The organism is Allobosea massiliensis, from assembly GCF_042655245.1.
Classification (GTDB): Bacteria; Pseudomonadota; Alphaproteobacteria; order Rhizobiales; family Beijerinckiaceae; genus Allobosea; species Allobosea massiliensis.
This window is the reverse complement of sequence record NZ_JBHSLU010000045.1, coordinates 1-55,513: the sequence shown is the minus strand read 5'-3', so window position 1 is coordinate 55,513 and position 55,513 is coordinate 1. Positions and strand designations below refer to the sequence as shown.

Here is a 55,513-nt window from a genome sequence, read left to right as displayed (position 1 = left end):
GCGCGACGATGCCGGGCGCCCCGCCGAGTGCGATCGCCAGCGCCAGCGCATATTCCTGGTTCGGCCCGCCACGGCCCTGCCCGCGCAGCGTCACGGTCAGTTCTCCGCCGGAGAGGATGGCAGCGCGTTTGCCCGCCTGTTTCAGGGACAAGGCCAGTTCCGCATGGCGCGACGCGACATCGCGTGCCTCGCCTTCCAAGTCGGCACCGAGATCATGGACGTGGTACCCGGCCGCGACCGCCGCGGCATGGGCAGCGGCGATCGCTTCTGACGGCCGGGCGATGATCCGGAACGTGCTGTTGGCAAAGGCGGGGTGGCCGGGCTTGGGTGTCTCGCTGGCGTCGTCTTCGAGCAGCGCCTTTGCCGCCGCCGGCAGGTCGAGACGGTAGCGCGCGACGATCTCCCGCGCCTGCGCCAGCGTCGTCGGATCCGGCACCGTCGGCCCTGAGGCGATCGCCGTCGGCTCGTCATTGGGAACATCCGAGATCGCGAGCGTCATGAGCCGGGCCGGAGCGGCCGCCAGCGCCAGCCGCCCGCCCTTGATCCGCGACAGGCGCTTGCGGACGATGTTCATCTCGCCGATCGGCGCACCCGAGCGCAGCAGCGCCTTGTTGACCCCCTGCTTCTCCGCCAGCGTGAGGGCACCGGCCGGCGCGACCCAGTTCGCCGAGCCGCCGCCCGACAGCAGCACCAGCACGAGGTCGTCGGCCGTCGCGGCGGCTGCCAGGTCCAGCGCGCGAGTGGCGCTGTCGATGCTGCCCTGATCCGGAACGGGGTGGCCGGCGGCGACCATCGGGATATGGCGGGTGGCGGTCTCGTAGCCGTGCCGCGCCACCGCATGGCCGAGAAGCCGCTCCGGCGGAAAGCCCGCATCGAGATAATGCGCCTCGGCCAGCGCGGTCATGCTGCCGGCCGCCTTGCCGGCCGCGAGCAGGATCAGCCGGCCCGTTTCGGGCGCGGGCGGAAGATGCGCCTTCAGGCAGCCCGATGGATGCGCCCGCGCCACCGCCGCGTCGAAGATCGCACGCGCGGTCGCGCGCATCCGCTGCTGGTGGTCGGCGTGCTTCAAGGCCCCCTCGTCTCCCCCGGTTCCGCGGGCCCTTCGGCCCGCTGGTATCATTGCCGAATCTTTTAAGTGCGCGTCGCGCCGCCGTCACCAGCGTTTTGCGGCAATAATCATACTTATCGTTAGGTCGGAGGCTTGCGCGGCCCCTTCCAGGCCACGCGGCTGTTGAGAGCGGCCCGCCGCCGGGCGCAGCCGGCTTGACGCCGGGGGCGGTGCGGTGCGAACCCTCCGGCCAAATCTCCCCATCACCGAGAAGGACATTCAGATGGACGATCCGATCGCGGGCGACCAGCTCAAGAGCATCGTGGAGCGCATCGAGCGTCTCGAGGAAGAGAAGAAGACCATCGCCGACGACATCAAGGAGGTCTATGCCGAGGCCAAGGGCAACGGCTACGACGTCAAGGTGCTGCGCAAGGTCATCGCCATCCGCAAGCGCGACGCCAATGAGCGCGCCGAGGAAGAGGCGATTCTCGATCTCTATCTCCAGGCCGTCGGCGAAAGCGCCTGAGCAACCGCCATCCGCGCGAATCGAAACGCCCGCCCCAGTCTCCCGGAGCGGGCGTTTTGCATTTGGAAAGCCGGCGCCGAGGCGAAAGGCCTCAGCCCTTCGAGACAGCGACCTTGCGCAGGTAATCCGTCACGATGCGGGTGATGCCGCGCGAGAGCAGATCGTCCAGGGCGTTGATGAAGGTGTCGCAATCCTCGCGCGTCGCGATCAGTGGCGGCTCGAGGCGGATGACGTTGCGGTTGTACTCGGTGAAGGCGACGAGCACGTCGTAGTCCTTCAGCAGCAGCGCCCCGACAAAGCCGCAGAGCGAGCCCTTCAGCTTGTCGTCGAGCAGCGCGACCATGTGCTTGAGCCCGAAGGGCATGGTCTCGCTGATGTCCTGGAACTCGACTCCGATCATCAGGCCGCGCCCGCGGATTTCCTTCAGCAGGCTAGGATGCTTGGCGCGCAGGCCGTTCAGCCGCTCGATCAGGTAGTCGCCCTGCCGCTGCGCATTGCCCATGAGGTCTTCCTCATAGAGCACGTTCAGCGCCTCGATCGCCGAGACGCAGGCCTCGCCCATGCCGCCGAACGTGGCCTGGGCATGGATCAGCGCCGTCTTCGGCTTGCCATAGGCCTTCATGTAGAGCTCGCGACGGGCGATCATCGCGCCCATCGCGGCCTTGGAGCCGCCCAGCGCCTTGGCGAGCGCGGTGACGTCCGGCACGACGCCGTCGCGCTCGAAGGCGAAGAACTGCCCGGTGCGACCGAGCCCGCACTGCACCTCGTCGGCGACCCAGAGCACGCCGTGCTTGTCACAGAGCGCGCGCAGTTCCCGCCAGAAGCCGAGCGGCGCCTCGACGATGCCGCCACCGCCCTGGATGGTCTCCATCACGACGATGCCGATCGACGGGTCGCTCTCCAGCGCCTGGCGCACGGCCTCTATGTCGCCGAAGGGCACCTTGACCCGGTTCTCGACCAGCTTGAACTGCGACTGGTAGAGCGTCGAATCCGTGACCGAGAGCACGCCCTTGGTCTTGCCGTGGAAGGAGTTCGCGGCATGCAGGATTTTGGACTTGCCCGGCCCCTGCGCCTGTTCGGCGACCTTCAGCGCCGCCTCCATCGCCTCCGAGCCGGTCGAGCCGAGGAAGACCATGTCGAGATCGCCGGGCGAGATCGCGGCGAGATTGGCCGCGAGCGCCGAGGCGTATTGCGACATGAACGCCATGCAGATCTCATGGCGGTTTTCGTCCTGGAATTTCTTCCGGGCCGCGACGATGCGCGGATGGTTGTGGCCGAAGGCGACCGAGCAGAACCCGCCGAAGAAATCGAGGATCTTGCGGCCGTCCTTGGTGATGTAGTGCATGCCCTCGGCGCGCTCGACGAGGATCTTGTCGAAGCCGAGCAGCTTCAGGAAATGCACCTGGCCGGGGTTGATATGGTTGGTGAAGAGCTCCTTCACCGTGGCGACGTCGAGCTGCTTGGCCTCCTCGACGCTGTAGAGCTTCGGGCGCGCCGGGGTGGCCGCGTCGGCGGTCTTGTAAGCGGGCATGCTCATGCGGCGAGGCTCCTCTGGGCCTGGACCTGCGGATCCTTGGCCTTGCGATATTCGGTGTAGGCGGCGAGCAGCATGTCCTCGTCGCGGTGCAGCGGCTTCCAGCCCAGCTCGCGCTTGGCCTTGGAGGTGTCGAGAATGCAGATCTCGTCGGCGATCATGTACTGCTCGGGGTCCATGATCGGCAGGTTGATCGCGTCGAGCGCGTTCAGCGTCAGCTTGACCAGCGGCGCCGGCGTCGGCAGCAGGATCGACTTCGAGCCGGCATGCTTGATCAGGTCGCCGAGCAGCTTCTTCACCGGCGGCGGATCGTCCGAGCCGAGATTGTAGGCCGAATTCGGGAAATCGGCCTTCCAGGCCGCAACGCAGGCGCTGGCGCAGTCGAACACCGAGATGAACTGGTAGGGGTTCTTGCCCGATCCGATCATCGGCACCGGCAGGTTGAGGTCGATCAGCTTGAACAGCTTGACGAGGATGCCCAGCCGCCCGGGCCCGATGATCAGCCGCGGCCGGAAGATCGGGATCTGGAAGCCGCGGTCGCGATAGGTCTGGGCCAGCGTCTCGGTCGCGAGCTTGCTCTCGCCATATTCGCCCAGCGGCTTGGCGGGATGCGTCTCGTCCTGCGGCACCGTCACCGAATGGCCGTAGATCATGTCGGTGGTGAAGTGGACGAGCTTGTGGGCGCCCGCCTTCTCCATCCAGCTCAGGATGTTCTGCGTGCCGTGATAGTTCACCGGCCAGAAGAAGTCGTGGCGCTCGGCGCGGGTGACGATCGGCGAGAGCATCTTGGCCGAGAGGTTGTAGACGAGGTCGTCCTGGCCGAGCGGAATCCCGGCGACGCTCTCGGCATCGGTCACGTCGATGCGGTGGAACGGCACCTTGGCGTAATGCGGATGCCGGCTCTTGACGATGTCGGCGACCAGCACCTCCTCGCCCATGGCCGAAAGGTCAGCCGCCAGATGCGAGCCGACGAAGCCGTCGCCGCCGATGATGATGTGCTTCATGGATGGCACCTCTGGTTCAGCGCGGCCGAAGCGGACGCTGGGCGCGCACTGGCACGGGGACGGGAACCGGCTGCGGTTCGAGCAGGGCGCCGAGGCGCATGAACAGGCGAACGATCAGATCCATGATGTCCCTCAGCTTTGTGCGATGAAGATGGTGCCGAGCACGATGAGACCGATGCCGGCGATGCGCGCCGGTCCGAGATCCTCGTGGCAGACGAAGAAGGCGTAGGCCGCGACCACGACATAGGCGAGGCTCAGGAAGGGGTAGGCGTAGGAGATCTGCACCTTCGAGAGCACGATCAGATGCGAGGCCATGCTGATGACGAAGGTGCACAGCCCCGCAAATACGAAGGGATTGAAGACCACCCGGAAGACGGTCGAGATCAGTCCGTCGCCCGCCACGTCCAGCGTCCCGACGCCGGTCATGCCGCGCTTCAGCATCAGCTGCGCCGCGGCGTTGGTCAGCACCGTGAACAGGATGAGAGGAAGATAGGCGTTCATCGGCGCAGAAACTCTTTGAAGGTCATCCGCTTTTCCAAGGTCATCCCGCGACAGGCATGTCGTGCGGCTCTTGGATGGAGCGTAAAATACTTCAAATGCGTTGCGCCGCGGGTCTTACCTCGCTGTAACGTTAAGATGATCCTGACAGGATCTCAGAAAGACGCCAGCTACCCGCCGGCCCGCTCCGCCGCCGGGCGCAGGGCCCGCGCCGCAATGCCCAGGATCTTCATCCGCGAGGCCAGCGTCGTCGGAGGCAGACCGAGAAGCGCGGCGGCGCCCTGCGGGCCGCTGACGCGTCCGCGACAGGTCTCCAGGGCCGCCATGATGCTGGCCCGGTCGCGCTCGCGCCGCTCTGCCTCGGTGAGGATCCCCGCACCCGTCGCCGCGGGCGCCGGGACAGCCGCGGGTGGCCGCCCGCTCTCCGGCAGCGCGATGAAAAGCCGCCCGTTGCGCGCCAGGATCGCCGCACGCTCGATGACGTTCTGGAGCTCGCGGACATTGCCCGGCCAATCATAGGCGCGCAGCCGCGCGACATCGCCCTCGCTCAGCTTCAGACCTTCGGTCTTGAGCTTGCGCTGCGCCCCGCCAAGGAAATGCAGCGCCAGCAGCGGAATGTCCTCCGGCCGCTCGCGCAGCGGCACGGAGACGATCGGGAAGACGTCGAGCCGGAAATAGAGATCCTCACGGAAGCGGCCCTCGCGCACCTCGCGGCGCAGATCCCGGTTGGTCGCCGCGATGATGCGGACATTGACGTGCCGCGTGCGCTCCTCGCCGACGCGCTCGAACTGCCCCTCCTGCAGCACGCGTAGCAGCTTGCCCTGCAGTTCGAGCGGGATCTCGCCGACCTCGTCGAGGAAGAGCGTGCCGCCGTCGGCGAGCTCGAAGCGGCCGATGCGGTCCCGCAGCGCGCCGGTGAAGGCGCCCTTCACATGGCCGAAGAACTCGCTCTCGAACAGTTCGCGCGGGATGGCGGCACAGTTCACCCGGATCAGCGGGCGCACATGGCGCTCGCTCGCCTCGTGGATCGCGCTGGCGATCAGCTCCTTGCCGGTGCCGGATTCGCCGGTGATCAGCACCGCGGCATCCGTCCGCGCCACCAGCTCGACCTGGCTCAGGATCTTCTGGATCGCGCCCGAGCGCCCGACGACGCCGCGATGGTTGCGCTCCAGCCGCATCTCCTCCTGCAGATAGGCGTTCTCCTGCTGCAGCCGCTCGCGCAGGCTGTCGACCTCGGCCAGCGCCGCCCGGAGGCGCTCGTCGGCCTCGTGACGCTGGCTGATGTCGCGGAAGATGATGACGGCCCCGACGAGCCGGCCGCGGTCGCGGATCGGCGTCGAGGTGTACTCGACCCAGAACCCCGTGCCGTCCTTGCGGAAGAACATCTCGTTCTCGACATGGTGGACCGCCCCGTCGCGGAAGGCGGCATAGATCGGGCATTCCTCATGCGGGTAATGCGTGCCGTCGGGCCGGTGGTGATGCACGCAGGCATGCATGTCCCGCCCGATCAGCTCGCCCGTCTCCCACCCCAGCATCGCCTCGCCGGCCGGGTTGACGAAGGTGGTGCGGCCCTCCGCATTGACCCCGAAGATGCCCTCGCCCGCCGCGCGCAGGATCAGCTGGTTGCTGCGCTCGATCTCCTGGAACAGCCGCTCGGTGCGGCGCCATTCGGTCAATCCGGCGCGCAGATGCTCCTCGGCGTCGGCGTCGAGATCGCGCCGGTGCCGCGCCTCGAGATCGTAGAGCGTCAGCAGGATCGACGGGTCGGGCTGGGTCAAGAGCCGCGCGCCGATGCACTCGGCGTGGAGCGCCTCGCCATCGGCCCGCTGCGGCGAAAGCGAGCGTGTCCAGTAGCGGCCCTTGTGCAGCACCGCCTCGGTGAAGACCGTCAGCGCCGCAGCCTGGCCCGGGAACACAGAGAGCACCGAGGCGCCGACGAGCTCGCGCTCGGCAGGCGTCAGCAGGCGCCGCGCCTCCTCATTAGCCGCCAGGATCCGGCCGGTCGTCACATCCACCGCCAGCGCGGCGTCGACCATGCTCTCGAACAGCCATGTGGTCTGCGGCGAAGCGGACGAGGGGATCACGGCAGCTCACGAATTTTCGTTATCTGGAACACGATTTTTCGTGATTCACGAGAATTCGTCAAGCGCGAACTCGCGCTAAGTCCTTGATGTTTCGTCGCCCATTGCGCTCGGCCTGGTTGGCCCGCCGCTTGCTAAAACCACTGCAGCGACCAGCCGCCCACTCGATCAGCCGGAGGACACGCGCATGGCCTTGTTCAAGAACCCGTTCGACGCCGACCGCCGCATCCGCCGCGGCTGTGATTGCGGCCGGCACGAGAGCCAGTCCGCGCATGAGCGGGCGATTCGGGCCGAGGCCGCCGAAGTATCCGCGACGGAGGATGGACGCTATCAGCGCGTCGTCGAGAACGCCGTGATGCGGGCGCTGTTTCCACAGGATGCGCAGCGCCGCTTCTTCCTGAAGCAGGTCGGCGCCTCGACCGCCCTGGCCGCGATCTCGAGCCTCTTCCCGCTGGCGGCCGCCACCGAGGCCTTTGCCCAGGCGGTGCCGGAGAAGAAGGACCTCAAGGTCGGCTTCATCCCGATCACCTGCGCGACGCCGATCATCATGGCTTCGCCGATGGGCTTCTATGCCAAGCACGGTCTCAACGTCGAAGTGATCAAGACCGCCGGCTGGGCCGTGATCCGCGACAAGACGATCAACAAGGAATACGACGCCGCCCACATGCTCTCGCCGATGCCGCTGGCGATCTCGATGGGCGCGGGCTCAAACCCGATTCCCTATACGATGCCGGCGGTCGAGAACATCAACGGCCAGGCCATCACGCTGGCGATGAAGCACAAGGACAAGCGCGATCCGAAGTCCTGGAAGGGTTTCAAATTCGCCGTGCCCTTCGACTATTCGATGCACAACTACCTGCTGCGCTACTATCTCGCCGAGAACGGCATCGATCCCGACACGGATGTCCAGATTCGCGCCGTACCGCCGCCGGAGATGGTCGCCAATCTCCGAGCCGACAACATCGACGGCTTCCTCGCGCCCGATCCGGTCAACCAGCGCGCGGTCTTCGACGGCGTCGGATTCATCCACATCCTCTCCAAGGAGATCTGGGACGGGCATCCCTGCTGCGCCTTCGCGGCTTCCAGGGAGTTCGTGACGCAGACCCCCAACACCTATGCCGCGCTGCTGAAGGCGATCATCGACGCCACAGCCTTCGCCTCCAAGGCCGAGAACCGGAAAGCAATCGCCGAGGCGATCGCGCCGGCAAACTATCTCAACCAGCCGGTGACGGTGGTCGAGCAGGTGCTGACCGGGACCTATGCGGACGGGCTCGGCAATGTCAGGCGCGACCCCAAGCGCATCGATTTCGACCCCTTCCCCTGGGAGGGCTTCGCGGTCTGGATCCTCACCCAGATGAAGCGCTGGGGCCAGATCAAGGGCGATGTCGACTATGCCAAGGTGGCCAAGGAGGTCTTCCTCCAGACCGACACCGCCAAGCTGATGACCGAAGTCGGGCTGACGCCGCCGACCGGCTCGAAGACCATCGTCGTGATGGGCAAGACCTTCGACGCGACCAAGCCGGAGGACTACATCAAGAGCTTCGCGATCAAGCGGACGTGAGGCGTTCTGTGTCGCGCGAAACGCCAACCGTCATTGCGAGCGAAGCGAAGCAATCCAGCGCCTCGCGCCGACGCTGGATTGCTTCGTCGGCTGCGCCTCCTTGCAATGACGGCGGAGTCCTGACATGACCCTCCCCCTCAACCTGCGCGCGCTGGTGCTCTCTCTGGCGATCCTCGTCGTCTTCCTCGTGGGCTGGCATGTCGGCACCCAGTCCGGCGGCGCCGGGCCGGCCGCCAACATCGACCCCGAATACGCCAAGCTGATGGGCCTTGAGGTGACGCAGGGCAAATCGGCCATGCCCGGCCCGCTCGACGTCGCCGCGACGATCTGGGGGCATCTGCGCGACCCCTTCTACGACAAGGGCCCCAACGACAAGGGGCTCGGCATCCAGCTCGCCTATTCGCTCGGCCGCGTCCTGCTCGGCTATGCGCTGGCGGTACTGCTCGCGGTCCCGCTCGGCTTCCTGATCGGCATGTCGCCGCTGATCTCGAAGGCGCTCGACCCGTTCATCCAGGTTCTGAAACCCATCTCCCCGCTCGCCTGGATGCCGCTCGCGCTCTACACGATCAAGGACTCCAGCGTCTCCGCGATCTTCGTGATCTTCATCTGCTCGGTCTGGCCGATGCTGCTGAACACGGCCTTCGGCGTCTCGGCCGTGCGCAAGGAATGGCTCAACGTCGCCCGCACGCTCGAGGTCGGGCCCGTCCGGCGCGCCTTCACCATCATCCTACCGGCAGCCGCACCGACGATCCTGACCGGCATGCGCATCTCGATCGGCATCGCCTGGCTCGTCATCGTCGCCGCCGAGATGCTCGTGGGCGGCACCGGCATCGGCTACTTCGTCTGGAACGAGTGGAACAACCTCTCGATCACCAATGTCATCGTCGCCATCACCGTCATCGGCGTGATGGGCATGATCCTGGACCAGACGCTCGCCCGCCTGCAGCGCGCCGTGACCTATCCGGATTGAGGCGATGAGCGACCGTTACATCTCGATCGAGGGCATCGCCCGCCGCTATCCGAAGGCCGGCGGCGGCACCACCACCGTCTTCGAGGATCTCTGGTTCTCGATGAGGAAGGGCGAGTTCGTTTGCGTCATCGGCCATTCCGGCTGCGGCAAGACGACCGTGCTCAACATCCTCAATGGGCTCGACGCGCCCGATGACGGGGCGGCCATCGTCGACGGCAAGGCGATCGAGGGCCCTTCGCTCGACCGCGCCGTGATTTTCCAGGGCCATTCGCTGCTGCCCTGGCGCAGCGTGCTGGGCAATGTCGCCTATGCTGTCGCTGCAAAACACCGCGACTGGCCGAAGGCGAAGGTCACGGCCCATGCCATGGCCTTCATCGAGAAGGTCGGCCTCAAGGGCTCGGAGCTGAAGAAGCCGTCGGAGCTTTCCGGCGGCATGAAGCAGCGCGTCGGCATCGCCCGCGCGCTCTCGATCGAGCCCAAGATGATGCTGATGGACGAGCCCTTCTCGGCGCTCGACGCGCTCACCCGCGGCACGCTGCAGGACGAGGTCCGCCGCATCTGCCTGGAGACCGGCCAGACCGCCTTCATGATCACCCATGACGTCGACGAGGCGATCTATCTCGCCGACCGGATCGTGCTGATGACCAACGGCCCGCAGGCGATGATCGCCGAGATCGTCGAGAACCCGCTGCCGCGCGACCGCATCCGCACCGAGGTCCACCACCACCGCGACTACTACGCCATCCGCAACCACCTGATCGACTTCCTCGTGGTGCGCTCGAAGAGCTTCAGGGACGCCATCCCCGAGGGCTACGACCGCCGCCACCCGCCGGTCGTGCGACCCAGCGCCGACGGGCCCGGCCCCGACGCCGGCCGCAAGGCGGCCTGACGACCACCTCCTCCACCTCCTCAAGAAACCGACACGCCAAGGAGACCGACCCCATGAAGCGCGAAGAGCTCACCGAGAAGATCCTCGACATCAAGCGCGAGAAGGGCTGGAGCTGGAAATACATCACCGAGGAAATCGGTGGCATGTCCGAGGTGCTGATCGTCGGCGCCCTGCTCGGCCAGATGAAGCTGGTCAAGCCGCTCGCCGAAAAGGCCGCCGCCCTCTTCGGCCTGACCGAGAACGAGAAGCGTATGCTCAACGAGGTGCCCTATCGCGGCACCGGCACGCCGATGCCGCCGACCGATCCGCTGATCTACCGCTTCTACGAGATGGTGATGGTCAACGGCCCGGCCTGGAAGGCGCTGATCGAGGAGGAGTTCGGCGACGGCATCATGTCGGCGATCGACTTCAACATCGAGTTCGAGCGCGAGCCAAACCCGAAGGGCGACCGCGTCAAGATCGGCATGTCCGGCAAGTTCCTGCCCTACAAATATTACGGCAACGAGCAGGGCATCCCCGATTATGGCTTCAAGGAAGCCTGAGCCCCGCGGCGGGGGCGCTCAGCCCTCGCCATGGCCGCGGCGGATGCGCCGCACCGCCGCCCAGACTCCGAGCAGCGCGACCGGCACGAACAGCGCCGTCGCGAGGCCGGGCTCGATCTTGAGCCAGCCCGAATCCTTCGCGCCCTTGGCGAGATAGCCGAACAGGCTGACGATGTAATAGGCGATCGCCGCGACCGAGAGCCCCTCGACCGTCTGCTGCAGTCGCAACTGCAGGCGCGTGCGCTCGTTCATCGCCGCCAGCAGGTCGCGGTTCTGCTGCTCGAGCGCGACGTCGACGCGCGTGCGCAGCAAATTGGCGGCGCGTGCCAGCTTGGTCGCGAGATCGGCCTGGCGCTCCTGAAGCATCTGGCAGGTGCGCATCGCCGGCGCCATGCGCCTTGCCAGGAAGGCGGAGATCGTCGGCCAGCCGTCATGCCCCTGCTCGCCGATGGCGACGAGCCGCTGCTGGACGATGTTGTCATAGGCGCGGCTCGCCCCGAAGCGGTAGTTTGAGGAGGCGGCTTCCGCCTCCAGCCGCGAAGCGAGCGCCGTCATCTCGTCGAGCAGCGCATGGTCGGCGGCGAGCCCGTCCGTCTGCGTCATCGTGCCCGCGATGCGCACCAGCGTCTCCTCGGCGCGGCGCACGGAGGGGCCGATGCGCTGCGATTCCGGCATGCCGAGCAAAGCGAGCGTCCGGTAGGTCTCGATCTCGAGCAGGCGCTGCGCCAGCGCCCCGGCCCGCGCCGGGGTCAGTTCGCGGTCGAGCACCAGGATGCGCACGAAGCCGTCCGCGCCCGCCCGGAAATCCGTCGCCGCGATCGCCCCGCCATTGTCGACCAGCGAGGCCGCGAGGCTGGCGGGGTCGAACAGCGCCCCGAGATCGGGCTCGGCGGCGACCGGCATCAGATGCAGATCCGCCGCGACCAGATGCGGCCCCGGCTGCGGCAGGCCGCGCATGCCATGCGGCAGAGCGCCGGTCGGTGGCAGGAAAGGCGTCGCCTCCGTGCCCGGCAACTCCCAGCTATAGGTCGTGAACTCGCTGTGCTGCTCCCAGCGCAGGCTGGTTTCGCCGAAGCGGACGCGGTGATGCTTGGCGTCGTCGAGCGGCCCCGGCACACCGCGCTCGGCGCAGAAACGGGAGAGTGCCACGCGGTCGGCCGCCGCCTGGCGGGAATCGGTCATGAAGGCGAAGTGCAAAAGCCGCCGCGGCGTCTCCAGCGGCGCGAAGGGCCGGGCATGGACCTCCGCGAGGATGGCACCGCGCTCCGGATGCGGAACGAGCGACGCCGGATCGTCGAAACTGCTGGCCGCCATGCTCCACCCCTCCGGAGCGGGTCTGCGCCCTCTCCCACAGGAAGCTTGCGTCATCGCGGGGCGGGTTGCCAACCCCACGCACCGCCGCAGCCTGAGGCGCGCAGCCTGCTGTCGCGATCGGGCCAGCCGATCTCCTAGAATAGGGCACCGGACAAGGAGACCGTCATGCCCCTGCCCAATCGCGTCGCGCCCGATGGCGGCCTGCTCGCCGTGCCGGCCCGGGGCCTGCTCATGGGCAATCGCGGCGGGCGCTTCCATGATCCGCAGACCCGCGCCTTGCCGCGCCGCATCCAGGCGAGCCGGCAATGGATCTGCTGTGTCCTGTTCTTCAGGAACCGCCTCCGCCAGGTCTGGGGTCGGGGCTACACCGAGCTGTTCTTCTGCGACGAGGTCACCGCGCTTGCGGCCGGGCATCGGCCCTGCATGGAATGTCGCCGTAAGGATGCGCTGGCCTACCGAGCCGCGCTGGTCCAGGGGCTGGGCCTGCACGAGACACCGCTCTTTCCCGAGATCGACCGGCTGCTGGACGACGAGCGCCGCGACGGCCGGGCGAAACGCCTGCATCGGCTGCCGGCCGAGACCCTGCCGGACGGCGCGATGATCGCCGAGGAGGGTCGCTTCCTGGCGCTGCGCGCCGATGCGGCACTGCTCTGGTCGCCGGACGGCTATGTCGGCCAGCAGCTCCGGCCGGCGGGACCGGTGTCGGTGCTGACGCCGCCGGCCTCGCTCGCCGCCCTGTCGTGGGGCTATAGCCCGCTCTGGCATCCGAGCGCCCGGTCCGCGCCCTGACCATTTTTGGGAAGCACCGGCTAAGACATTGATTTACGGCACCGCCTGCCCCATCAGCGCCCGCATAGCGGAATGACCGCAGGACGACAGGGGGAAACGCGATGAAGAAACTCGTTTGGGCGCTTGCACTGGCCACGGCTCTCGCCGGCCCGGCCGCGATCGGCGCGGCCATGGCCGGCGCGGTTTCCATTACCGCGGCGGAGCCCGTGGCCGTGGTGACGATCCCCGACAGCTGGGCTCAGTCCAAGGTCGATCGCGGTGTCCAGATCAAGACGCCCGACGAGGAGATCTATGTCTGGTTCGAACTGGTCCCGGCCGACCAGCTCGACGCCCTCCAGAAGGAGCACGACGCCTATTTCGCCCGCGAAGGCGTCAAGTTCACCGGCTCGACCGAGACCCTGACACGCGAGATCAACGGGCGCCCCTGGTCCTTCACCGAACTCAAGGCGACGAGCAGCGACGGCCCCTCGATCGTCCGCTATCTCGCCATCAATCCCAAGGTCGCCAGCGGCAAGATCATCATGATGACTTACTGGGCCTCGGAAGAAGGCCATGTGAAGCACGACAAGGCGATGCAGGCCATGATCGACAGCATCGCGTTCAAATAGGCGGCGGCGCCCAAGCCCCGGCAAGGAACCTTCGGCGCGCGGCCGGCGTTGCATCCGCATCGTCATCACCAATTTCCGGGGCTGATTTCCATGCGTTCGATTGCTCTCTGGCTGCTCGGCGTTCCGATTCCGATCATCATCCTGCTCTGGTTCTTCATGCGCTGACGGTCTCCCGTCACGCTGACGAGATGGCCGGGTTCGCCCGGCCATTTTGCGTTGGCGATCGCCGTTCCCGACAGGAGGCGGCAGCAGGAGGGTGCTAGGAGCGGCGAGGACGCATTGCCGGTCTGCGTCCGTGCGCCATCGCCCCGTCGCAGGACCCGACCTATATGCCGCCCATGACATCCATCATTTCGGTTTCCGGCCTGTCCAAGACCTATGCCTCCGGCTTCCAAGCGCTGAAGACCGTCGATCTCGACATCCGCCGCGGCGAGATCTTCGCCCTGCTCGGTCCCAATGGCGCCGGCAAGACGACGCTGATCAGCATCATCTGTGGACTGGTCAATCCGAGCACAGGGACCGTCCGTGCCGATGGCCATGACATTCTTGGCGATTATCGCGCCGCCCGCGCCAAGATCGGTCTCGTCCCGCAGGAGCTGACCACCGACGCCTTCGAGACGGTGCGCGCCACGGTCTCCTTCAGCCGCGGCCTCTTCGGCAGGCCGAGGGACCCCGCCCTGATCGAGCAGATTCTTCGGGACCTCTCGCTCTGGGACAAGCGCGACACCCAGATCCGCCGTCTCTCGGGCGGCATGAAGCGACGCGTCATGATCGCCAAGGCGCTGGCCCATGAGCCGCGCATCCTCTTCCTGGACGAGCCGACGGCGGGCGTCGATGTCGAATTGCGCCAGGACATGTGGCAGCTCGTGCGCCGCCTGCGCGATAACGGCGTCACCATCATCCTGACCACGCATTACATCGAGGAGGCCGAAGAAATGGCCGACCGGATCGGCGTGATCAGCAAGGGCGAGATCATCCTCGTCGAGGACAAGACGGAGCTGATGCGCAAGCTCGGCCGCAAGCAGCTCACCCTCAGCCTCCAGGCGCCGCTCGCCGCCCTGCCAGACAGCCTCGCGGCCTATGATCTCGCGCTCGCCGCCGGCGGCGAGGAACTCGTCTTCACCTATGACACGAAGGCCGAGCGCACCGGCATCACCGCGCTGCTGCAGGCGCTGGGCGAGGCCGGCATCCGCTTCAAGGATTTGCGGACGAGCCAGAGCTCGCTCGAGGACATCTTCGTCAGTCTCGTCAGGAGCCGCTCATGACATCGTTCGACAATGCGGTGGCTCCGCGCTTCAACTGGCGCGCCATTGCCGCGATCTATCGTTTCGAGATGGCGCGCACCCTGCGCACGCCGCTGCAGAGCGTCGTTTCACCTGTGCTGTCGACCTCGCTGTATTTCGTCGTCTTCGGCGCCGCGATCGGTTCCCGCATGCAGGCCATCGACGGGGTCGCCTATGGCGCCTTCATCGTGCCGGGGCTGATCATGCTGACGCTACTCACCCAGAGCATCGCCAACGCCTCCTTCGCGATCTACTTCCCGAAATTCACCGGCACGATCTACGAGCTGCTCTCGGCGCCCGTGGCGTGGTGGGAGGTGGTGATCGGCTATGTCGGCGCGGCGGCGACCAAATCCGTCGTCCTCGGCCTGATTATCCTGCTCACAGCAACATTCTTCGTGCCGCTGCGGATCGAACATCCGCTCTGGATGCTGCTCTTCCTCGTGCTGACGGCGGTGACGTTCAGCCTGTTCGGCTTCATCATCGGCATCTGGGCGGACGGTTTCGAGCGGCTGCAGGTCATTCCGCTGCTGGTGGTGACCCCGCTCGCCTTCCTCGGCGGCTCCTTCTACTCGATCGAGATGCTGCCGCCTTTCTGGCGCACGGTCGCGCTGTTCAACCCGGTCGTCTATCTGATCAGCGGGTTCCGCTGGAGCTTCTTCGGCGTCGCCGATGTCGGCGTCGGCATCAGCCTGGGCATGACGCTGGCCTTCCTGCTCGTCTGCACCGTCGCCACGGCCTGGATCTTCCGCACCGGCTACCGCCTCAAGAACTGAGGCGGTAGCCGGTCGAAAATTCAGCTCGCGCTGCGCGTCGCCTGCCAGTCCTGTGCCTGGCCAGCACCCTCGCTGCGCCCGCTCATGCGTCCGTCCGTGACGGTGCCCGTGTAACGCCGGCCGTCGGCGACGAAGCTGATCTCGCTGCCACGCATCCGCGCCTCGGTGATGGGCAGCGCCTTGCCGCCGCGCGTCAGCGTGCCCTCGAGCATCTGGAAGCTCTGCTTCAGGCTGAGTTCGCCATCGCCCAGACGCCAGGTGCCGGCAACCTTGGCGGGGACGACCCAGAAATGCGCCCGGCAGAAATTGACGCAGTTCTCGGCCAGGACGGCCGTCTCGTCCGGCGTCCACTCATCCATGGTGAAGGTGTTGGAGACGACGCGGGTGCCCGGCTTCATGTTCAGCAGCGTCGGCCGGAGCCGCAGATTGAGCTCCGGCAGCAGGAACAGCGTCACCACCGTCGCCTCCGAGAAGTCCGCCTCGAAGATGTCGCCCCGCTCGAACCGAGCGCGGTCGGAAACGCCTTCGGCCTCGGCGTTGCGCTGCGACAGCGTGACGAGATCGGGATTGTACTCGATGCCCCGGGCCGTGAGGCCCCGCTTCGCGGCGGCGATGACGGTGCGTCCGTCGCCGGAGCCGAGATCGACGAGCTTGTCCTCCTTGGTCACCTTCGCCATGTCGAGCATGCGCTGAACCAGCGCGTCCTGCGTCGGCACCCAGACCACGTCCTTGCCGGCCTGGCCCGACTGGGGGACATAGGCCGGCGCCGTCGTCGTCGTGTCCTTGCCGGCCTGAGCCGGCTGCGCATGCGACGGGACGGTGCCCAGCGCGAGCATCGAGACCGCGCAGGCGGCCGCAAATGTCCGGAACGTTTTCATCGTCTCTCTCCTGGTTGAACGAGGATCGGCGCAGGCGACGCGGCGAGGGCGACGTCGGCCGGCGGGGAAGCGGGGCTGCGCTCGTCCTCGCTGCGCCGGCTCTGGAACAGCAGCAGAGGCAGGCCGGCCAGCACGACGCCGAGTCCGATCAGGGCGCCCTTGCCCGTGTAAGCGAGACTGGCGTGGAGCATGTAGGCGCAGGTCAGCGCGAAGAGCGCGGGCGTCAGCGGGTAGAGCGGCACCTTGAAGGGACGGACACGATCCGGCTCGCGCCAGCGCAGGATCGGCAGCGCCAGGGCGACCAGCAGCAGGAAGGCCCAGAACACCGGCGCGCTGTAGTCGACCATGGCCTGGAACCCGTCGCGGCTGGCCGCGCCTAGCGCGACCAGCAGCAGCGCGACAGCCCCCTGCGCAATCAGCCCATTGGCCGGCGCACGGCCGCGCTCGTTCCAGTCTCCGACGCGCGGCAGCAGCGTGATGTCGCGTGCCATTGCGAAATAGACCCGAGCCCCGGTGAAGATCGTCGCATTCAGGGTCGACAGCGCGGCGACCACGATCGCGAGGCTGACGATCAGCGCACCCGACTCGCCGGCGACACGTCGCATCATGTCGGTCGCGACCGCCTGCGATCCACGCAGCCCGTCGAGACCCAGGATCGCCAGCAGCGCCGCATTGGCGGCGACATAGAGACCCACCAGGACCGCGGTTCCGATCACCAGCACGCGGACCATGTTGCGGCCTGGATCGCGCAATTCACCCGAGAGATAGGCCGCCTCGTTCCAGCCGCCGTAGGTCAGCAGGACGAAGATCATCGCCAGGCCGAGAGCGCCGGCATTCGGCGTCGCCGCGGCCGCGGCGGCGGGGGCGGCTGCGCCCACGCTGCCGAACAAGCCCCAGCCGATGATCGCCGCGATCAGCCCGACCTCGATGAAGGTCACCGCGATCTGCAGCGTCTTGCTCTGGATCGTCCCGGCGACGTTAAGGCCGGTCAGCACCACGATCGCCAGTGCCGCATAGAGCGCCGGACCATAGGGGCCGAGCGGCACCACCTGCGCGGCATAGTCGCCGAGGACGAAGGCGACCGCCGCGATCGCACCGGTCTGGATCACCGAGCCGCGGGCCCAGCCGAACAGCACCGCGACGGGCCGGCCATAGGCCCGCCCGAGGAAATGATACTCGCCGCCGGCATGGGGATGGGCCGCCGCGAGTTCGGCATAGCAGAGTGCGCCGATCAGGGTGACGAGGCCGCCCGCGACCCAGACGCCGAGGAAGGCCGCTTCGCTGCCGACATTGGCCGCGATCAGCGATGGCGTCTTGAAGATGCCGATGCCCACGACGATCCCGACCATGATCGTGACGGCGTCGAAAACCGACAGCGTCGGCTGTGGGTCGCTGCGGTGCGGCTCGGTCATCCTGTCCCCTTCTGCGTTTGGCGCAGCGAGGGAAACGCATGACGGGCCGATATGACAGCACAGAGTGCGTCACGAAGCCGTCCGAAGCGATCACGGACCCGTGAACCTGCGCTTTCGAACGATGTCGGAGATGATTTGGGTCGTCAGGCGGCCTTCATCTCGGCGAAGAACGTGCCGACGGCGCTGCGCAGCGCATGGGCTTCCCGCGCCAGATTTTCCGCAGTGCTGAGCGCGCGATTGGCCGAGAGCATCGCGGCCTGGGAAGTCGCCGTCACCTCCTGCATCTGGCGGGCGACGCCCGCTGTGCCGTCGGCGGTGGCCTGGGCGCTGCTGGCGATCTCCGAGGTCGCGCCCATCTGCTGCGCGGTCGCACCGGCGATGGCAACCGTCTGCTGCGCCACCTCGCCCATGACCCGTGCGATCGTCTCGATCGCGGCCACGGCACCCTTGGTCTCGCTCTCGAAAGCGGCGATGCGCTCGGCGATCTCGTCGGTCGCCTGGGCAGTCCGGTCCGCCAGCAGCTTGACCTCCCCGGCGACGACCGCAAAGCCGCGCCCCGCCTCGCCCGCGCGAGCCGCCTCGATCGTCGCGTTGAGCGCGAGCAGATTGGTCTGGGCCGCAATCTCGCGGATCAGGCCGATGACCCGCGCGATGCTTTCCGACGCACCGAGCAGATTGCCGACGTTGGTTCGCGCCCGTGCGGCGTCTCCGGCTGCGCTCCGGACGACATTGTCGGTGTGCCCGATCCGCTCCGCGATATCCGAGATCGACTCCGACAGCTGCTCCGAGGCGGCGGCGATGGAGCGGACATTGTCGGAAGCGTCGAGTGCGGCCGCGCGCGCCTCGTTGGCCTGGGCCGTCGCACTCGTTGCTACGGCGTTCAGGCTGCGCGCCGTCTCCTCCATCTCGTCGGCGCTGAGCCGAACGGTGTCGAGAACCTGATCGATCCTGACATTGAAATCCGCCGTGAGCTCCTCGCGCTTGGCCTGCCGGCGCAGCCGCGCCGCATCGGACGCCGTCGCCTCGGCCTCGAGGCCTGCGCGCTCCGTCGCGGTCTTCAGAAAGACGGCCACAGAGCGCGCCATATCGCCGATCTCGTCGCGCTGGCGGATCGAGGGGATCTCCGTAACGTCCTCGGCATCGGCCAGGCGCTGCATCGTCGTAGCGAGGCGTCGCAGCGGCCGCGACACGCGCAGATGGACGAGGGCGAGCGCACCAAGGAAGCCGACGACCACCAGGGCCCCGCCGACGATCTGGAGCCAGAGGCTGTGGTTCTGCAGCACCTCGCGCTCGGCATCCGTCACGGCGGCGCGGCTTTCGTTGAGCAGGGCGACATTCCTCAGCGCCGCATTGAGAACCTTGCGGTTGTTGCGGTTGGTCTCGTTGTTGCCGAAGGCATTGGCGGCGGCGGGCCCCTGCTCGCGCCCGAGCCGAGCGAGTTCGGTGCGGAAGGCGACGAAGTCATCGAGCTGGCGCGAGACCACCTCGAAGGCCGCAAGCTCGTGGGCGGCGTAGAGGTTGCGCCACTCGGCCGCGAGCCGCTTGATCTGGACGAGATCGGCGAGCAGCGGCAGCGCGAAACGCTCGGCGTCACGGGCGTCCGCCGCCATGTAGATGCCGCGCGATTCCATCACCACCGCGTTGACGAGGCTGTCCATTCGTTCGGCCAGGATGGTGCGCTGCGTCACCGTCTCCATCTCGCTCGTCATGGCGGCATAGCGCGACAGCGCATGGGCTCCGATGCCGACGGCCAGCATGGCGGCCACCGCGAACGCCGCAAAGGCGCCGAAGATCTGGGTCGATATTTTCCTCGGGCCGAGCATCGAGACGCCTTCCGTAAGGGAATCACGCTCCCCCGGTTCGGCGGGATGATGGGATCAAAGGGTTAACGGGGGCTAACCTCACGGCTTCTCGCGCGATGGCGACACCGGACCCGCCGCGGCGATTGACTTCGCCCGCCCCATCCTGTTCTCACACCGCCATGACCGACATTCAGACCTCCGCCGCGCCGGCAGGCGACGCCGCCCCGCATGCGCGCCGCCGCACCTTCGCGATCATCTCCCACCCCGACGCCGGCAAGACCACGCTGACCGAGAAGCTGCTCTATTTTGGCGGCGCGATTCAGCTCGCGGGCGAGGTGCGTGCCAAGCAGGGCCGGCGCCAGACCTCCTCGGACTGGATGAAGATCGAGCGCCAGCGCGGCATCTCGGTCGTCACCTCGGTGATGACCTTCGAATATGGCGGCCACGTCTTCAACCTCCTGGACACGCCGGGCCACGAGGACTTCTCGGAAGACACCTATCGAACCCTGACGGCGGTCGACAGCGCGGTGATGGTGATCGACGCCGCCAAGGGCATCGAGGCGCGCACCAAGAAGCTGTTCGAAGTCTGCCGCCTGCGCGACATCCCGATCGTCACCTTCATCAACAAGGTCGACCGCGAGACCCGCGACCTGTTCGACCTGATCAACGAGATCGAGACCACGCTGGCCCTTGATGTCGCGCCCATGACTTGGCCGGTCGGCCGCGGCCGCGAGTTCGTCGGCACCTATGATCTCAAGGCCAACAGCTTCCGCCGCAACCAGAAGGGCGACGAGAGCGCCGAGGATCTCGCCGTCTCCGGCCCGGACGACAAGCTTTTCGACGAGCTCCTGCCGCACGGTGCCGCCGAGACCTGGCGCGAGGAGGTCTTCCTCGCCAGCGAAGGGCTGAAGCCCTTCGACCTCGAGGCCTTCCGCGAGGGACATCTGACGCCGCTCTATTTCGGCGCGGCGCTGCGCGACTACGGCGTGCGCGACCTGATCGACGCGCTCGGCGCGCTGGCGCCCAGCCCGCGTGCCCAGGTAGCCGACAAGCGCGCCATCCAGGCGGACGAGCCGAAGATGACCGGCTTCGTCTTCAAGATCCAGGCGAACATGGATCCCAACCACCGCGACCGCATCGCCTTCATGCGCGTCTGCTCGGGCAAGCTCTCGCGCGGCATGAAGGCGAAGCTCGTGCGGACCGGCAAGCCGATGCCGCTCAATGCGCCGCAATTCTTCTTCGCGCGCGACCGCTCGATCGCGGAGGAGGCCTTCGCCGGCGACATCGTCGGCCTGCCGAACCACGGCACGCTGCGCATCGGCGACACGCTGACCGAGGGCGAGGACGTCGTCTTCAAGGGTGTGCCGAGCTTCGCCCCGGAAATCCTGCGCCGCGTGAAGCTCAAGGACGCGATGAAGGCCAAGAAGCTGCGCGAGGCCCTGCAGCAGATGGCAGAAGAAGGTGTCGTCCAGATCTTTTTGCCCCATGACGGCGCCCCCGCCATCGTCGGCGTCGTCGGCGCGCTCCAGCTCGACGTGCTCAAGGAGCGCATGGATGTGGAGTACTCGCTACCGGTCGACTTCGAGCCCTGCCAGTTCTCGATTGCGCGCTGGGTCTCCTCCGAGGACAAGGCGGCACTGCAGAAATTCGTCGCCTCCAAGCCCTCTTCCATGGCGGACGATCTCGACGGGGATCCGGTCTTCATGGCGTCCAGCCAGTTCACGCTGAAATACGACGCCGAGCGCGTGCCCGACGTCACCTTCTCGGACATCAAGGACTATCAGAAGGTCGCGCGCGGCTGAGCAGCCTCAGCGGCTGTTGCGTCGAGGCCACAGCAGGCCGGACTGTCGCCGGATTTGATCCCGATCAAATCGAAGTTGACAGGATCGAGGCTTCTGGAGGACGGGAGCCGCGAGCACGCAGACGTGCCACGGTCTCGTTTCTGGGGGCCTTCGCCATGTCACGCATACTTCGTCTCGCCGCCTGCGCCGCGCTGCTCGCCGGCACCGCCCTGACCTCGGCCGGTGCGGCCGACCTGCCTTCCGCCAAGACCGCGCCGATCGCGCCGGTGCTGACGCAGTGGAGCCCGTGGATGATCCGCGGCCGTGCGCTGGCGGTGGTGCCGCAGGAGAGCGCCAAGCTCCGGCTCGGTGGCGCGCCGATTGTCGGCGGCGACGTCGATATCTCCAACTCGGTCGTCCCCGAGCTCGATATCAGCTACTTCTTCACCAAGAACATCGCCGTCGAGCTGATCCTCGGCGTCACCCCGCACAAGGTGAAGGGCGCTGGGGCGCTCGCCGGAGCGCAGATCGGCTCGGCCTGGCTGCTGCCGCCGACCCTAATGCTGCAGTATCACTTCACCGATTTCGGCGCCTTCAAGCCTTATGTCGGCGTCGGCGTGAACTACACCGTCTTCTTCAACGAGAAGGCCAAAGGCGGCTTCACCAGTTTCGATCTGAAGGACAGCTTCGGCTTCGCCCTGCAGGCCGGCTTCGACTACATGATCGACAAGAACTGGGGCTTCAACTTCGACGTCAAGAAGATCTTCCTCGAGCCTAAGGTCAAGGTCAACAACGGCCTCATCGCCGGCAAGGTCAAGATCGATCCGTGGCTGATCGGCGCCGGTGTCACCTACCGGTTCTAAGTCCGCTCCCGTTTGGCTGGGGGGCCAGGGGGGCTGGGGGAGGAAGGGAGCGGTTCGCCGCTCCCTTCTTTCGTTTGGGGCTCAGCTCGCCGGCTGCGCGAAGCCGAGCGGGATCGCCGTCGTCGACTTCAACTCCTCCATCGCGAACATCGAGGTCACGTCGTTGAGGTCGATGCGGGAGATCAGCTTCTTGTAGAGCGCGTCATAGGCCGCAATGTCCGGCACACAGGCCTTGAGCAGATAGTCGATTTCGCCGCTCATCCGGTAGAAATCGACGATCTCCGGCAGGTCGCGCACGGCGGTGTGGAAGCGCTCCAGCCACTCCATCGAATGCCGCGCCGTCTTCACCGCGATGAAGACCGTGACGCCCGCCTGCAGCATGCTGCGGTCGAGCAGCGCGACGCGCTTGCGGATATAGCCGGCGGCCTCCAGCTTCTGCACCCGCCGCCAGCACGGCGTCGCCGACAATCCGACCGCCTCCGACAACTCGGCCAGCGGCAGGCTCGCATCCTCCTGCAGGCAGGCGAGGATGCGGAGATCGAAGGCGTCGAGCTTGGCCATGGAGCATTCATGAAATGGATTCGTGAGATTGAGAGGGTCGGCGCAAACAGATTCTCAAGACGATGTCACAAGCGCTAGCCAATTCCAAGAACCGAGCGTTTCCTCGTCAGATAGCAAACCATTTTCCCGGCGACTGGCTATCCTTGCTGAAGGAGCGCGCCGGCGGGAGTCGAGGGATGCAGGAATTCTTGAACGCGGAGCGGCGCGGCACGGTTCTCGCCAGCCTGCGGACGGATGAGGGCACGCTTTCGCGTGACTATCTCGCGGCAGCCCGCTCCGTCCTGCGCGAACTCGTTGCGATGCCCGACCTCGTGCGCGCCCTGCCGCTCGAGCGCAAACCCGGCGGCTACACCCGAAACCTTCTCGCAGGCGACGACTCCGTCAGCGTCTGGGCTATCGTCTGGGCGGCCGGAGCGACCACCTGCATCCACGACCACCACTGCTCCTGCTGCTTCGGCGTCGTCAGCGGCACCGTGACCGAAACCTGGTATCGCGCCATCGACGCGCAGCGCGCCATCGCGACCGAGCAGCATGATCGCCAGGCCGGCTATGTCGCCTGCATGCTGCCGAGCGGCCCCAATATCCACCGCATGCGCAATCTCGGGACCGAAGACGCCATCTCGATCCACATCTACGGCTTCGACCACGAAGCCCACGAGTCATCGATCGAGACGCAATACGTCGCGGTCGAGGGCTGAATCCGGACACAACGGCGCCCCAAGGCCGCTCCATCCTCGATCCGCCCGCAAGGAGCCTGCTAGGCCACCCCGAGCGACAGCAGGTCGTGCACATGGACCAGCCCGACCGGGCGGTCCCCGCCATCCGCCACGATCAGCGCCGTGATCCGCAGGCGGTTGACCATTTCCAGCGCCTCGCCTGCCAGCGCATCCGGCGCGATCCGGCGCGGATTCGGCGTCATCACGTCCCGCGCCCGCTGGGCCGGCCCGGCCCGCAGCAGCTTGCGGCGAAGATCGCCATCGGTGACGACTCCGGCGAGAACCCCGTCAGCATCGACCACAACGGCGCAACCGAAGCCCTTCTCTGAGATCAGAGCGACCACATCGGCGATCGCCGTGTCGAGGCCGCAGAGCGGCAGCGCCGCGTCGCGATGCATGATGCTGGCGACCGTCTTGAGCTGCGCGCCGAGCTTGCCGCCCGGGTGGTAGACGAAGAAGTCCTGGCGCGAGAAGCCGCGTGCCTCGAGCAGCGCCACGGCGAGCGCATCGCCCAGCGCCATCTGCATCGTCGTGGAAGTCGTCGGCGCCAATCCGTTCGGGCAGGCTTCCTGCGCCTTGGGCAGAAGCAGCGTCACATCCGCCTCGCGGCCGAGCGCGCTGTCGGCATTGGCCGTGATCGCGATCAGGCCTACGCGGAAACGCCTCGTGTGGCCGACGATCGCCGCCAGTTCCGCCGTCTCGCCCGACCAGGACAGGGCGATCACCACGTCCTCCGGCTGAACCATGCCGAGATCGCCATGGCTGGCTTCGGCGGGATGGACGAAATGCGCCGGCGTGCCGGTGGAGGCGAGCGTCGCTGCGATCTTGCGTCCGACATGGCCGGATTTGCCCATGCCGGAGACGATGACGCGCCCGCCCGCCGCCCGGATCATCGCGACGGCGGCGGCGAAGGCCTCGCCCATCCCGTTGGCGAGCGCCTCGTGGAGCGTGTCGAGCCCGGCACGTTCGGTCGCGACGGTGCGGAGCGCGGAAGCGCGGATATCGGCTGTCATGGCGCGCGCTCTAGCACAGCCGCGCGCAGGGGGGCCAGCTTCGGGGCGCCCCGTCATTGACGGCCCGTTAACCCCCTTCGTTTTAACTCCGTTAACCATGCGCGCGCTGTCCGGCGCGACAAAGCCCGTTCCTGGAGCCACGCCGCCCCGTGCCCCGGCCTGCCCCGTCTCTGTTGCTGACCGGCGTCGCCGCCGCGAGCCTCGTGCTCGCCGCGTCGTCCGTCGCTGCGCAGCAGGCGCGGCGCACGCCGCTGCGGCCGAGCGTGCCGGCCTATGTCGCCCAGCCAACGGTGCCGGACTTGCCTGCGGCGCCTCTCTCGGCCACGCCGGATTCGGTTCGTGATCCCGCCGCCCTGATTCAGGGCCAGCCTACCACCGTATCCCGCCGCGCCCCGCCTTTTGCCAGCCGGCCGGTGCGCGCCAGTGGCGTGCGCGGCGTCACCCAGCGCCAGTTCCGCGCGCCGCAGACCGGCGTCGCGGGCCTGCCGACCACGCCGCCGCCACCACCGCCCCCGCGCCGGCGCGCCGCGGCGGAAGAGGATCCTTACGCACCGCTCGGGCTGCGGCTCGGCAACGTCACACTGAAGCCAGGCCTGACCAGCAGTGTCGGCTACGACACCAACCCGCAGCGGACGGCGGGCTCGACCCGCACGGGCTCAGCCTTCGGCCGGCTGGAGGGTGATCTCGACGTCCAATCGGACTGGAACGTGCATGAGCTGAAGGGCAAGCTGCGCGGCGGCTACAGCCGCTTCTTCCGCGACGAGAACGCCTCGCGCCCCGATGGCGAGGGCAATCTCGACCTGAGGCTCGACGCCTCGCGCGACACGCGCATCCTTCTGGAGACGCGGGCGAAGATCGATACCCAGCGCCCCGGCTCGCCGGACCTGACCTCCGCCGTCGTCGGTCGCCCGCTGATCTATCAGTATGGCGGCTCCGCCGGCGTCACCCATGACATCAATCGCCTGCAGATGACGCTGCGCGGCTCGGTCGACCGCAGCGACTACGAGGATGGCAAGCTCAGCAATGGCGGGATCGTCAGCCAGCGCGACCGCAACCAGACGCAATACGGCCTGCGCCTGCGCGCCGGCTATGAGATGACGCCGGGCTTCAGGCCCTTCGTCCAAGGTGAGGTCGACACCCGCGAATTCGACCAGGCCGTCGATTTGAGCGGCTATCGGCGCTCGTCCGATGGCGCCACCATCCGTATAGGCTCGACCTTCGAGATCAGCCGCCAGCTCACCGGCGAAATCTCGGCCGGCTACCAGAACCGCCGCTACGACGATGCCCGGTTGCGCGACCTGAAAGGCTTCGTCGGCGATGCCGCCATTCTGTGGTCGCCGACGCCGCTCACCACCGTCACCCTGCGCGGCACCTCCGAACTCGGCGACACGACGATTGCGGGCTCCTCGGGCACCACGGCGCGGCGCGTCTCGCTCGAGATCGCCCACGCGCTGCGCCGCAACCTCACCGTCACCGGCATCGCCAGCTTCGGCCGCACCGAATATGAGGGACAGGGCCTGCGCGAGGACTTCTCGAGCCTCGGGGCCCGCGTCGAATACAAGCTGACGCGGACCGTGGCGATCCGCGCGAGCTTCACCCATGAACGGCTGAACTCGACCGCCCAGAATTCGGACTACACCGCGAATATCGCGCAGGTGGGCCTGAGGCTGCAGTTCTGACCCAGCGTCATTCTCGGGCTTGACCCGAGAATCCCCGAAACCAGCGCTCTCCGGTCATGAGATGGTCGGGTCAAGCCCGACCATGACGTGACGGGGCTACTCCATCCCCTCCAGCTCGATGATCATGCCCTCGATCATAGTGAGCCCGATCTGCCAGAACGCGGGATCGCGCGCATCCAGCCCGAACGGTGCCAGCAGCTCGGCGTGATGCTTGGTGCCGCCGGCCGAGAGCAGCGCGAAGTACCGCTCCTGGAACCCCTCCGCCGCATTCCGGTACACGCCGTAGAGCGAGTTCACCAGGCAGTCGCCGAAGGCATAGGCGTAGACATAAAAGGGCGAATGGATGAAGTGGGGAATGTAGCACCAGAACGGCTCGTAGCCCGGCCCGAGCCGGATCGCCGGCCCTAGGCTCTCCGCCTGAACGCTCATCCAAAGCTCGCACAGGGCCTCGGCAGTCAGTTCGCCCGATTTGCGCGACTCGTGCACCTTCCGCTCGAAGGAGTAGAAGGCGATCTGGCGCACGACCGTGTTGATCATGTCCTCGACCTTCGCCGCCAGCATCGCCTTGCGCTGCCTGGGGTCCTGCGTGCCGTCGAGCAGGCGGCGGAAGGTGAGCATCTCGCCGAAGACGCTCGCCGTCTCGGCCAGCGTCAGCGGCGTGGGCGCCATCAGCGCGCCGTTCGGCGCCGCCAGCACCTGATGCACGCCATGGCCGAGCTCATGGGCGAGCGTCATCACGTCGCGCGGCTTGCCCTGGTAATTGACCAGCACATAGGGATGCGCGGACGGCACCGTCGGATGGGCGAAGGCGCCGGGCGCCTTGCCGGGCCGCACCGGCGCGTCGATCCACTGCTCGTCGAAGAAGCGCCGCGCGATCTCCGCCATCCGCGGTGAGAAGGCACCATAAGCGTCGAGCACAGTATCGCGCGCTTCCGTCCAGGGAATCGTGCGCTGCTCGACCTTGGGCAGCGGCGCATTGCGGTCCCAGAAATCCAGCGCCTCGCGCCCGAACCATTTCGCCTTCAGTTTGTAGTAGCGGTGCGACAGCCGCGGATAGGCCTCGCGCACGGCGCTCACCAGCGCATCCACGACCTCGCGCTCGACGCGATTGGCGAGATGGCGCGAATCCGCGACGTCCTCGAATTTGCGCCAGCGGTCGGAGATTTCCTTGTCCTTGGCGAGCGTGTTGGTGATCAGCGCGAAGGTCCGCAGCTGCCCGCGGAAGACGGTGCTCAAGGCCTCGGCCGCCTCCTTGCGCACCGCGCCGTCGGCATCCTGCAGCTTGTTGAGCGTCGGCTCCAGCGTCAGCTCCTCGCCGCCGATCCGGAAGCGCAGCGAGGCGATCGTCTCGTCGAAGAGCCGGTTCCAGGCGGCGTGCCCGGTCATCGACTTCTCGTGGAAGAGAGCCTCGATCCGGTCCTCGAGCTGGTGCGGCTTGTCCTTGGCGAGATCGTCGAGCCAGGGCTTCCAGTGCGAAAGCGGCGCCGTCGCAGAGACGCGGGCCAGAAGCTCGGGCTCGATCCGGTTCAGCTCGAGTTCGAAGAACAGCAGCTCGGTCACCGCCGCGTTCAGCTTGTCCTGCGTGTCGCCGTAGAACTTGGCGCGCTGCGGGTCGGTGGTGTCGCCGGCATAGACAAGGCCCGCATAGGCGCCGATGCGGCCGAGCAGGTCGCTCAACGTCTCGAACGCCTTCACCGCCTCGGCCAGCGCCGCGGCTCCGTCCTCGCGCTCCGCCAGGGCGGCGAGCTTGCCATGATAGAGCGCCGCGAAGCTCTGCGAATCGGCCAGCGCCCGGTCGAGATCCGCCTTCAGCGCGGGGGAATCCAGGCCGGGATAGAGATGACTCAGATCCCATTCCGGCAGCGTGCCCAGGGATTTGGCGGCCGCGGCGGCGCTTCCCGTCGCAGTGGCGCGCAGCACCTGGTCGAACGCATTGGTCATCGTCGGCAACCTCGCAGATGGGAACCCCGCCGTTCCCTCATATGCGCGGGGCACCGGCCGGGATCAATCTCTGCCGGCGTCGCGGCCCCCCGCGCTATGCGCTTAAGCGCCGCTTAACCGTTCTGGCCGAGAATGACCCAGAACGGAACAGCCGGCGCCGCCTGGAGCGGCCGGCTTGTTCACCGCCTTAAGCCTTCGAGGTGTCATGACCGCCACCGTACTCGTCGTCGACGACGATCCCGTTCAGCGCCGCCTGCTGGACGCCATGCTGAAGCGTTGCGGGTACGACGCCGTCGTCGCGGAGACCGGCCAGGCCGCCCTCCAGATGCTGACGGGCCCCGAGGGCGACCGCTTCGACGCGATCGTGCTCGATCTCGTCATGCCCGAACTCGACGGCATGGGCGTCCTGGCCGCGCTGCGCGAGCGCGCGATCGAGACGCCGGTCATCGTGCAGACGGCCAATGGCTCGATCGAGACCGTCGTCCAGGCGATGCGCGCCGGCGCGGTCGACTTCGTCGTCAAGCCGGTCGGCGCCGAGCGGCTGCAGATCTCGCTCAAGAACGCGCTCAAGCTCGGCGCCCTCGAGCACGAGCTGCGCCACATCAAGCGCCGCGCCTCGGGCACGCTCGGCTTCCGCGATCTCGCCACCAAGAGCGCCGACATGGCGCGCGTCGTGCGGCTGGCCGAGCGCGCGGCAAAGTCCAACATCCCGATCCTGATCGAGGGTGAATCCGGCGTCGGCAAGGAGGTGCTCGCCCGCGCCATCCAGGGTTCGAGCGACCGGAAGGGCAAGCCCTTCGTCACGGTCAATTGCGGCGCGATCCCGCACAACCTCGTCGAGTCGATCCTCTTCGGCCACGAGAAGGGCGCCTTCACCGGCGCCACCGAGCGCCATGTCGGCAAATTCGTCGAGGCCAGCGGCGGAACGCTCTTCCTCGACGAGGTCGGCGAATTGCCGCTCGATGCGCAGGTCAAGCTCCTGCGTGCGATCCAGGAAGGCGAGGTCGACCCCGTCGGCGGCAAGAAATCGGTGCGCGTCGACATCCGCATCATCTCGGCGACGAACAAAAGCCTGCTCGATCAGGTCAAGGCGGGCGAGTTCCGCGAGGATCTCTACTACCGCCTCAACGTCTTCCCGATCACACTGCCGCCGCTGCGTCAGCGCCGCGAGGACATCGCCGATCTGGCGCGCGGCTTCCTCGCGCGCTTCGCGGCTGAGGAGGGCAAGAAGCTGCGCGGCATCGGCGCCGAGGCGCTCGCGCTCATCAGCGGCTATGACTGGCCGGGCAATGTCCGTCAGCTCGAAAACGCGATGTTCCGGGCCGTGGTGCTGGCCGATGGCGACGAGCTGACCGTCGCCGAATTCCCGCAGATCGCCGCGCAGATGGAGGGCTACGACGTCCGCATCCCGCCCGCCCCCGCGCCGCTCGGCCCGGCCGAGGCGCGCAGCGAGCCCCCGCGCATCATCCAGATGCCGGTGCGCGACCCCAACTCGCTGGAACTCGTCGCCGGCTCCGACATGCGCACGCTCGATGAACTCGAGCGCGAGATCATCAAATTCGCCCTCGCCCATTATCGCGGGCACATGTCGGAGATCTCGCGCAAGCTCGGCATCGGCCGCTCGACGCTCTACCGCAAGCTCAAGGATTACGGGCTCATCGAGCCCGGAGTGGCCACGGATGAAACCGACGCGGCCTGAGCCGCGACGAACCGAATGGCGGCGCGTGTTGCGCTGCCGCATCTTGTCGAAACCGGCCGAGTCACGCAGGAATGCGGTTCTCGGCAGAATGCAGGAATAGCGACCATGCGTCGTCGCCACTGGGCGAATCTGGCTTGCGTCTCGGCTCTGGCCCTGTCGCTGACCTCAGCCGTCGCCTCCGCCGAAGGCCAGGCCATCGATCCGACGCTCGGCATTCCGCTGCCGGAACAACCCGCCTTGCTCCTTCATGCCGACGAGCAGCCGCAAGCCGCGCAGGCTCCGGTCAGCACGGAAGTCGCTCCCGCCGAGCCCGCCCCGCAGACGGACACCGCAAACGCGCCCGCCGCCGAACCCGGCATGGTCACCGGCGCGGTCACACCTTCCGCGCGCCCAGAGGGCAGCCTCGCCACGCCGGAGCTGCCGACGGCCTCCGTGGCGGCACAGGACCAGCCTGTAACGCTCGACATTCCCGAGGTCGAGCTGCCGCCGGCCGATCCCGCGCTGGCGGCGCCGCAGGCCGCCCCCATGCTGCGAAAGGCCGAGCCGGCGATCGCCCCGCCCGAGCTGCCCAAGGTCGTCGTCGACCTGCCCGCCGGATCCGAATACGCCGCCGACATCGCCGCCCGCGCGGCCGACGCGCTGGCCCTGCCGCGCCTCGCCGAGCGCGAGCGCGCCGAGATCCTCGCCGCCTACGAGGCCAACGGCAACCGGCCGCTTTGGATCGAGGGACGCGGCTGGAGCGCCGCCGGCCTGCGCCTGACCGAGCGCCTCGGTCGCGCCGGCGAGGACGGGCTGCGTCCAACCGACTATCCGCTGCCCGCCTTCGAGGCGAGCGACAAGGGCAGCCTCGCCGAAGCCGATGTCCGACTCTCGGCGCTGGCCGTGCTCTATGCCCGCGACGCGCGCGGCGCCCGCGTCGATCCTCGCCGCCTGTCGAAGCTGCTGACGCCGACGCTCTCGTTACCCTCCGCCACCGAAGTCCTTTCGGAGCTCGCGGGCGCGGCCGATGCCGGCGCCGTGCTGGCCGCTTACAACCCGCCCCATGAGGGCTATCGGCGGCTCAAGGCCAAGCTCGCCGAGTTGCGCGAGCATCTCGACGACACGCCGCTGGTGCGCATTCCCGCCGGCCCGGCGCTGAAGCTCGGCATGCGCGACGACCGCGTCCCGCTGGTGCGCGCCCGGCTCGGCCTCGGCCCCAGCGAAGAGCCCGTCTTCGATCGCTCCACCGCGACTGCTCTGGCCGCCTTCCAGAAGCAGGCGGGCCTGCCGGCGACCGGCGTTCTCGGCGCGCAGACTCTCGCCGCGCTTGGCACACCAGCGACGGCCCGCGGCGAGCAGGATATCGTCGCCCAGATGGAGCGCTGGCGCTGGCTGCCGTTCGATCTCGGCGCCGACCACATCATGGTCAATGTCCCGGAATTCCGCGTCCGCGTCGTCCGCCAGGGCCAAGTCGTCCACGAGACGCGCGCCATCGTCGGCAAGCCGGAGACGGCGACGCCCATCTTTTCGCACCGGATGGACCACGTCATCGTCAATCCGTCCTGGTACGTGCCGCCCTCGATTCTGCGCAAGGAGTTCATCCCTGGCCTCGCCGCCGATCCGGACTATGCCGCCAAGCGCGGCTATGTGGTGACGCGGACCAAGGGCGGCGGCATCTCGGTCCGCCAGCCGCCGGGCGAGCGCAACGCGCTCGGCTGGATCAAATTCATGTTCCCGAACGATCACGCCGTCTATCTGCACGACACGCCCAACCGCAGGCTCTTCGCCCAGGAGCGCCGCGCTTTCAGCCATGGCTGCGTGCGTGTCGACAATCCCTTCCAGCTCGCCGATCAGGTTCTCGGGCCGGAATGGACCCATGAGCGTCTGAAGCGCCTCATCGGTTCGGGCGAGCGCCGCATCAACCTGCCCCAGCCGCTGGCGATCCATCTGGTCTACAACACCCATGTCGTCGGCGCCGATGGTAGCCTCACCACCTTCGAGGACCTCTACGGCTTCCACCGGATGGTCCGTCAGGCGCTCGAGCAGCGCGGCTGACGTCGCGTCGGCGAGCGGACGGTGAACCGGCACCGTTTCGCCACGATCGCGGCGTAGCGGAGAGGCGCGCAGAAAGGGCTGGCCCGGCAATTGCCGGCTTGCTAACGAGGCGTTAACGCTTCTCCGCAACTGTTCGTTCACGTTCATCACGCGCCGCCAGAGCGACGCATCGAGACGGGTCAGCAGATTGGGCAGCTCAGACGCCACGCTTTCGGAACGCCAGGCGCGCCCGAAAAGGGTCTTCCGCCGGGCGTTGATGCTCGGGGTTGCGGCCGGGACTCTGCTGCTGGGCGTGCGCGGCACGCAGGATGCCGTCGCCAACGGCGACACGCGGACGATCTCGATCCGCCACATGCACACCAAGGAAGAGGTCACCGTCACCTTCAAGCGGGACGGGCGCTACGTCGCCGAGGGCCTCGAGAAGCTGAACTGGGCCCTGCGCGATTGGCGCACCGACGAGCCGATCCGCATGGATCCGCGCCTCTTCGACGTCGCCTGGGAGGTCCAGCGTCAGGTCGGTTCGGAGCAGCCCTTCCACGTCGTCTCCGCCTATCGCTCACCCGGCACCAATTCGATGCTGCGGCGGCGCTCGCGCGCGGTCGCCAAGCACAGCCAGCACATGCTCGGCAAGGCGATGGACTTCTATCTGCCGGACACGCCGACCGCCCGCATCCGTGAAGCCGGCATGCGCCTGCAGCGCGGCGGCGTGGGCTTCTATCCCGGCGCTCACACGCCCTTCATCCATCTCGATGCCGGCTCGGTGCGCTCCTGGCCACGCATGACGCGCGACCAGCTCGTGCGCCTTTTCCCGGACGAGAAGACCGTCCACCTTCCCGCCGACGGCCAGCCGCTCGGCGGCTACGAGATCGCCAAGGCCGAGATCCTCGCCAGCGGTGGCGCGGTCGCCGGTTATGCGGCGGCCGATCTCGACGAGGGCGCGGTCATCTCCTCCGGCCGCAAGAGCCTCTGGGCCTCGCTCTTCGGCGGCGACGAGGAGGAGGCGGATGCCCGCCCGACCCGCGGCCGCCGCGTCGCTCCCAAGCCGCAGCCCGCCGTCATCGCCTATGCCAGCCCCAATCCCTATGCCGACAGCAACTCGTCGGACGGTGGGCGCTTTGCCGTCGCCATGGCACCCCAGCCGGCTGCCGCAACGCGCTCGCTCGCGCAGGAGCGGGCCGAGCGCCTGGCCCCGCGGGCGCCTGAGCCGCCGGCGGCTCAAGCCGTGGCGCCCGTCAATGCCGCGGCCGAGCCCCCTCCGCCCCCTCCCCAGGAGCGCCGGCCGGCCCTCGTCGATGCCCCCATTCCGCTCGCCCGCCCGCGCGGCCTGGCCCTGCCCGGCGAAGCGGAGGGCGCTGTCCAGATCGCGGCCCTGCCTGCCGGGGGCGGCGCGCTCGCCTTCGCTCAGGCCACCGCGGGCGGCGACCAGAAGCTCGTCCTCGCCGCGCTGCCGCCGCGGCGGCCCGGCGAGATCGCGCCCCTCGTCGAGACCGTCATCGCCGGCAAGCCGACCAGCGCTCCCCTGCCGCCCCTGCGTCCGGCCGCGCTGACCGGATTCGCCCTGGCCGGCCAGTCGACCCCTCTGCCCACCGGCGGTGCCGGCCTGCGCGGCAGCGAAGGGACCCAGCCGGAGGGCCGGCTCGTTATCGTCACCCACCCGCTGCCCCCGAGCCGCCCCGGCGGCAGCCCGGCGGTCAGCGTCGCGGTCGCGACGCCCGCCCGCCCGGCGCCCACACCGATCGAGGCCCAGTACGATTCGGACCGCGCCGGCCTCGATTCGCTCTTCGCCGCCGTCACGCGCAGCCCCGCCCCGGCGGGACGCAGTGTCACCGTCGCCACCGCCCGCGCCCGCACGACCGCGCCGGCCGCATCGCCGATATCCGGCCCGAGTCCGGCGGCGGCGCTCGGCTTCAGCCATGCCGAGCCGAACGACGCCCGAACCGGCTCTTTCAGCGGCCCGGCGGTGAAGCCGCTGCCGACGAACTTCATCCAGAACTGAGCGAGCGTGCCGGCATTAACCGATTGCTGACCGCCCACGGCCCACACTCACGGCGATTCGCCAACAGTGAGAGTGACATGGGACAGGTTCTGCAGTTTCGGCTTCCGCCGGCTCGCGAGGAAAGCCAGGCGGGGAGCGCGCTCGATCTGCTCTCGGCGGTGGATTTCGCACTCCGCGACCTCGTCGACATCGCCAACCACGTCACGCTCGAAGCCGTCCGAGAGCAGGCCATGGCCTGCCACGCCATGCTGGCCGCCGCCTACAATGCCGAGTTCGAGCACGGTTGAACGGACCGTCGCAAACCACCGGTCGATCACAAAGCCGGTGAAGCCGGCCCTATTGCGAGATACGGGTTCGGGGGAATGTCCACCAAGACCGGCAGAACGGCGCGAAGAAGCGGGTTCCGGAGGCCTTGGTGGAGCTGAGGGGATTCGAACCCCTGACCTCTGCAGTGCGATTGCAGCGCTCTCCCATCTGAGCTACAGCCCCGAGGCGCTGGCCTTCTAGGCCGTGCGTCGCCTGTCTGTCAATCGCTTGCGCCAGGAGTTTTGCGCCGGCGCCGAACGGGCAGCGCCGCGCGACAGATGGGCCCGACGACGATCCAGAGGAATGACGATGCGTGCCGTTCTCGACGTGGTGCTGCTGGCCCTGCAGATCTACACTTGGCTGCTGATCATCTCGGCCGTGCTGAGCTGGCTGATCGCCTTCAACGTCGTCAACACGCGCAACCAGTTCGTCTCGACGATCTGGGACATGCTCTACCGCGTCACCGAACCGCTGCTGCGTCCGATCCGGAACATGCTGCCCCAGATGGGGGGGCTGGATCTGTCGCCGATCGTCCTGCTGCTGATCATCTTCTTCATCGAGCGCGTCATCGTCCTCTATCTCTACCCCGCCGTCTTCTGAGGTGGCACCCGAGGCCGCATCCCGGCCCTGGACGGCGACCACCAACGGCCTGCGTCTCGCGGTGCGGCTGACGCCCCGCGGCGGGCGCGATGCCCTCGACGGAATCGAGGTCCTCTCCGACGGCAAGACGGTGCTGAAGGCGAGGGTCCGGGCGGCGCCCAGCGAGGGCGAGGCCAATGCCGCCCTCCTCACTTTGCTGGCCCGGGAGTTCGGCGTTTCGCGCAGTGCTGTCACGCTCGCCACGGGAGCGACAGCGCGGGTCAAGCTGCTGGCGATCGCGGGCGATCCCGCTGCTCTGGTGGCCCGCCTCGAGGCCGCCTGCGCGGCCCACTGAACGCAGACCGATCATGCCGCAGCGCAGCATCGGCTTGACGAAACCGGCCGCCTCCTGTTCGAAGGCGGGATGGAGACGCCCGCATCCCCCTTCCCCGAGCGGCTGACCGAAGGTTACCGCGCCTTTCTCGACGATCGCTTCGACCGGGAAAAGGACCGCTACGAGCAGCTGGCCGAGACCGGCCAGACGCCGAAGATCATGCTGATCGGCTGCTGCGACTCGCGCGTCTCGCCGGAGGTGATCTTCGACGCGCGTCCGGGCGAGATGTTCGTCGTCCGCAATGTCGCCAATCTGGTGCCGCCCTTCTCGCCCGACGACCAGCTCCACGGCACTTCGGCCGCGCTCGAATACGCCGTGCAGGCGCTGAAGGTGGAGCATATCGTCGTGCTCGGCCATGGCCGCTGCGGCGGCATCCGCGCCTTCGCCGACGACGCCCAGGGCCCCCTCTCCTCGGGCGACTTCATCGGCAAATGGATCACTCTGATCGGCCCCGCCGCCGAGCGCACCGGCGGGCGCGGCCGGCACGAGACGCTGGACGGCTATGTCGAGCGCCTGGCCTTCGCCTCGATCCAGCAGTCGCTGGCCAATCTGCGCACCTTCCCCTGCGTGCAGATTCTCGAGAGCAAGGGCAGGCTGCAGCTGCACGGTGCCTATTTCGCCGTCGCGACCGGCGTGCTGATGCTGCTCGATCCCGCGACGGGACAGTTCCTCCCCGCCATCGGCGAGTTGCCGCGGAAGGCGATGCCGCTGCGCTGCGACTGAGCCTGCTCTATCGCAGCCGGATCGTCGCCAGCAGGGCGCGGCCCGCCTCCACCATCAGCGAACCATCCGCCTCGGCGTCGATCCTCAGCGCATGGCCGCCCGTGAGAGCGATGGCCTCGCTGCCGCAACGCGCCGTCACGGCCTCGCCCGGCGCGTAGAGAATGTGGATGGCGGGCACCAGGGCCAGGGTTTCGCCCGGCTCCGGCGCCGCGAGATCGGCACGGCACATCGCCCGGTCGACGATCAGGTTGACGACCTCGACCGGCCCGTTCTCCAGCCGACTGACCAGCGGCAGCCCGCCATCGTAGCGCACGGGGGTAAAAGGCCGGCGCAGGTCGATCTCGCCTGAAGCGCCCTCCAGCACCAGTCCGGAGCCGACGATGACCGCCTGCAGCCGCTCATAGCCGGTGAGGTCGGAGAACGGCCCGGGCTGGACGATGGCCGTGCGCCCGAGCCGCCAGACCATGCCCTCCCAGCCGGCGGGGTCGGCGCCGGGCCGGCTCGCATCGGCGATGTCATGGGTGACGCCGCCACCATTCTTCCAGGGTTTGCTGCGGAAGCTCTCGGGCGGGAGCGGGGTCAGGCGCGTCGTCATGAGGCTCTCTCAGGCTTCGTCCGCCAGCGGGTGAAGGTCCCGCACCAGGCTCTTTAGGCGGTCGTCGAGGACATGGGTGTAGATCTGCGTGGTCGCGATGTCGGAATGTCCCAGCAGCTCCTGGACGACGCGCAGATCGGCGCCGTTCTGAAGCAGATGGCTGGCGAAGGCGTGGCGCAGCACATGCGGGCTCAGGGCATCGCCCGACAACCCGGCCGCCCCGCCCAGCGCCTTGAGATCGCGCCCGAAGGCCTGGCGGGTGAGATGCCCGCTCTCGCCCTCGGCGGGGAAGAGCCAGCGCGTCTCCGCGCCGCCCGACTCGCGCAGCGCCGCCAGCCAGAGCCGCGCCGCCTCCCGCGCCGGCTCGTTCAGCGGCACCAGCCGGTCCTTGTTGCCCTTGCCGCGCACCACCAGGAAGCGCTCGCGCGTCGTCGCTGCCGAGAGTGGCAGCGCGATCAACTCCGAGACGCGCAGGCCCGTGGCGTAGAGCATCTCGATCAGGCAGCGCATCCGCAGCGCCCGCAGCCGCGCGGCGGGCGTCAGCCCCTCGCGGATGCAGGCCTCCCGCGCGGTCGCGATCAGCCGCTCGACATCGGCGACCGAGATCACCTTCGGCAGCGGCCGCCCGAGCCGCGGACCCTGGATGGCCGCGGTCGGATCGCTGGGAGCGAAGCCTTCCGTGTAGAGGAAGCGGTGGAACTGGCGCACCGCCGAGAGCCGCCGCGCGGCGGAAGAGGCTTTCAGCCCCCGCGCGGACAAATCCGCCAGCCAGCCGCGGATGTCGTCGGCCGTCGCGGCCTCCAGCGCCCGCCCCCCGAGGAATTCCAGATAATCGTCGATGTCGCGCTGATAGGCGTCGAGCGTGTTGCGAGCGGCGCCGCGCTCGGCGGCGAGCATGTCGAGAAATCCGTTGCGCCGCGCCTGCGCGATCCGGCTCATTTCGGCTGGAGCCGGGAGGGCGGAATCGTCTCGACCATCTCGCGCGGCACCGGTTCGACGAAGGCGACGAGCGCGACCATGCCGCCGAAGACGAGTCCGCCGAGCAGGGCCAGGAAGGCGACGAATCGGAACAGCGTCGGCACGGTGAGGCGGATCCTTCGGGGCTGTGACTGCGATGGCCCCGCGCATCTTTCGGGAGATGGCGGATGCCGGCAAGGACGGCAAGGCCACAAGCGCCGCAAAATGCGGCACGGGGCCTGACGTTGTGTGACGGCTCATGTTAAAGGGCGCTGAAGACAAGGCTTCCATCGCTATGACGATCGTCGAGACGCTCGACCAGCCACGAGGTGAGGATATCGGCCCGGACCCGGCGACCCTGCGGGCAGCGATCGGCCCGCGGGCGATCGTGCTCGTCGGCATGATGGGCTCGGGCAAGAGCTCGGTCGGCCGCCGTCTGGCGACGCGGCTCGGCCTGCCCTTCGTCGATGCCGACACCGAGATCGAGACGGCCGCCGGCATGACGATCCCCGAGATCTTCGCGCAGCGCGGCGAGAGCGAGTTCCGCGACGGCGAGCGCCGCGTCATCAGCCGCATCCTGACGACGCGTGCGCCCCTCGTGCTCGCGACCGGCGGCGGCGCCTTCATGAACGCGGAAACCCGCGCGCGCATCGCCGATCTCGGCATCTCGATCTGGCTCAAGGCCGAGCCCGAGGTGCTGATGCGCCGGGTCCGCAAGCGCTCCAACCGCCCCCTGCTCCAGACCGCCGACCCCGAGGCGACGCTGCGGCGGATGCTGGCCGAGCGCGAGCCGGTCTATGCGCTCTCCGATCTCACCCTGCTCTCGCGCGACGACCCCCATGACGTCGTGGTGACGGCGGCGCTGGCCGCGCTCGACCGGCATCTGCGCACCCCTCCCGACCGGAAGCCCACGCCATGACGACCCCTGCCCCGTCGGCCGGCGCCCGGATCACGGTTCCGGTCGCGCTGGAGGGCCGCGCCTATGACATCCAGATCGGCCGCCACCAGCTCTGCGAGGCCGCAGCCCTGATCGCCGCGATGGCGCCCGGCGCCAAGGTCGCTGTTGTCACCGACGAGCGCGTCGGCCCGCTCCATGCCCCGGCGCTGGAGGCCTGCCTGCAGCAGGAGGGCATCGGCTTCACCCGCATCACCGTGCCGCCGGGCGAGGCGACCAAATCCTATGCGCAGTTCACGACGCTCTGCGACGCGCTGCTCGCGGCGAAGATCGAGCGCGACGACCTCGTCATCGCGCTCGGCGGCGGCGTGGTGGGCGATCTCACGGGCTTTGCAGCGGCCGTGCTGCGCCGGGGCGTGCGCTTCGTGCAGATCCCGACCACGCTTTTGGCCCAGGTCGATTCCTCCGTCGGCGGCAAGACCGGCATCAATTCGGGCCACGGCAAGAACCTGATCGGCGCCTTCCACCAGCCGGCACTGGTCATCGCCGACACCGCCCTGCTCGACACCCTCAGCGAACGCGAGTTCAAGGCCGGCTATGCCGAGGTGGTGAAATACGGGCTGATCGACGACCCCGCCTTCTTCGACTGGTGCGAGGTCAACTGGAGCCGCATCATCGCAGGCGGCCCCGAGCGCGACCATGCGGTCGCCGTCTCCTGCCGCGCCAAGGCGGCCATCGTCGCCCGCGACGAGCGCGAGGAGGGCGACCGCGCGCTGCTCAATCTCGGCCACACCTTCGCCCATGCGCTGGAGCGGCTGACGAACTACGACTCCACCCGCCTCGTCCATGGCGAGGCGGTGGCGATCGGCCTCGCCCTCGCCTTCCGCTTCTCGCAGCGGCTGGGGCTCTGCTCCGGCCAGGACGCGACCCGCGTCGCGCGCCATCTCGACGCCGTCGGCCTGCCCTCGACGCTCCAGCAGGTTCCGGGCGGTGCCGGAACGGCGCAGGAGATCGTCGCGGCGATGGGCCAGGACAAGAAGGTCCGCCGCGGCGTGCTGACCTTCATCCTCGCCCGCGGCATCGGCCAGAGCTTCATCGCGCATGGCGTCGCGGCGGAGGAGGTCACGGCGTTCATCGAGGCGGAACTGGCGGTCAACGGGCAGGCGCACTGACCGGACACGACAACGATCGGCTTGAGCAGGATAACGGCTCGGAACCAAGCGGTCATCCCGGGCTTGCGCCGGGATCCATCGAAGGGCTCCGGAGCTTTACGATGGATTCCGGATCGGCGCGGCTGCGCCGCTTGTCCGGAATGACGGCCTGCTTCCGAGTGAAATCAGCACGCCCTAATCCTTCGCTTCGGCCATCACATGAGCGACGATGGCGTTGGCGTGGCCATGGCCCAAGCCGTGCTCACTCTTCAGCATGGAGACGATCTCCATGTGCTTCGCCGGCAATCGCTCCCGCACGATCTGCAGCCAGTCGCCGATCGGGCGCCCATAGGTCTTTTCGATGGACGGGAAATAGGACGCCGGTCCCTTGATGCGCGGTTCCGCCACGGTCGATCTCTCCACAAGGCCAGCGCCAGTCTCGCAAGCGAGGATGCGGACCGCAATCCTCGGCCCGGTGCCTGTCCAAATCTGCCCAGAGACCCCTAAGGACTGAACACCAGCACCAGAAACACAAAGAACACGCTGAGATGCACGGCGCCCTCCAGCATTGTCGTGCGCGTGCCGGTGAAGGTCAGCGTCGAGAGCAGCAGCGTCATTGCCAGGATGATCATGTTGGCGCCCGACAGGCCGAGCACGACCTCCTGCCCCGTGAACAGGCCGATCGCCAGCACCGCTGGCACGGTCAGCCCCAGCGTCGAGGCGGCGGCGCCGAGACAGAGATTGATGGCTCGCTGGAGCTGATTCGCCGAGATCGCCCGCAATGCCGCGATGCATTCCGGCGTGAACACCACCATCGCGATCAGGATGCCGCCCAGCGCCACCGGCGCACCGAGACGCGCGATACCAAAGTCGAGCACCACGGCGAGGCTCTTCGCCAGGATCACGATGGGCAGGATGGTGGCGAGCAGCAGCAGGACATGGCTCCAGGTCGAGCCGCCGGGGTCCTCGTGGCCGTCATCCTCGACGATTTCGATCTCATCGGGATCGGGCGCCCGCCCATGCGGTGCCGAGCGCACCGGTGGCGCCTGCTCGCGCGTCGGCTCGACGAAGAAGGAGCGGTGCCGCCCGGTCTGGAGAACGAGGAAGGCCCCGTAGAGCGCCAGCGTGAAGACGGAAAACGAGACCGACTGCAGCACCGTCAGCGTGCCCTCGGCCGTCGAGGTGGTGAAGTTCGGCAGCACCAGCGGGATCACGGTCAGCGGGATGATCACCGCCAGATAGGAGGACGCACCCTTCATGTTGTAGCTCTGGGCGAAGTGGCGCAGCCCGCCGACGAGCAGGCCGATGCCGACCACGCCGTTGAGCACGATCATCAGCACCGCGAACATGGTGTCGCGGCCGAGCGTCGGGGCGCCCTTGGCGCCGAGCATGACGGCCGAGATCAGCGCCACCTCGATGATGACGATCGAGAGCGTCAGGATCAGCGTGCCATAGGGCTCGCCGAGCCGCCCCGCCAGCACCTCCGCCTCATGCACCACGCCGAACGCCGCCCAGATGATGACGCCGAGCAGCCAGGCGAAGACCAGCGCGGCCATGACCGGCTCGCCGAGCCGCCCGAGCAGCGCGTCCCCGAACAGCAGAAAGGCGACCACGGTCGCCCAGGCGCAGGCGAGGCGGAGGATGGTGACGGGCAAGGGCAGTCCTTTCGACGGATGCGGATGGCGCCCGCCACGCTGCGGACATGCGAAAAGGGCCGCGCGCGGCGACCCTGCGTCAGCCTAACGCGCGTCCCGCGAAAAGGTTGCAGGTTCCGGAAAACGCCCCGGCCGTTCAGTCGAGCGCGAGGGTCCTCGCCAGCGGGCTCGCCGCCTCCTCCGCGAGCGCGGCCGCCTTGTCGGTGACGAGATACTGCGCCCGGGCCAGGGCCTCGAAGCGGCCGCCCTTGGCGACCAGTTCGTCGAACGACCCCATCTCGATCACCTCGCCCTGCTCGAAGACGAGAATTCGGTCGGCATTGCGGATGGTGGCGAGGCGGTGGGCGATGACGAAGGTGGTGCGGCCCTTCATCACCTCCTCGAGTGCCTTCTGAAGCTTCACCTCGGTGGCGGCGTCGAGCGCGGAGGTCGCCTCGTCGAGGATCAGGATCGGCGGGTTCTTCAGCAGCGCCCGCGCGATGGAGAGGCGCTGGCGCTCTCCGCCCGAGAGGGTGCGGCCGCGCTCGCCGACCAGCGTGTCCAGACCGTCGGTCTGCCGCGCCATCACCTCGGTCGCCTGCGCCCGGTTGAGCGCCTCCATCATCTCCTCTTCCGTCGCATCCGGCTTGCCGACGGTGAGATTCTCGCGGATCGTCCGGGCGAACAGCATCGGCTCCTGGAAGACGACGCCGATGTTCCGCCGCAGCGAGAGCAGCGAGATCTCGCGAATATCCTGCCCGTCGACGGTGATCCGGCCCGATTGTGGATCGAAGGCGCGGTGCAACAGGCCGAGGGTAGTCGATTTGCCAGAGCCGGTCGACCCCACGATGGCGATGGTCTCGCCCGGCGAGACGGCGAAGGAGACGTCGCGCACCGCGGTGCGCTTGCCGTCATAGGAGAAGGACACGTTCTCGAAGGCGACCGCGCCCGTGAGATGGCCGGCATCCGGCGCGCTCGGCAGGTCGCGGACCGCCGGCAGGGTGTCCAGGACCTCGAAGAATTCGCGCATCTTCGGCGCCTGCATGAAGATGAAGTTCACGAAGGCGACGATCTGCTCGAGCCGGCCGACCAGCATGGTCGCGAAGCCCATGAAGGTCACAATCTCGCCGACCGTGGTCAGCCCCTGCATCAGCAGCCAGGCGCCGACGACGAAGATCGCCAGCACCGTCAGCGTCGCCGAGGCGCGCGTCGCCACCGTCGCGATCGCCCACCAGGAGAGCACCGGCAGTTGCGCATCGAGCAGGCTCGCGATGGTCGAGCGCAGTCCGCGAACCTCCGCCTCGATCCGCGTGAAGCTCTGGATCACCGGCACATTGCCGAGCGCATCCGAGGCCCGCTCGGCGAGGTTCGAGTGATAGGTCTCGACATTGCTCTGCAGCGTGTCGGTCTTGCGCAGCACATAGGCCGTCAGCGAACCGAACAGCACGACGAGGCCAATCAGCAGCAGGCCGAGCTGCCAGTTCTTCCACAGTGTGAAGGGCAGCAGGATGAAGAGCGCGACGAGGCTGGCGCAATGCTCACGGAAGAAGGAGAGCCACAGCGCCCACATGCCGCTGGTGCCGTCGAGCATCACCTTGAGCACGCGGCCGGAATGGGTCTGCGTGTGATAGGCCAGCGGCAGGGTCAGCGCATGCTCGAAATAATTCGCCATCACCGCCAGGCGCCGGCGGTGGGCGAGCCGGTCGGAATGCAGCGAGACGAAGACGCTGGCACCGATGGTGAACAGGCCGAATCCGGCCCATGCCAGGATCAGCGGCCCGATATCGGCCCAGCTCAGCTTCAGCCCCGCGCCTTGGATGCTGGTCAGCTTGTCGATCAGCGCGCCGAACAGCATCGGCTCGGCGAAGGCGGCAGCAGCGAGCAGGACATTGGCGAGCGCCAGGATGATTCCGAGGCGCCGCTCCGGGCCGAGCTCGCCGAGGACACGCGCATAGATCGAGAAAAGCGACATGGCCGCCAGCTTTAGCTGACGCAGCGGCCCGGGCAAGCGGGACGCCGCCGCTTGTGCTCTGCGACGGCGCTTTCGCGAGCAGCGCCCGACGCCCCCCCGCGAGGGAGCGCCGCATCGCCTTCGATCAGGGCGCGAGGATCAGCGCCCAGTAGACCTGGTATTTCGAGCCCGGCGCATAGGCCGTGGCGATCCCCATGCGCGTCGCGCCCGGTGTCTTCATCACCCGGTCGTGCTGGGGCGAGTCGCGCCAGCCCGAAAAGGCCTCCGCCAGCCGGCGATAACCGGCCGAGAGATTGGCCTCCGCCCCGGTCTGTCCGGCGCGTGCGAGCCGTGCCTTCACGGCTTCCGCCTGCGCCGGCCGGTCGGCCGCGGCCATGGCGTCCGCCTCCTGCTGTGCGGCGGCAACGAGGGCCGGGTCGAGCGTCAGCGTGTTCAGCCCGGCATTGAGCCGATAGGCCGAGATCATGGCCCGGGCTTCGCCGGTATCGACCCGTGCCGAGGCCGAGCCGAGATCGCGATAAAAGGCGGGCTGGCCGGTGCGCGCCGGCTCGGTGCAGCCGGCGGCGCCCATCAGGGCGAGCGCTCCGGCGAGCAGAGCGGGGCAGCTCATCGACCGGGCTTTCGCCGCGCCGCGCAGGAGGCAATCCATCGCATCATTCCTTGCTGTCGTCCTTGGCGGGTTCGGGAGGCGCGGGCGGCGGTGGCGCGGGGGCGGCCTCGCTCTCCTCCTCCTCGAGCGGCGGCCCTGGGCGGCGGCGCGAACGCGCGGGCGCCGGCTTCGCCTCCGGGGGCAGGCGCGGCGGCGATGCCGCTTCGCGCGTCACCGCGGCGGCGATGCTGCCGAGCGACTGCTCGACGCCCTCCAGCCCCTTCACGAGCAGCTCCGGCGTGCCGGCAGCCGGCTCCATCTCGGTGAGGCGCTTGTGGATGGCGAAGTTGAGATCGCTGGTCACGCGCCCGACGATGTCGACATCCGCCACCACGCAGACGAGATCGAAATCCATCGTCGCCGTGCCGATCTTCTTGAACAGGATCGCCGGAGGCGGCTTCTGCATGACATCGCCATGAGCATTGGCGACCTCGTTCAGCATCGCCCGGACCTCGCCGGCATCGAGGCTGCGCGGCACCGACAGCGAGATCAGGATGCGCCCGGTGCGGTCGTTACGGACGCGGTTGCGCACCACGCCGGAGACGAGGTTGGAGTTCGGCACGATCACCGATGAGCGGTCGAAGGTGGCGATCTCGGTCGAGCGGACATTGATCTTCTTGACGATACCCTCGGCATCCCCGACCACGACCTGGTCGCCGACGCGGATCGGCCGCTCCCAGAGCAGGATCAGCCCCGAGACGAAGTTCGACACCACGGATTGCAGGCCGAAGCCGATGCCGACCGAGAGCGCGCTCGCCACCAGCGTCAGGCGTTCGAAGCTGAGCCCGAGCGCCGAGACCGCCAGCGCCACCGCCGCGAGATAGCCGACATAGCCGGCTGCCGTGGTGATCGAGTTCCGCAGACCCGTATCGAGCTGCGTCGTCGGCAGGAACTTGACCTCGAGCCAGCCCTGCAGCGAGCGGGTCGCGGTCAGGCCGGCGGCGAAGAGCAGGCCGGAGAAGATGATCGACGACAGCGAGATCGTCACCCCGCCGACCTGGAAGCCGAAGAAGGCCGCCCGCAGCGAGGTGAAGAAATCCGTCGATTCCAGCCCCCAGGGTGCCAGAATCAGCAGGAAGGCGATCACCACCAGCATCAGCTTCAGCACGCCGGCGGTGATCACCGCGATCTTCTCGAGCGTGTGGGCACGGATGCCGAGGCCGGCCTTCAGCGTCAGGGCGAGGCGACCCTTGCCGGTCATGGCGTGGGGGATGCCTTGGTCGACGAGCTGGTAGGTCAGCAGGACACTGCAGGCGACCATGGCGATCCAGATCACCTGCTCCATCAGGAACGAGGCGAAGATCACATAGCCGCCGAGGACGGCGAGGGAGAGCGTCAGGCCGATGATCCAGCCCAGGATGCGGATCGGCCCGAGGCTCGCCCCCTCGACGGCGACGTAGGGGCCGAGACAGGCCTCCTCCTCGATCTCTTCATTGTCACGCAGCCGGTAGAGCCCGACGACGAGCGTCACCGCAAAAACGACGACGAGGATGCTCCGCAGGATGATCGAGACCGCGAGGCCCGCCGCGATCGCAGTCAGCCAGGCCTCGAGCACCTTGCTCACCGCCAGCACGGCTGCCAGCGAGGTTCCGAGCCAGACGACGGTGAACGCGGTCCGGTCCATCACGCTGACGAGGCGGCGATGGGGCTGGCTGGGCGCGAACAGCGCATCCAGCAGGGCCTGGATGAAGGCGACGACGGCGAGGCCGGCGACGATGGCCGCAACGACAGGCTGGATGCGCGGCGGCAGCAGCCCCGCCGTATTCAGGGCGGCGTAGATCAGCCAGCTCGCCAGGGCCGGCGGCGCAGCGCCCGCAACGACATGGGCGAGTGCGATATAGAGGCAATGCAGGCTGTCGCCGGACTGCGCATTGCTGAAGCGCGCCTTGAAGCGCGGCAGATAACGCCGGCGCAGATAGTAGAGCAGCAGCGCTCCACCGAAAGCGAGGAGGATGAGCCCGCCTCGGACACTGGACATCGCATCGCTGAAACCCGAGAGCCAGCCGCCGAAGATGTAGCCCGAGGCCCGTAAATCCTCCGGCACAGTCGACAGCGCATTGCCCCACATGTCCGGGCTGAGCACACTCGGCCCGGCGGCGAACAACGCCTGCGTGAAGAGCGCGCGACGACGATCGCCGATCGCAGTCTGCAGCTGCTCGGCCTGGAGAAAGGCGGCGCGCGCGATCTTCATCGTCTCGTCGGCATCGGCGAAGGCCTTGGTCCGCGCTTCGCGCTCGCGCAGAACCTCGGCGCTCTCGGGCGGCGCGGACGCATCGGGCTTCGGCCCCAGCTGGTCGAGGCGGATCTTGGCTTGCTCGACGCGCGGGGCCTGCTCATCGATGAGCTGGCGCAGCTGGTCGAGCGAAGGCTGCAACCGCATGCGCTGGCGCTGCAGCTCGGCCTCGCTGGCTGTCGGCGCGGCCAGCGTCGCTTCGATCTGGGTCAGCTCATAGCGGATCGCATCCAGCCGCGCCCGTGGCGAGGACGGATCGGCCGCGGGCTGCTGGGCGAAAGCCTGGAAGGCGCCGAACAGCGCCAGCAGCATGGCCAACAGCAGGAGGATGCCGCGCCCCGGCGCCGGCTGAGGAACGGGAATGGGCCCGTTGCGCGCTGCCATCACGGTCGGGCCTCGCTCGGAAGGATGATTCGCTGCTGGCTTGACCGTCGCCACAGCTGCGTCCGCAAGGCAAGCGCGGGCAAGGCTGACCCCGACGGGCAAAGGCGGTGAGAAGCGTTCGAACGGCAAGCGGCAGTCATCCGGTAGGGGGAAGGTGCCGCCGGGCGGCGACGCTTCCTTCCATGCCAAACCGGACATCATCATGGCAGGACTGGATCAATGGCAGGCCTGGGCCCGCATCAGTCCTTGCGGGAGTTCTTCCCCGTGCCGCCCTTGCCTTCGTCCTTCTTGCCGCCGCGCTGGGGCTTCGCGCGGTTGCGGTAGGTCGCATTGCCGAGCCCGGTGCCGATCGTCAGCACGGCCCAGTGCTCGACGTCCTGCATGGCCGGCATCTCGCTGAGGCCCTGGATCACGGCGTCGTTGTGCATCGTCACCAGCGTCTCGTGCTCGCCGATGGTCGGCATCATCTCCCGCACGCACTCAACGAGATTGAACCGGCTGCTCTCCCAATTGCCCGGCAGGTTCTGGGCCCCGCGGTCGATCGTCCCGTCCGGCTCGATCATTCCCGGGCAGCCGATGCCGATGAAGGGCGCGACCCGCAAGCCGTCCTTCTTGGCCTGCTTGACTTGGTCTTTCAGCATCTCGCCCAGCCGCACGATCGCCTTGTCCCGGCTGACCTCCTCATCGGCATGGCGCCACAGCTCGGAGGAGGACACCCGCGCCCTGCTGAGGTCGGGCGCCTTGCCCTGACGCAGCTCGACGATGCCCGCGCGGATGTTGGAGCCTCCGATATCGACCGCCACCAGGCTGTCGAAGGCCTCGAAGATCCATTTCGGCGCGAGATGGGCGCTGCCGACCAGCCCGGCCTCGTCGGGATGGTGGCTGACCGGCACGAGATCGATGCTGTGCCCGTCGGTGCTGAGGATGATGCCGGCGCGCCCGATCGCCAGCTCGCCCACCCGGCTCTCGCGGAAGCCGCCCCCGACCACGATGCGCTCGACCGTGGCCCAGCTCTTCAGCCGCACGAAGCGGCGGATCACGAAGGCGAGCGACTGCGCGAAGCGCTCGATCGCACTGAGAACGAGGGCCGCCTCACGCGGGTCGCCGTCCTTCAGCAGGGCGTCCAGATCGCTCTTGCTGATCTCGGCCGACTTGCCCTCGAGCGGATCACCATTCTGCTCGCGCAAGTGCCGGCGCAACGCGTCGAGATGCGCGACGAACGCGCCCCGGCTCGCCTTGTCGCCGACGAAGCCATCCCCGTCGCGGATCTCGACATTGTAGCCGGTGATGGTAACGGAAGGCAGTTCGAGCGAACCATGCGGTCCCTGCGGCCGCGCTTCCGTCCTCCGGCTCGTCCCTGCCGTGGCTGTCCCCATGTCGGTCCCCCCGATTTGCTTCGGGAGGGCAACCCGAGACGAGACGCCCGGTTCCGCGGATGCAGGGCGGCGTGGCGCGCATGGCCTGCCTGCACCGGCCGCGGCGCCCGGCGCCGCTTGCGCGGTTGACCCGACGGCCGGTTCTCCGCTCCATGGCTGCCGTCGCAGAACGACGCCACGAACCGGCGCGAGCGGGGCGGCCTCGGGCCCGCAGGGGGGATGATCGGATGGATTCTTTGGTCAGGACGGTGCTTGTCGGCATCGGAGCCACTGCGCTGCTGGACGTCTGGGCGCTCCTGCTCAACCGCCTCTTCGGGCTACCCCTGCCGAACTGGGCGCTCGTCGGCCGCTGGTTCGCGCATCTGCCACGCGGACGCGTTCTGCATGAGGACATCGCGCGCTCGGAGCCGGTCCGCAACGAGCTGGCCATCGGCTGGATTGCGCATTACGCCGTCGGCGTCCTCTTCGCGGGCATCGTCGTCTTCATCTGGGGCGCCGGCTGGCTCCGCAACCCGGCCTTCCTGCCGGCGCTGATCGTCGGCCTCGCCACAGTCGGCTGCGGCTGGTTCATCCTCCAGCCTGGCATGGGCGCTGGCATCGCCGCTTCGAAACGCGCGAATGCCAACACGGTACGGGCCCTGAATATCGTCGGCCACACCGTCTTTGCCGTCGGCCTCTGGGGCACCGCCCTCCTGATCCGCTGAGTTCCACCTCCTCCTGTCGAGACCACCATCATGGCCAGCACGCTCTTCACCAATGCCCGCATCGTCGACGGCACCGCGCCGGAGGCCGGCGCCCCCGTCAGCGTCCTCGTCGAGGGCGGCACGATCCGCGAGGTCGGCAAGGCCGTGTCCTCGGCCAAGGCCAAGGTCGTCGATCTCAAGGGCAAGACCCTGATGCCGGGCCTGATCGACGCCCATGTCCATGTCGTCGCCGGCGTCGCCGATCTCGGCCGCAACGCGCAGCTGCCGGATTCGCTGGTGACGGCCCGCTCCTTCGTGATCATGCGCGAGATGCTGATGCGCGGCTTCACCACGGTGCGCGATGTCGGCGGCGCCGATTTCGGCCTCAAGCAGGCGACCGAGGAGGGCCATTTCCCGACGCCGCGCCTCGTCATCTCCGGCAAGGCGCTGAGCCAGACCGGCGGCCATGCCGATTTCCGCGGCCGCTACGATGACACGGCGACGCCGCTGACCCGCCACCGCCTCGGCGCGCTCGGCCGCATCTGCGACGGGCTCGACCAGGTCCGCCGCGCCGCCCGCGAGGAAATGAAGGGCGGCGCCGACTTCATCAAGATCATGGCCAATGGCGGCTGCGCCTCGCCGACGGACCCGATCCACTTCCTCGGCTTCTCGGTCAGCGAGCTGGAAGCGATCGTCGAGGAGGCGCGGATGGCGGGCACCTATGTCTCCGCCCATGTCTACACCGACGAGGCGATCCGCCGCTGCGTCGAGGCCGGTGTCCACTCGCTCGAGCATTGCAACCTGATCGAGGCCGAGACGGCCAAGCTCGCCGCCTCGAAGGGCGCCGTCGCGGTGCCGACCCTCGTCACCTATGACAAGCTCGTCTCCGACGGCCCCAAGCTCGGCTTCCCGCCGGATTCCGTCGCCAAGGTCGATGTCGTCCGCTCGGCCGGCATGAACTCGCTCGCGATCATGAAGAAGGCCGGCCTCGCCATGGCCTATGGTTCGGACCTGCTGGGCGACATGCACAAATACCAGTCCGAGGAATTCGTCATCCGCGGCCGGGCCCTGCCGGCCCATGAGGTCATTGCCTCGGCAACCCATGTCGCGGCGAAGCTGCTGAAGCTCGAGGGCAAGATCGGCACGATCGCGCCCGGCGCTCATGCCGACCTGATCGTCGTCGACGGCGACCCGCTGAAGGATCTCTCGCTGCTGACCCGCCAGGGCAGGCATATGCCGCTGATCATGAAGGGCGGCGCCTTCATGAAGCGCGCCAGCCTGGGCTGAGGGCAACCGCGTCATGCTTGGGCGAAGACCCGAGCATCTCCCGCCAGAGATTCTCGGGTCTGCGCTTCGCTTCGCCCGAGAATGACGCCCATTCATCCCGCCAGCTCGAGCACCCGCGTCTCGTAGGCGTAGAGGTGCTGGAACCCCATCGACCGATAGAGCCCATTAGCGACGGCGTTGGTCTGGTCGACCTGGAGATAGGCCTGCTGGCAGTCCATGGCCCGAGCCCAGCCCATGAGACCGGCGATCAGCCGCCGTCCCAGGCCCTGGCCGCGATGGGCGGGATCGACCACGACGCTGCCGATCTCGGCCATGCCGCGCTCGGCCACACTCATGCCATAGGCCACCGGCTCGCCCGCGATCAGCCAGGTCGCGAAGGCCGCCGGCAGCCGCACGCCCTCGACGATTGCCGCCAGCTTGCCGGCATCCGCCTTGATGCCGGTCTGACGCGCCGCCACGCCGGCGATCCAGTCGGCGCTCGGCCGCGCCTCGATTTGCAGGTCCGGCTCGATTTCGGCCGTGACGTCGTCGAGCGAACGGATCAGCCCGAAGGAGGCGTCGCGCACGACATAGCCGCGCTCCTTCACCATCGCCAGCGTCGCCGCGCCGACCAGCGGCGTCAGACGGATGCAGGGCGGCAGCCCGTCGGACCGGAACAGTTCCTCGATCAACGCGAGCGTGTTCTCGCTGAGTTCGGCACCGGGTTTCAGCGGCGAGGCTGAGTTCGCCCGGCCGGAATAGCCGCCCGCGAAGCGCACCACCCAGTCGTCGATCAGCAGCGTCGCCGGCGAGGGCCAGGCGTTGACGATGCGCCGTTCGCAAGCGAGCACGAGATCCGTATCCGCGCCCCGCGCCATGTCCGTCGCCATCGTCCTCACCTCTGTCCCGCCTTCCGCGGGGTCGGCCGCCAGCCGGGCGGCGCCATCTCGAAACCCGCGAAGGAAAAGCCCGGCGCCACCGTGCAACCGACCAGCGTCCAGGCGCCGAGCGAGGTCGCGCTCTGCCAGCAGCCGGCCGGTACCACGAACTGCGGCCGCTGCCCGGCCGCGAGGTCGCTGCCGAGATGATGGGCCGAGGCATCGTGCCCGTTGGGCGAGACGCTGATCACCAGCGGCGCCCCGGCATAGTGGTGCCAGATCTCGGCCGCGTCGCAGCGGTGCCATTCCGAGGTCTCGCCGATATCGAGCAGATAGTAGATCGCGGTGCCGGTGCTGCGGCCGTCGATCTCCTTGGGGTCCCGAAAGGTCTCGCGGTAATGTCCGCCCTCGGGATGCGGCTTCAGCTCGAGCAGCCGGATCACCTCGGCTGCCGTCAGGCCGTTCAGCGTCATCGCTTGCTCCCTAGAACCGGTTCTTGGCTTCACGCAGCGCGGCGAAAACCTCGCCCGCCGGCGCGCCGACGAGCCCGACGGCGGCGGCGAGTGCCCCCTCCCCGGCGCGGAAGAAGGGGTTGGTCGCAGCCTCCTGCGCGACTGTCGTCAATGCCCAGAAGCGACCCTCCGCCTTCGACGCCTCGGCCTCCGCGAGGCGCGCCGTCAACGCGGCATTGGCCGGCTCCATTGCGACGGCGAAGCGCGCGTTGGAGAGCGTGTAGTCATGGCCGCCGAGCAGGCGGGTATCGCCCGGGAGCGCCATCAGCCGCGACAGCGAGGTCCACATCGCCGCCATCTGGCCGGGCTGGACGCGCCCGCAGCCCATCACGAAGACGACGTCGCCGACGAAGGCGAGCTTCTCGCCGCGCGAGACGAAGCTCAGATGCCCGTCCGAATGGCCGGGCGTGTGCCAGATCTCGAAGCTCGCCCCGCCGAAGGAGACGGTGTCACCCTCGGCCAGAATGCGGTCGAGCGGCGCCTGGCCGGCGGCATCGGCGGGCCCGCAGACCTTCGCCTCGGTCGCCTGCTTCACGGCCGCGACACCCTGGGTGTGATCGGCATGGGCGTGGGTGACGAAGATCTCGCTGATCGTCCAGCCCTGCGCCTTCGCCTCGGCCATGACCTGGCCGGCATCGGGCACGTCGATGGCGGCACAAGCGCCGCTGGCGGGATCGTGGATTAGCGCGCCCGCATTGTCGGAGAGCGTGCGGAAGACGTGGAGATCGAGCGCCATCGGGGCCTCCGGAAAAGCGTTTCCCGTCGCGCATAGCCAATGCCGCCCGCCGACGCCAGCCCGCCGGCGCGCGCGCGGGCTGCGGCCCTTGCGGAGCCGGCGGCGGCATCACATCTCCCCCGGGCATGCCGCTCGACGTCGCCGATCTGCGCAGTTTCTACGCCAGCCCGCTCGGCCATGTCGCGCGGCGCTTCATCGGCACGGCCATGCTGCGCTTCTGGCCCGACTGCGCCCGCCAGCGCGTGCTCGGTCTCGGCTACGCCACCCCCTATCTCTCCGTTCTCGGCATGGATGCGGAGCGGGTGATCGCCTTCATGCCGGCCGCGCAGGGCGTGGTGAACTGGCCGCATCAGGGCCTCTCCGCCTCCGCGCTGGTCGAGCCCACGCTGCTGCCTCTGCCCACCGCCTCGATCGACCGCGTCGTCCTCGTCCATGCGCTGGAGGAGACCGAAAGCCCCGACGATCTGATCGAGGAGGTCGGCCGCGTGCTCTCCCCTGGCGGGCGCATGATTCTCGTCGTGCCGAACCGCCGCGGCCTCTGGGCCCGGATGGACGGCACGCCTTTCGGCCAGGGCCGTCCGTTCAGCCGCAGCCAGCTCGAGGCGCTGATGCGCTCGGCCGAGTTCTCGCCCGAGGGCTGGCGCGAGGCGCTCTACGTCCCGCCGCTGCGCCAGCGCCTGCTGATGCGCTCGGCTGCCGCCTGGGAGCGCATGGGCGCCGGCCTCTCGCTGCCTTTCGCCGGCGTCCACGTCATCGACGCGACCAAGCAGGTCTATCGCCGCGTGCCGCTGCGGGCGACGCGGCGCAGCTTCGCCTTCCGGCCGATCCTGCTCCCGCAACCGACCCCCGCACCCCGGATCGGGAGGGATCCCGACAGTCCCCCGCCGGGTTGACAAAGAACCCGCCGCGCGACCAAGGTCCGCCGCTTTTCGCGAGCCCGGTTCCGCATGACGCTCGATGCGCAGGGACCTCCCGGCGCGGAACCTGAACTGGACCACGATGCGAAGCTATCTCGATTTCGAAAAACCGGTCGCCGAATTGGAGGCGAAGGCCGACGAATTGCGGGCCCTCCAGGCCAAGGGCGAGGGCTATGCGCTGGCCGACGAGATCGGCCGGCTCGACGCCAAGGCCGCCCAGGCGCTGAAGGAACTCTACACCGCCCTGACGCCGTGGCAGAAGACGCTGGTGGCCCGCCATCCGCAGCGCCCGCATTTCAAAGACTACTGCGCCGCACTGATCGAAGAATTCACGCCGCTCGCCGGCGACCGCGCCTTTGGCGAGGATGAGGCCATCGTCGGCGGCTTCGGCCGTTTCCGCGGCGAGCCGGTCTGCGTCATCGGCCAGGAAAAGGGTGATTCGACCGAGACGCGCATCCGGCACAATTTCGGCATGGCCAAACCCGAGGGCTATCGCAAGGCGGTCCGGCTGGTCGAGATGGCGGACCGTTTCGGCCTGCCTGTGCTGAGCTTCGTCGACACCGCCGGCGCCTATCCGGGCATCGAGGCGGAGGAGCGCGGCCAGGCCGAGGCAATCGCCCGCTCGACCGAGACCTGGCTCGGCCTGCGCACGCCGAGCATTGCGCTCGTCATCGGCGAGGGTGGATCGGGCGGCGCCATCGCCATCGCCGCCGCCAGCCGCGTGATGATGCTGGAGCATGCGATTTATTCGGTGATCTCGCCGGAAGGCGCCGCCTCGATCCTCTGGCGCGACACCGCTCGTGCCCAGGACGCCGCGACAGGCATGAAGATCACCGCGCAGGACCTCCTGAAGTTCGGCATCATCGATCGGATCGTCAGCGAGCCGACCGGCGGCGCCCATCGCGACCGCGAGGCCGTGATCGCACGGGCCGGCGAGGCGTTGGCGTCCGCGCTGAGCGAGATGGCGGGGCTTTCTCCGGATGAACTGGTCGATCGGCGCGCCGAAAAGTTCCTGGCCATCGGCCGATCGCTCTGATCCCGACCGGCTTTCGACGCTTAACTCCGTCTTGACCATGGCCATCCGGCGCGCGGTCATGGTAAGAAAGCTTCAAGGCTAACGCTTCTACAACGCAGGGACGGGCACAATTTGGCCGTCTTGCGAAGTCAGAGGTCGTGCCTTGGCCGGCCCTTCGAGGATATGACGACGTGGCATTGAAGCAATTCGCGCTCGTGGCTTTCGTTGCACTGTCCCTGGCGGCCTGCGAGGAGGATCGGTATCGCGGTTCCGCCCGCCACAACATCCCGATCCCGGCCGCGACCTACGCGCTGATGTCCGAAAAGGGCATGAGCAAGGATCAGCCGATCCTGATCCGCTCCTACAAGAAGGAGTCGGAGCTCGAGATCTGGAAGCGCAAGGCCAACGGCCAGTACGCCCTGCTGAAGACCTATCCGATGTGCCGCTGGTCCGGGCAACTCGGCCCGAAGGTCCGCGAGGGCGATCGCATGGCCCCGGAAGGGTTCTACGCCATCTCCCCGGCGCAGATGAACCCGAACTCGTCCTATTATGTCTCCTTCAACATGGGCTACCCGAACGCCTTCGACCGGGCCCATGGTCGCACCGGCTCGCATCTGATGGTGCATGGCGCCTGCTCCTCGGCCGGCTGCTATTCGATGACCGACGACCAGATGGGCGAGATCTACGCGCTCGTCCGCGAGGCCCATAACGGCGGCCAGCGGGCGGTGCAGATGCAGGCGCTGCCCTTCCGGATGACGCCGGAGAACCTCGCCAAGCATCGCCTCGATCCCAACATCGCCTTCTGGAAGAATCTGAAGGAAGGCACGGACTATTTCGACGTCACCGGCGACGAGCCGCAGGTCGCCGTGAATGGCGGCCGTTACGTCTTCAACGGCAATGGCGATGCGAGTGTTGTCCAGGCCGTGCAGCGCAAGCGCCAGCAGGACGAGACGCAGGTCGCGGCCCTGGTTGCCAAGGGCACGCCGGCGATCAAGCTGATCTATGACGACGGCGACCAGCACGGTTCCTTCAAGCGCACCCTCGTCGCGAATGGCTCCGACAGCCTGAACCGCACCGCCTCCTGGGGCTCGCGCGATGTCGGCGTCAGCCGGCCGGACGCGCTGACGAGCGGCCCCCGCGTCGTCGTGCTCGACGACAAGGGCAGGGCGAAGACCACGATCCGGGCTGAGTCGGCCGATAACGAGGTCGTTCTGGCCGCCGTCGCCGCTGCCGCGACCGAGCCCGCCGCCAAGCCGGAAGCCTCTCGCTCCGAGCCGGCCCGCGCCGAGGCGCCTCGCGCCGCCCCGGCGGCGACCGCCACGACCCAGCTCGCCCGCGTCCAGCCGGGCACCGGCACGCAGGAGCCCGTTGCCACCGGTTCCTTCGGCACCGCCTCGGCGGAGAGCGAACCCTTCTACCGCCGGGCCCTGAGCTTCGTGCCGGTGATCGGCACGCGGCCCGCCGAGCAGAATGCCTCCGCCCCCGTCGCCTCCGTCGTTCCGACTTCCCCGACCGAGGTCGTCGCGCCCCTGCCGCCGCGCCGCGCGGACCGGTTGCGGACAAGCCGGGTCGACGAACCGGCCGCCGCCTTCGCGAGCCAGCCGGCCACCCGCTGAGCGGCGCCGCCAGCGTGGCCTGAAAGACACACAGGCCGATGCTTCGTCGGCTTCGTCGATTTTGAAGGCATGAAAGCCCCGCTTTGCGGGGCTTCTGCTTATTTGGCGGGCAGCATGACGAAAAGCTCGTCTTGCCCAAAATGGCGAGCTAGAGCGGAACCCGATCTGATTGAATCGGGAGGGATTCCCAAATCAGGGGTGAAGTGATTCATATGTGGACGCCCCCTTTGGCAAGGCGTTTATGTCG

51 protein-coding genes and 1 tRNA gene (1 of these 52 cut by a window edge) are annotated in these 55,513 nt (G+C 68.2%); 27 read left to right on the top strand and 25 right to left on the bottom strand.

Annotated elements, in window-relative coordinates:
- Positions 1-1,042: the 5' portion of a glycerate kinase type-2 family protein gene (locus tag ACFPN9_RS14755; RefSeq protein ID WP_066717659.1), read on the bottom strand. 233 nt of this gene lie to the left of the window's left edge; only the first 1,042 of its 1,275 coding nucleotides appear in the window; the start codon lies at positions 1,040-1,042; its stop codon lies beyond the left edge, outside the window.
- 289 nt (positions 1,043-1,331) lie between these two features.
- On the opposite strand from ACFPN9_RS14755, the gene ACFPN9_RS14750 reads away from it, so the two are divergent.
- Positions 1,332-1,574: a DUF2312 domain-containing protein gene (locus ACFPN9_RS14750; protein ID WP_066717565.1), complete on the top strand. Its 243-nt coding sequence runs from the start codon at positions 1,332-1,334 to the stop codon at positions 1,572-1,574.
- Positions 1,575-1,665: 91 nt separating this feature from the next.
- Here the strand turns inward: ACFPN9_RS14750 and ACFPN9_RS14745 are convergent, their stop codons facing one another.
- From ACFPN9_RS14745 to ACFPN9_RS14730, 4 genes are all read right to left on the bottom strand, one after another.
- On the bottom strand, positions 1,666-3,111 hold the full coding sequence (locus ACFPN9_RS14745; protein ID WP_066734384.1) for an aspartate aminotransferase family protein: 1,446 nt from the start codon (positions 3,109-3,111) through the stop codon (positions 1,666-1,668).
- Positions 3,108-4,112 carry an NAD-dependent epimerase/dehydratase family protein gene (locus ACFPN9_RS14740; protein ID WP_066717247.1) on the bottom strand — a complete coding sequence of 335 codons (1,005 nt, stop codon included), beginning with the start codon at positions 4,110-4,112 and terminating at the stop codon, positions 3,108-3,110. Before ACFPN9_RS14740 ends, ACFPN9_RS14745 begins: the two co-directional genes overlap by 4 nt.
- Positions 4,113-4,244: 132 nt before the next feature.
- Complete coding sequence (locus ACFPN9_RS14735; protein ID WP_377817212.1) at positions 4,245-4,613, bottom strand: DMT family transporter; 369 nt, start codon at positions 4,611-4,613, stop codon at positions 4,245-4,247.
- A gap of 167 nt (positions 4,614-4,780) precedes the next feature.
- Complete coding sequence (locus ACFPN9_RS14730) at positions 4,781-6,646, bottom strand: sigma 54-interacting transcriptional regulator (RefSeq protein WP_082734957.1); 1,866 nt, start codon at positions 6,644-6,646, stop codon at positions 4,781-4,783.
- A 232-nt stretch (positions 6,647-6,878) separates the two neighbouring features.
- Between ACFPN9_RS14730 and ACFPN9_RS14725 the strand changes: the two genes are divergently transcribed.
- The 4 genes from ACFPN9_RS14725 (at position 6,879) to cynS (ending at position 10,653) form a co-directional block, all read left to right on the top strand.
- Positions 6,879-8,252, top strand: a complete 1,374-nt coding sequence (locus ACFPN9_RS14725) for a CmpA/NrtA family ABC transporter substrate-binding protein (protein WP_066717238.1) — start codon at positions 6,879-6,881, stop codon at positions 8,250-8,252.
- A gap of 124 nt (positions 8,253-8,376) precedes the next feature.
- The gene (gene ntrB / locus ACFPN9_RS14720) at positions 8,377-9,222 is read left to right on the top strand and encodes a nitrate ABC transporter permease (protein ID WP_066717235.1); all 846 of its coding nucleotides are present in this window, start codon (positions 8,377-8,379) and stop codon (positions 9,220-9,222) included.
- A 4-nt stretch (positions 9,223-9,226) separates the two neighbouring features.
- Entirely contained in the window at positions 9,227-10,111 is an 885-nt protein-coding gene (locus ACFPN9_RS14715) for an ABC transporter ATP-binding protein (RefSeq protein ID WP_066717231.1), read from the top strand.
- Between the two features lie 53 nt (positions 10,112-10,164).
- Complete coding sequence (gene cynS / locus ACFPN9_RS14710; RefSeq protein WP_066717228.1) at positions 10,165-10,653, top strand: cyanase; 489 nt, start codon at positions 10,165-10,167, stop codon at positions 10,651-10,653.
- A gap of 18 nt (positions 10,654-10,671) precedes the next feature.
- Here the strand turns inward: cynS and ACFPN9_RS14705 are convergent, their stop codons facing one another.
- Complete coding sequence (locus ACFPN9_RS14705) at positions 10,672-11,967, bottom strand: DUF3422 family protein (protein WP_066717225.1); 1,296 nt, start codon at positions 11,965-11,967, stop codon at positions 10,672-10,674.
- 165 nt (positions 11,968-12,132) lie between these two features.
- On the opposite strand from ACFPN9_RS14705, the gene ACFPN9_RS14700 reads away from it, so the two are divergent.
- The 4 genes from ACFPN9_RS14700 to ACFPN9_RS14685 all read left to right on the top strand — a co-directional run bounded on the left by ACFPN9_RS14700 (position 12,133) and on the right by ACFPN9_RS14685 (position 15,420).
- Entirely contained in the window at positions 12,133-12,756 is a 624-nt protein-coding gene (locus tag ACFPN9_RS14700; protein WP_066717222.1) for a hypothetical protein, read from the top strand.
- Positions 12,757-12,857: 101 nt separating this feature from the next.
- On the top strand, positions 12,858-13,364 hold the full coding sequence (locus ACFPN9_RS14695; RefSeq protein ID WP_066717218.1) for a hypothetical protein: 507 nt from the start codon (positions 12,858-12,860) through the stop codon (positions 13,362-13,364).
- Positions 13,365-13,702: 338 nt separating this feature from the next.
- Entirely contained in the window at positions 13,703-14,629 is a 927-nt protein-coding gene (locus ACFPN9_RS14690; protein WP_066717250.1) for an ABC transporter ATP-binding protein, read from the top strand.
- Positions 14,626-15,420, top strand: coding sequence for an ABC transporter permease (locus ACFPN9_RS14685; protein ID WP_066717215.1), 795 nt, complete (start codon positions 14,626-14,628; stop codon positions 15,418-15,420). The genes ACFPN9_RS14690 and ACFPN9_RS14685 overlap by 4 nt, the downstream gene beginning before the upstream one ends.
- Positions 15,421-15,440: 20 nt before the next feature.
- Here the strand turns inward: ACFPN9_RS14685 and ACFPN9_RS14680 are convergent, their stop codons facing one another.
- The 3 genes from ACFPN9_RS14680 to ACFPN9_RS14670 all read right to left on the bottom strand — a co-directional run bounded on the left by ACFPN9_RS14680 (position 15,441) and on the right by ACFPN9_RS14670 (position 19,533).
- Positions 15,441-16,298 (bottom strand): SAM-dependent methyltransferase, encoded by an 858-nt coding sequence (locus tag ACFPN9_RS14680; RefSeq protein WP_066717212.1) that lies wholly within the window; start codon positions 16,296-16,298, stop codon positions 15,441-15,443.
- On the bottom strand, positions 16,295-17,710 hold the full coding sequence (locus ACFPN9_RS14675) for an APC family permease (RefSeq protein WP_066717209.1): 1,416 nt from the start codon (positions 17,708-17,710) through the stop codon (positions 16,295-16,297). Before ACFPN9_RS14675 ends, ACFPN9_RS14680 begins: the two co-directional genes overlap by 4 nt.
- A gap of 143 nt (positions 17,711-17,853) precedes the next feature.
- Positions 17,854-19,533, bottom strand: a complete 1,680-nt coding sequence (locus ACFPN9_RS14670; RefSeq protein WP_066717206.1) for a methyl-accepting chemotaxis protein — start codon at positions 19,531-19,533, stop codon at positions 17,854-17,856.
- Between the two features lie 158 nt (positions 19,534-19,691).
- Here ACFPN9_RS14670 and ACFPN9_RS14665 point away from each other — a divergent pair, with 158 nt between their 5' ends.
- Together ACFPN9_RS14665 and ACFPN9_RS14660 are read left to right on the top strand one after the other, a co-directional pair.
- On the top strand, positions 19,692-21,314 hold the full coding sequence (locus ACFPN9_RS14665) for a peptide chain release factor 3 (RefSeq protein ID WP_066717203.1): 1,623 nt from the start codon (positions 19,692-19,694) through the stop codon (positions 21,312-21,314).
- A gap of 155 nt (positions 21,315-21,469) precedes the next feature.
- Positions 21,470-22,156: an OmpW/AlkL family protein gene (locus ACFPN9_RS14660; RefSeq protein ID WP_066717200.1), complete on the top strand. Its 687-nt coding sequence runs from the start codon at positions 21,470-21,472 to the stop codon at positions 22,154-22,156.
- A gap of 81 nt (positions 22,157-22,237) precedes the next feature.
- On the opposite strand, the gene ACFPN9_RS14655 is transcribed toward ACFPN9_RS14660, so the two are convergent.
- Entirely contained in the window at positions 22,238-22,717 is a 480-nt protein-coding gene (locus ACFPN9_RS14655; protein ID WP_066717197.1) for an Lrp/AsnC family transcriptional regulator, read from the bottom strand.
- 176 nt (positions 22,718-22,893) lie between these two features.
- Between ACFPN9_RS14655 and ACFPN9_RS14650 the strand changes: the two genes are divergently transcribed.
- The gene (locus ACFPN9_RS14650; RefSeq protein ID WP_066717194.1) at positions 22,894-23,415 is read left to right on the top strand and encodes a cysteine dioxygenase; all 522 of its coding nucleotides are present in this window, start codon (positions 22,894-22,896) and stop codon (positions 23,413-23,415) included.
- Positions 23,416-23,474: 59 nt separating this feature from the next.
- Here ACFPN9_RS14650 and ACFPN9_RS14645 read toward each other — a convergent pair whose 3' ends face one another.
- Positions 23,475-24,446 (bottom strand): KpsF/GutQ family sugar-phosphate isomerase, encoded by a 972-nt coding sequence (locus ACFPN9_RS14645; protein ID WP_156446419.1) that lies wholly within the window; start codon positions 24,444-24,446, stop codon positions 23,475-23,477.
- A gap of 149 nt (positions 24,447-24,595) precedes the next feature.
- Here ACFPN9_RS14645 and ACFPN9_RS14640 point away from each other — a divergent pair, with 149 nt between their 5' ends.
- Complete coding sequence (locus ACFPN9_RS14640) at positions 24,596-26,125, top strand: outer membrane beta-barrel protein (RefSeq protein ID WP_197426520.1); 1,530 nt, start codon at positions 24,596-24,598, stop codon at positions 26,123-26,125.
- Positions 26,126-26,221: 96 nt separating this feature from the next.
- Here the strand turns inward: ACFPN9_RS14640 and ACFPN9_RS14635 are convergent, their stop codons facing one another.
- A complete protein-coding gene (locus ACFPN9_RS14635; RefSeq protein ID WP_066717181.1) occupies positions 26,222-28,066 on the bottom strand; it encodes a M3 family oligoendopeptidase in 1,845 nt (614 codons plus the stop codon).
- Between the two features lie 205 nt (positions 28,067-28,271).
- On the opposite strand from ACFPN9_RS14635, the gene ACFPN9_RS14630 reads away from it, so the two are divergent.
- The 4 genes from ACFPN9_RS14630 (at position 28,272) to ACFPN9_RS14615 (ending at position 34,082) form a co-directional block, all read left to right on the top strand.
- Complete coding sequence (locus tag ACFPN9_RS14630; protein WP_377817211.1) at positions 28,272-29,765, top strand: sigma-54-dependent transcriptional regulator; 1,494 nt, start codon at positions 28,272-28,274, stop codon at positions 29,763-29,765.
- 105 nt (positions 29,766-29,870) lie between these two features.
- Positions 29,871-31,799, top strand: a complete 1,929-nt coding sequence (locus ACFPN9_RS14625; protein ID WP_066717175.1) for a L,D-transpeptidase family protein — start codon at positions 29,871-29,873, stop codon at positions 31,797-31,799.
- A gap of 187 nt (positions 31,800-31,986) precedes the next feature.
- A complete protein-coding gene (locus tag ACFPN9_RS14620; RefSeq protein ID WP_348626287.1) occupies positions 31,987-33,795 on the top strand; it encodes a peptidoglycan L,D-endopeptidase MepK in 1,809 nt (602 codons plus the stop codon).
- Between the two features lie 77 nt (positions 33,796-33,872).
- A complete protein-coding gene (locus tag ACFPN9_RS14615; protein ID WP_066719952.1) occupies positions 33,873-34,082 on the top strand; it encodes a hypothetical protein in 210 nt (69 codons plus the stop codon).
- A 126-nt stretch (positions 34,083-34,208) separates the two neighbouring features.
- On the opposite strand, the gene ACFPN9_RS14610 is transcribed toward ACFPN9_RS14615, so the two are convergent.
- Positions 34,209-34,284: transfer RNA gene (locus ACFPN9_RS14610), tRNA-Ala, on the bottom strand.
- 126 nt (positions 34,285-34,410) lie between these two features.
- Here ACFPN9_RS14610 and ACFPN9_RS14605 point away from each other — a divergent pair.
- The 3 genes from ACFPN9_RS14605 (at position 34,411) to ACFPN9_RS14595 (ending at position 35,797) form a co-directional block, all read left to right on the top strand.
- Positions 34,411-34,701, top strand: a complete 291-nt coding sequence (locus ACFPN9_RS14605) for a YggT family protein (RefSeq protein WP_066720001.1) — start codon at positions 34,411-34,413, stop codon at positions 34,699-34,701.
- A 1-nt stretch (position 34,702) separates the two neighbouring features.
- Entirely contained in the window at positions 34,703-35,035 is a 333-nt protein-coding gene (locus ACFPN9_RS14600; RefSeq protein WP_066719954.1) for a DUF167 family protein, read from the top strand.
- A 69-nt stretch (positions 35,036-35,104) separates the two neighbouring features.
- Positions 35,105-35,797, top strand: coding sequence for a carbonic anhydrase (locus ACFPN9_RS14595; protein ID WP_066719956.1), 693 nt, complete (start codon positions 35,105-35,107; stop codon positions 35,795-35,797).
- A 7-nt stretch (positions 35,798-35,804) separates the two neighbouring features.
- Here the strand turns inward: ACFPN9_RS14595 and ACFPN9_RS14590 are convergent, their stop codons facing one another.
- The 3 genes from ACFPN9_RS14590 to ACFPN9_RS14580 are packed head-to-tail and all read right to left on the bottom strand — an operon-like array spanning position 35,805 to position 37,474.
- The gene (locus tag ACFPN9_RS14590; protein ID WP_066719958.1) at positions 35,805-36,392 is read right to left on the bottom strand and encodes a HutD/Ves family protein; all 588 of its coding nucleotides are present in this window, start codon (positions 36,390-36,392) and stop codon (positions 35,805-35,807) included.
- A 9-nt stretch (positions 36,393-36,401) separates the two neighbouring features.
- Positions 36,402-37,331, bottom strand: coding sequence for a site-specific tyrosine recombinase XerD (locus ACFPN9_RS14585; protein WP_066719960.1), 930 nt, complete (start codon positions 37,329-37,331; stop codon positions 36,402-36,404).
- Positions 37,328-37,474, bottom strand: coding sequence for a histidine kinase (locus ACFPN9_RS14580; RefSeq protein ID WP_066719963.1), 147 nt, complete (start codon positions 37,472-37,474; stop codon positions 37,328-37,330). Before ACFPN9_RS14580 ends, ACFPN9_RS14585 begins: the two co-directional genes overlap by 4 nt.
- Before the next feature lie 170 nt (positions 37,475-37,644).
- Here ACFPN9_RS14580 and ACFPN9_RS14575 point away from each other — a divergent pair, with 170 nt between their 5' ends.
- Together ACFPN9_RS14575 and aroB are read left to right on the top strand one after the other, a co-directional pair.
- Positions 37,645-38,268, top strand: a complete 624-nt coding sequence (locus ACFPN9_RS14575) for a shikimate kinase (protein WP_066719966.1) — start codon at positions 37,645-37,647, stop codon at positions 38,266-38,268.
- Complete coding sequence (aroB, locus tag ACFPN9_RS14570) at positions 38,265-39,416, top strand: 3-dehydroquinate synthase (protein ID WP_066719969.1); 1,152 nt, start codon at positions 38,265-38,267, stop codon at positions 39,414-39,416. Before ACFPN9_RS14575 ends, aroB begins: the two co-directional genes overlap by 4 nt.
- A 174-nt stretch (positions 39,417-39,590) precedes the next feature.
- Here the strand turns inward: aroB and ACFPN9_RS14565 are convergent, their stop codons facing one another.
- The 6 genes from ACFPN9_RS14565 to ACFPN9_RS14540 form a co-directional block, all read right to left on the bottom strand.
- Complete coding sequence (locus ACFPN9_RS14565) at positions 39,591-39,803, bottom strand: DUF4287 domain-containing protein (RefSeq protein ID WP_066719971.1); 213 nt, start codon at positions 39,801-39,803, stop codon at positions 39,591-39,593.
- A gap of 95 nt (positions 39,804-39,898) precedes the next feature.
- The gene (locus ACFPN9_RS14560) at positions 39,899-41,050 is read right to left on the bottom strand and encodes a calcium:cation antiporter (RefSeq protein ID WP_245282423.1); all 1,152 of its coding nucleotides are present in this window, start codon (positions 41,048-41,050) and stop codon (positions 39,899-39,901) included.
- Positions 41,051-41,186: 136 nt separating this feature from the next.
- The gene (locus ACFPN9_RS14555; protein ID WP_066720006.1) at positions 41,187-43,001 is read right to left on the bottom strand and encodes a glucan ABC transporter ATP-binding protein/ permease; all 1,815 of its coding nucleotides are present in this window, start codon (positions 42,999-43,001) and stop codon (positions 41,187-41,189) included.
- A gap of 124 nt (positions 43,002-43,125) precedes the next feature.
- On the bottom strand, positions 43,126-43,650 hold the full coding sequence (locus tag ACFPN9_RS14550; protein WP_245282424.1) for a CAP domain-containing protein: 525 nt from the start codon (positions 43,648-43,650) through the stop codon (positions 43,126-43,128).
- A 4-nt stretch (positions 43,651-43,654) separates the two neighbouring features.
- Complete coding sequence (locus tag ACFPN9_RS14545; protein ID WP_066719973.1) at positions 43,655-46,267, bottom strand: DUF3772 domain-containing protein; 2,613 nt, start codon at positions 46,265-46,267, stop codon at positions 43,655-43,657.
- Between the two features lie 239 nt (positions 46,268-46,506).
- Complete coding sequence (locus tag ACFPN9_RS14540) at positions 46,507-47,643, bottom strand: ROK family protein (RefSeq protein WP_066719975.1); 1,137 nt, start codon at positions 47,641-47,643, stop codon at positions 46,507-46,509.
- A gap of 227 nt (positions 47,644-47,870) precedes the next feature.
- Between ACFPN9_RS14540 and ACFPN9_RS14535 the strand changes: the two genes are divergently transcribed.
- Positions 47,871-48,347, top strand: coding sequence for a DUF2938 domain-containing protein (locus tag ACFPN9_RS14535; RefSeq protein WP_066719978.1), 477 nt, complete (start codon positions 47,871-47,873; stop codon positions 48,345-48,347).
- Positions 48,348-48,377: 30 nt separating this feature from the next.
- Positions 48,378-49,613 carry a metal-dependent hydrolase family protein gene (locus tag ACFPN9_RS14530; protein WP_066719981.1) on the top strand — a complete coding sequence of 412 codons (1,236 nt, stop codon included), beginning with the start codon at positions 48,378-48,380 and terminating at the stop codon, positions 49,611-49,613.
- A 92-nt stretch (positions 49,614-49,705) separates the two neighbouring features.
- On the opposite strand, the gene ACFPN9_RS14525 is transcribed toward ACFPN9_RS14530, so the two are convergent.
- Genes ACFPN9_RS14525 through gloB form a run of 3 tightly spaced genes read right to left on the bottom strand, consistent with a single transcriptional unit; the run spans position 49,706 to position 51,718 of the window.
- Positions 49,706-50,482, bottom strand: coding sequence for a GNAT family N-acetyltransferase (locus tag ACFPN9_RS14525; RefSeq protein ID WP_066719984.1), 777 nt, complete (start codon positions 50,480-50,482; stop codon positions 49,706-49,708).
- 5 nt (positions 50,483-50,487) lie between these two features.
- Positions 50,488-50,943 (bottom strand): cupin domain-containing protein, encoded by a 456-nt coding sequence (locus tag ACFPN9_RS14520; RefSeq protein ID WP_066719987.1) that lies wholly within the window; start codon positions 50,941-50,943, stop codon positions 50,488-50,490.
- 10 nt (positions 50,944-50,953) lie between these two features.
- Positions 50,954-51,718: a hydroxyacylglutathione hydrolase gene (gene gloB, locus ACFPN9_RS14515; protein ID WP_066719991.1), complete on the bottom strand. Its 765-nt coding sequence runs from the start codon at positions 51,716-51,718 to the stop codon at positions 50,954-50,956.
- A 125-nt stretch (positions 51,719-51,843) separates the two neighbouring features.
- On the opposite strand from gloB, the gene ACFPN9_RS14510 reads away from it, so the two are divergent.
- The 3 genes from ACFPN9_RS14510 (at position 51,844) to ACFPN9_RS14500 (ending at position 55,266) form a co-directional block, all read left to right on the top strand.
- A complete protein-coding gene (locus tag ACFPN9_RS14510; protein WP_066719994.1) occupies positions 51,844-52,611 on the top strand; it encodes a class I SAM-dependent methyltransferase in 768 nt (255 codons plus the stop codon).
- Between the two features lie 106 nt (positions 52,612-52,717).
- On the top strand, positions 52,718-53,671 hold the full coding sequence (locus ACFPN9_RS14505; protein ID WP_066720012.1) for an acetyl-CoA carboxylase carboxyltransferase subunit alpha: 954 nt from the start codon (positions 52,718-52,720) through the stop codon (positions 53,669-53,671).
- Between the two features lie 170 nt (positions 53,672-53,841).
- On the top strand, positions 53,842-55,266 hold the full coding sequence (locus ACFPN9_RS14500; RefSeq protein ID WP_245282425.1) for a L,D-transpeptidase family protein: 1,425 nt from the start codon (positions 53,842-53,844) through the stop codon (positions 55,264-55,266).
- Positions 55,267-55,513 lie beyond the last annotated feature (247 nt).

Bases quoted from the DNA above. Each gene is read 5' to 3' on its own strand.
- ACFPN9_RS14505 (WP_066720012.1), top strand. From the start codon at position 52,718: ATGCGAAGCTATCTCGATTTCGAAAAACCGGTCGCCGAATTGGAGGCG.
- ACFPN9_RS14670 (WP_066717206.1), bottom strand. From the start codon at position 19,533: ATGCTCGGCCCGAGGAAAATATCGACCCAGATCTTCGGCGCCTTTGCG.
- gloB (WP_066719991.1), bottom strand. From the start codon at position 51,718: ATGGCGCTCGATCTCCACGTCTTCCGCACGCTCTCCGACAATGCGGGC.
- ACFPN9_RS14685 (WP_066717215.1), top strand. From the start codon at position 14,626: ATGACATCGTTCGACAATGCGGTGGCTCCGCGCTTCAACTGGCGCGCC.
- ACFPN9_RS14650 (WP_066717194.1), top strand. From the start codon at position 22,894: ATGCAGGAATTCTTGAACGCGGAGCGGCGCGGCACGGTTCTCGCCAGC.
- ACFPN9_RS14675 (WP_066717209.1), bottom strand. From the start codon at position 17,710: ATGACCGAGCCGCACCGCAGCGACCCACAGCCGACGCTGTCGGTTTTC.
- ACFPN9_RS14700 (WP_066717222.1), top strand. From the start codon at position 12,133: ATGCCCCTGCCCAATCGCGTCGCGCCCGATGGCGGCCTGCTCGCCGTG.
- ACFPN9_RS14545 (WP_066719973.1), bottom strand. From the start codon at position 46,267: ATGGCAGCGCGCAACGGGCCCATTCCCGTTCCTCAGCCGGCGCCGGGG.
- ntrB (WP_066717235.1), top strand. From the start codon at position 8,377: ATGACCCTCCCCCTCAACCTGCGCGCGCTGGTGCTCTCTCTGGCGATC.
- ACFPN9_RS14550 (WP_245282424.1), bottom strand. From the start codon at position 43,650: ATGGATTGCCTCCTGCGCGGCGCGGCGAAAGCCCGGTCGATGAGCTGC.
- ACFPN9_RS14590 (WP_066719958.1), bottom strand. From the start codon at position 36,392: ATGACGACGCGCCTGACCCCGCTCCCGCCCGAGAGCTTCCGCAGCAAA.
- ACFPN9_RS14555 (WP_066720006.1), bottom strand. From the start codon at position 43,001: ATGTCGCTTTTCTCGATCTATGCGCGTGTCCTCGGCGAGCTCGGCCCG.
- ACFPN9_RS14525 (WP_066719984.1), bottom strand. From the start codon at position 50,482: ATGGCGACGGACATGGCGCGGGGCGCGGATACGGATCTCGTGCTCGCT.
- ACFPN9_RS14630 (WP_377817211.1), top strand. From the start codon at position 28,272: ATGACCGCCACCGTACTCGTCGTCGACGACGATCCCGTTCAGCGCCGC.
- ACFPN9_RS14750 (WP_066717565.1), top strand. From the start codon at position 1,332: ATGGACGATCCGATCGCGGGCGACCAGCTCAAGAGCATCGTGGAGCGC.
- ACFPN9_RS14725 (WP_066717238.1), top strand. From the start codon at position 6,879: ATGGCCTTGTTCAAGAACCCGTTCGACGCCGACCGCCGCATCCGCCGC.
- ACFPN9_RS14740 (WP_066717247.1), bottom strand. From the start codon at position 4,112: ATGAAGCACATCATCATCGGCGGCGACGGCTTCGTCGGCTCGCATCTG.
- ACFPN9_RS14635 (WP_066717181.1), bottom strand. From the start codon at position 28,066: ATGACCAATGCGTTCGACCAGGTGCTGCGCGCCACTGCGACGGGAAGC.
- ACFPN9_RS14735 (WP_377817212.1), bottom strand. From the start codon at position 4,613: ATGAACGCCTATCTTCCTCTCATCCTGTTCACGGTGCTGACCAACGCC.
- ACFPN9_RS14645 (WP_156446419.1), bottom strand. From the start codon at position 24,446: ATGACAGCCGATATCCGCGCTTCCGCGCTCCGCACCGTCGCGACCGAA.
- ACFPN9_RS14690 (WP_066717250.1), top strand. From the start codon at position 13,703: ATGACATCCATCATTTCGGTTTCCGGCCTGTCCAAGACCTATGCCTCC.
- ACFPN9_RS14665 (WP_066717203.1), top strand. From the start codon at position 19,692: ATGACCGACATTCAGACCTCCGCCGCGCCGGCAGGCGACGCCGCCCCG.
- ACFPN9_RS14520 (WP_066719987.1), bottom strand. From the start codon at position 50,943: ATGACGCTGAACGGCCTGACGGCAGCCGAGGTGATCCGGCTGCTCGAG.
- ACFPN9_RS14510 (WP_066719994.1), top strand. From the start codon at position 51,844: ATGCCGCTCGACGTCGCCGATCTGCGCAGTTTCTACGCCAGCCCGCTC.
- aroB (WP_066719969.1), top strand. From the start codon at position 38,265: ATGACGACCCCTGCCCCGTCGGCCGGCGCCCGGATCACGGTTCCGGTC.
- ACFPN9_RS14605 (WP_066720001.1), top strand. From the start codon at position 34,411: ATGCGTGCCGTTCTCGACGTGGTGCTGCTGGCCCTGCAGATCTACACT.
- ACFPN9_RS14745 (WP_066734384.1), bottom strand. From the start codon at position 3,111: ATGAGCATGCCCGCTTACAAGACCGCCGACGCGGCCACCCCGGCGCGC.
- ACFPN9_RS14730 (WP_082734957.1), bottom strand. From the start codon at position 6,646: ATGGTCGACGCCGCGCTGGCGGTGGATGTGACGACCGGCCGGATCCTG.
- ACFPN9_RS14715 (WP_066717231.1), top strand. From the start codon at position 9,227: ATGAGCGACCGTTACATCTCGATCGAGGGCATCGCCCGCCGCTATCCG.
- ACFPN9_RS14595 (WP_066719956.1), top strand. From the start codon at position 35,105: ATGGAGACGCCCGCATCCCCCTTCCCCGAGCGGCTGACCGAAGGTTAC.
- ACFPN9_RS14705 (WP_066717225.1), bottom strand. From the start codon at position 11,967: ATGGCGGCCAGCAGTTTCGACGATCCGGCGTCGCTCGTTCCGCATCCG.
- ACFPN9_RS14615 (WP_066719952.1), top strand. From the start codon at position 33,873: ATGGGACAGGTTCTGCAGTTTCGGCTTCCGCCGGCTCGCGAGGAAAGC.
- ACFPN9_RS14660 (WP_066717200.1), top strand. From the start codon at position 21,470: ATGTCACGCATACTTCGTCTCGCCGCCTGCGCCGCGCTGCTCGCCGGC.
- ACFPN9_RS14530 (WP_066719981.1), top strand. From the start codon at position 48,378: ATGGCCAGCACGCTCTTCACCAATGCCCGCATCGTCGACGGCACCGCG.
- ACFPN9_RS14575 (WP_066719966.1), top strand. From the start codon at position 37,645: ATGACGATCGTCGAGACGCTCGACCAGCCACGAGGTGAGGATATCGGC.
- ACFPN9_RS14655 (WP_066717197.1), bottom strand. From the start codon at position 22,717: ATGGCCAAGCTCGACGCCTTCGATCTCCGCATCCTCGCCTGCCTGCAG.
- ACFPN9_RS14695 (WP_066717218.1), top strand. From the start codon at position 12,858: ATGAAGAAACTCGTTTGGGCGCTTGCACTGGCCACGGCTCTCGCCGGC.
- ACFPN9_RS14585 (WP_066719960.1), bottom strand. From the start codon at position 37,331: ATGAGCCGGATCGCGCAGGCGCGGCGCAACGGATTTCTCGACATGCTC.
- ACFPN9_RS14680 (WP_066717212.1), bottom strand. From the start codon at position 16,298: ATGAAAACGTTCCGGACATTTGCGGCCGCCTGCGCGGTCTCGATGCTC.
- ACFPN9_RS14625 (WP_066717175.1), top strand. From the start codon at position 29,871: ATGCGTCGTCGCCACTGGGCGAATCTGGCTTGCGTCTCGGCTCTGGCC.
- ACFPN9_RS14535 (WP_066719978.1), top strand. From the start codon at position 47,871: ATGGATTCTTTGGTCAGGACGGTGCTTGTCGGCATCGGAGCCACTGCG.
- cynS (WP_066717228.1), top strand. From the start codon at position 10,165: ATGAAGCGCGAAGAGCTCACCGAGAAGATCCTCGACATCAAGCGCGAG.
- ACFPN9_RS14540 (WP_066719975.1), bottom strand. From the start codon at position 47,643: ATGGGGACAGCCACGGCAGGGACGAGCCGGAGGACGGAAGCGCGGCCG.